Raw genomic sequence first — 57,671 nt, forward strand, 5'->3', positions numbered from 1 at the left:
GTAAATACAAGCATTTAGGCAAAGCTGGTACTCAAGAACATCTTGATGCAGTTATGTCTGCTTTTAGACGCTCTGTTTGGGATGAGATACAGAGAATAATTCATGCACTTGATGATTGTCTACTAGATATTAGTTCTGGATCTGAGCAAGAAGAGGAGGAGCCACAAGATTGAATTCCCACATTATTCGCGCGTTTCCATCGCGAATAATGTTTCTTCGCTTATTTTTGCAAAATTGGGATGCTCCCGCAACGTGCAGCGTCTCGCAGAGAAAGATACAAAGAAAAAATCACCTTTAACTTAACTCTTCCTCTGCATACCTACCCTGCGGAAAGGCGAAGCACCTATGCATTAAAAAAATATATTACATCCTCTCTAATACCTGAATTCCCAACAAAGATAATCCTAACTTCAAAGTTCTAGCAGTCAAATCACATAAAATCAGGCGGGATGTCCGCTGTGGTTCCTCCGCCTCCAACACCTGAACTCCCTGATTGCGGTCATAAAACTGATTAAACTTTTTACTCAGTTCATACAAATACTCACATAAACGGTTGGGCAGCAAGTCTTGCTCTACACTACTAATAACTTCATCCAGTTGAAGTAAATATTTTGCCAGTGCTAATTCTGTTTCATGCTCCAACAGGACGGCATTGTTTCCCAACTCCTTAAAGTTAATATCACCCTTGCGGCTAATCCCCTGAATCCGGGCATAAGCATACAGCATATAGGGCGCAGTATTACCTTTGAAATCCAGCATTTTGTCGTAGCTGAAGATATAGTTACTGGTGCGGTTTTGGCTTAAGTCCGCATATTTAACTGCACTGATCCCAACTACCCTAGCAACTTCATTAATGAATTCTTCAGTTTCTTGGCGTTCTTCTTCTTGTAATCTAGTTTTTAGGTCAGCATGGGCACGAGCGATCGCTTCATCTAATAAATCCCGCAACCGCACAGTATCCCCAGAACGAGTTTTGAATTTTTTACCATCTTCTCCTAACACCAACCCAAAGGGCACATGAACTAATTCCACATCATCGGGAATCCATCCAGCTTTGCGTGCTACCTGGAAGAATTGAGCAAAGTGGTTTCCTTGTCCAGCATCTGTTACATAAATTATGCGCTTTGCTTGATCCTGCTGAATCCGGTAGCGGAGAGATGCTAAATCTGTTGTGGCATAGTTATAACCGCCATCTGATTTCTGCACAATTAAGGGCAAAGGTTCACCTTCTCTATTTGTAAACCCTTCCAGAAAAACGCATTTTGCTCCCTGGTTTTCTACCAATAACCCAGATTTATCTAAATTTTCTACAACGCCAGATAGTAAAGGGTTATAGAAAGATTCCCCGCGTTCAATTACTTGGACATCCAACAAATCATAAATTATTTGAAACTCTTGCCGTGATTGTTCACACAGCAGTTTCCAAGCATGGAGTGTATCTTCTGCACCTGCTTGTAATCTGACGACTTCTTGCCGTGCTGTTTCTTGAAAAGCTGCATCTGTATCAAACCGCAATTTGGCTTTGCGATAAAAAGAGACTAAATCACCAATATCTAAAGCATTAGCGGTAGTAAGGGCGTCTGGGTAAACTTCCCGGAGATAGGCGATTAACATGCCAAACTGCGTACCCCAATCACCTACATGATTTAACCGCAAGACATCGTGTCCTTGAAATTCTAAAATCCGGGCGATGGAATCACCAATAATTGTCGAACGCAAGTGTCCGACGTGCATTTCTTTGGCAATATTCGGACTGGAAAAATCCACAATTTCCCGCTTCGGCATTTTCGCGGCTGGAACTCCTAGTCTGGGATCTGCTTGAATTGCATTGAGTTGTGCTTCTAAATATGCCGTTTTCAGTTTTAGATTGATAAATCCTGGCCCAGCGATTTCTGGTGGTTCGCAGATTTCGGATACATCTAGCTTATCAACGATCGCAGATGCGATCGCTCTTGGTTGCTTTCCTAACTTTTTACTCAGAGATAAAGCCACATTCGCCTGATAATCACCAAATTTAGGATTGCTAGCAGGAACCAAAATTGGATCTACTCCAGCGAAGTCAGCACCAAAAACCGCGACTAAAGCCTGTTCTACCTGATCTTTTAGTTTTTCTTGTGTAGGGTTCATATATAAATTTTATCTGGGAGAGGGGGAATGTAGCTCTGGAAAAGCTTGATTATTTTAACCTTAAAATATTTCATCAAGTCCAAGTGAGGGCTGTGACGTTAAAGTACAACCCCTTAGATTGTCTGCCATCTTCAGCAGAAATTCTAGATTCTGGCGATACCTCAGTGAATGTTGACAGACTACTACTAGTTCATCAAGTCAACGAAAGCGTCTTACTTAGTAAGCACTGAAGTGCTTAAGGCAAGGATTAAAATCCTGACTACAAACTTATTTACCCAGGTTTAGTTGACTTGATAGACTACGTTTTTCAACGTAAGCACGGAGATAAATTCTGTATGTATAAGTGCGAATAACCTTTGCCAAGGGTTCAGTTGATACGCATGACAGTGCGTCCCTACTTGTATACCTCATTCAAATGAAAGTTCCTATAGATTAAGCTTTTAGCTTTTTACTACAGAAATTGCACATCTTGTTTTCATAAAAAATATAAATATTTCATGATTTTTATATTATATATCAGTCTAAATACTAAGTAGTAATAACAGTGTATTAACTGATAGGAAATAGTCACTTTTAAGTGAAATCACTTTAAATAAAGAACTATTTGAATATACCAAAAAAAGCTTATTTATCAATTGACTTTGCAGAAGCATAGCTGTTAGAAGTAAGAAGCGACATAACACAGATAGCTGCTCCCAAGAGCATTATCTAAATTCTTTTCCCTACTTAATGACTCTTGATATGAAACCTAATTTATTCACTGCTTTGATTGCCGCTACAGCTACCTTGACCGGATTAGTTTCCAAAGTAGAAACTGCATCTGCTGCTGATTTTAATTGGAATAGTTCCTGGACTCAACCAACGGTATATAATAAGTCCCAAACTGGTTTTAACGACACTCCTTTTCAACAATTTGTCCAAGCTGAAAGCGTTGCTCTCCCAAACAGCGGACAATTTAAATTAGACCCCACTAAATTAAACCTAAAATACGACCACGATGTTTCTGTTTACTTTATCAATGAAGGCGCAGGTTATAGAAACCAGTTAGCCTTCGATGCCACAGGAACTACTAACAAATCTGGACTGCTTTTTAATGATATTTCTTGTGAAGGTACTGGATGTGTTGGCGGCTGGGGTGGTAATGCCCTAAAACTGGGTGATGGGGTAAATATTGGTAATGTTACCGCAGGTACTCAACTAGACTTCTGGTTGAGAGCTGATGGTTTAAACCGTGGTAACTCTGCCAATATCTTTGGTACTGACACTGCCTCTAATGCTGATGGACTACAGCACGCAGTTGCTTATGCTTATAACAACTACATCCTCTTGGCATTTGAGGATTTATACGGAGGTTTACACGGTTCAGGAATAGATTCCGCAACTGGTAAGTGGAACGAAGGTTCTGACCGTGACTTTAATGATGTTGTTGTCGTTCTTGATATCGGCGAGGCAAATGTTAGAGAGTTAATTGGTGCTACCGTTCCTGAACCATCTGTTACTCTGTCAATGTTTGCAGTGGGAGCAGTTAGTATGTTTGGATTGCGTCGTCGCCGTCAATCTCGCACTTCTAACTAAACTTTGAAACCTTCTTAATATAGGGTGCGTTTAGTCTAATAGTTAGTTAATCGCATTTTCACCCGTATACTTATACGGGTGAATTTACATGTGTAGTGGCATTTATATTTTATCTACCGCGATCGCGTTCTAAATCATCAATTACTTTTTGCAAATACCACTCGTCTGACATCCCAGGATAGTAATCCTGTTTCTGCTGAATCAATCGTTCGGCAATTTCCCAATATCCCCCAACCATTCGCAAAAGTCGCTGACGTAGCAGATGATATTTTTGCTTTTTTGACTCTGGACTAAATTTCTGGATTTTTTCTAGGCTACTTAAGACTTGTTGATAATTTTCCCAGTCTTCTTGTTCACAAAAGATCCTCGCCGCCCGTTGATAATTCTCCACGGCGTTTTGGATTTCTTCTATATAAGTATAGGCAATGCCGCGATTGTAGTAAGCTTGAGCATCATCAGGATTGATTTGCAGCGCTTGGGTGTAATCTTGAATTGCATCGAGATAATTGCCCGTTGCCCGATAAGCATTACCTCTGGCAATATAAACTAAGGCATCTTCGGGTTGTATCTGGATTGCTTGGTTAAAGTCGGCGATCGCTCCTTGATGATCTCCCAATACAAAACGTGCTTTACCTCGGTTGCGATAGACAATGGCATCTTGAAAATTTAGTCGCAATGCTTGATTAAAATCTGCGATCGCTTCTCGATAATTCCCCATTTTATAACGCACAACCCCACGACAGCAGTAAGCTTGGGCATCTTGGGGATCGGCTTTTAATACCCAGTTTAAATCGGCGAGTGCCTCTTGAGTATCTCCTTTTTCAGCCTTGTCTAATAATTGCGCGAAATAATCATTGGTGGATAAAATTGGCGCATTGGTGGAACGCGATTCCTGAACAGCAGGTAATTCTTTGGGTTGTAGCTGTTTAATTCGTTCCAGACAAAGGCGACAATTCTCTTTGTCCTGTTGTTCTAGATATAATTGTGCAGCCTTTTTAAAGTTAGCGATCGCATCTTGAATATAGCCCTGTTTGCGCCGCACCATCCCCCGCAAATTATAAGCAGCAGCATAATTGAGATTGAGACGAATAGCGCGTTCAACATCCTCCAACGCCCCCGGCAGATTTTTCAGCGCTACCCTTGCTAATCCACGACAATAATATGCTTCTACACTCTCAGGATTCAGCTTTAGGGCCTCGGTATAATCTGAAACAGCCTTAAGGATTGCTCCTGAGTCATAATATGCCAAACCCCGTTGCAAATAAGCTTCGGTAAAGTAAGGTGTCAGTTGTAAAGCATGGTTAAATTCCTCAATTGCTCCAGCGTAGTCTTTTCGCCTAGCCTTTTCCAATCCTCTATTGTAGAATTCGTCATTCATGGCATTTGTTTGGTTGATTCAGTTAGTTGAATTCCAGCAGGCTTGTTTTGTAGTCTAACCTATGCACTCACCCTTAATATTCTAAGTATCCAGCGTGGCTTTGCTTAATTTCATATTTTCTGTGAAATAAAACTAACACACCACCCTAAGTTGTCATACACCCAATGGAATATTGTACACGTCCAGATTTTGCAGTTAGATTGAGTGCAAATATCATTAATAATCTATACCAATGAAAATTAGAACTATTACAACAGGTATATCACTTCAATCTCTACAAGAGCAGGAAAAAATTAAGCAAGCTGCTGAGTTTAATCAGCAAGCGCAGATTTTATTTGAAAAACAAGGATATGAGGTACAAACAACTAGAATTGCCACTAATACCTGGGAAGAATATCTGCAAGGCTTATCGAAAATTGAAATTATCAATGAAATTCAAATTCTAGAACAACTTTGCCTAAGTCTGAATATCAGCTTTTTCAACATTGGTTATGCTAGCAAGCCTGAGACTATAGATATAGTTCCAGATATAAACAAAAATACATCGATTATTTATTGCTCAAGTAAAATCGGTGACAGGGAAACTGGCATAAATTTTGTGAATGCAAGAGAATCTGCCAAAGCTATTAAACGTATTTCCCAAGAAAGTGAAAATGGCTATGGCAACTTTCGTTTTTGTGCATGGGCAAATTGCCAGCCAGGTATCCCATTTTTCCCTACAGCATACCAAATAGGTAATACATCTTTCGCTATAGGTTTAGAGTTAGGCGACTTGGTAATGCAAGCATTTTCACAGGCTAATAATATTACAACAGCAGAGCAAAACCTCCAATTAATTTTAGAATTAGAATTAAATAAAATTGCAGTTATTGCTGAAAAAATTTCCGATAAATTCACCGTTGTATATACAGGAATTGATACATCTTTAGCTCCATCTTTGGATAAACAAAATAGTATTGCTTTTGCTTATGAAAAATTGATGAGTGGCAAGTTTGGACATTCAGGAACTCTTGCAATTTCTGGGATGCTGACTCGTGTATTGAAAAGCGTATCAGTAAAAACCTGTGGTTACTCTGGACTGATGCTTCCAGTTTGTGAAGATGTCGGATTAGCTACTAGAGCTAATGAGCAAACATATAATATTACAAATTTATTATTATATTCAGCAGTTTGTGGCTGTGGATTGGATACAGTTCCGATTCCAGGTAATATAATTATAGAAAAAATTACAGATTTATTAATTGATATGGCAACTTTAGCCATCAAGTTAAATAAACCACTCTCAGCCCGATTATTTCCAATTCCTAATAAAAAAGCTGGGGAAATGACTACATTCAATTCCCCATATCTCGTAGATTGTAAAATATTTACAGTTGACTAGAGTTATTCTGAAAGCAAGCTTGGAGAAGTCAGCACAAAAACATCCCTACTTCCCTGAGCATCAATCTGCGGTTTGATAGGAGTGGTGAAGTGGAAAAAATCATGATCGTTGACTAATAAAAGTTCTCCCGGATTTAGAACTTTACTAAACACAGGTTTTTCTCTTTTAGCCGTATACAGATGTGTTTCTCCACCTTGAATATTATCTCTATCTACTGAAAAAATGCCAATAAAATCAGTACCATCTTGATGGATACCTTCAGGTGCCGGATTACCTAGATTATCTGTTGAACAAATAGTTCTAATTTGATGAACTCCAATTTCAGCTTCCGGATGAAGTTTACAAGAATCACTAAATGCCAAGACAAGATTTATAAAAATATCAAGTTCTATGAGTGCATCATCTAATTCTGCAAACTCTCTTTTTATGTCACCCAATAATGGATTATAGTCTTTACTTTGGAACAGGTAGCCATGAGGTAATTTAATTAACTTATCTCCAGAAACTATGAACCGAGATAATCTTCTGGAACGATAATTACCTTTGATGTAAGGATCAATAGGCATATTACTAAAAAATGCCTTGAAACCTTCTGGATTAAGTGAATTTACTTTTCTTAGAGTAAACAGAAAAGCGTATTCTAACTCTGTTGATGTCCACACCTTTTGCACAGGATTTACCTCCTTGCACATTGAAATTCTCCCGGATTTTTTATGGGAGGCTTATAACACTTAGTATATGCTACTTTTTATTAATATGTTGTCAATTTGACTACAAAAATTGACACTTTATGATATGTGAGGTAGCCCAATTCTGTTACAGGCCGGAGTAGCTGCTGAAAAAATTTGCTGATGGGGGTTCGGTGGGAAAGGAATCGACGTATATTTACTAGCAGCAACAAGGTTCCATAATGATAGATTGGCTTTACCGTTACCCACCTTTGTATCCAGGTATTCTGCTAAAACGCTATAAGCGGTTTTTTGCTGACGTTCAACTTACTTCTGGCGAAATAGTGACTGCACACTGTCCTAATACAGGGCCAATGACTGGAGTATCGACTCCCCAAAGTGCAGTACAGCTTTCCAAAAGCGATAATCTTAACCGCAAATTGGCTTACACTTTAGAACTAATTCAGGTACATGACAGTGAGCCAACTTGGGTAGGCATAAATACTTTTTTACCCAATCGGGTGGTAAAGCTAGCTTTGGCGAAACACCTTTTCCCAGAATTGGGCGACTATAGCCAAATCAGGGGTGAGGTGGTTTATGGGCTAGATAAAAAAAGTCGAGTGGATTTTTTCTTGACGGGGAGTGATGAGGAACGCCCGATTTATTTAGAAGTGAAAAATACAACTTTGTCTGATGGGAGACTAGCCCTATTTCCTGACACGGAGACTACAAGAGGACAAAAGCACTTGCGAGAACTAATGGCGCTGCTACCTCTAACTCGTGCGGTGATGCTTTACTTTATCAATCGTAGTGATTGTACTGAGTTCTCCCCTGGAGATCGCACAGATCCTGTATATGGTAAATTATTACGAGATGCGATCGCTCTTGGTTTAGAAGTCTTACCTTGCCGTTTTGACATTTCCCCCGAAGGTATCCGTTATTTGGGTTTGGCAAAACTAAAAATTTGATTACACCTAATTAAGAGAGACTAGCAATTGCAATGTCTCTACACGCATTAAACAATAAATCCATCTAGACATTATCTAGATGGATTTGTTGGTAGTTGGTATTTAATAAAAAACATCCAACCAGATTGTAATGAAGAAACGACTATAGGTAGTCGCCGCTCCACAAATAGCATTCGCTATTTGGAGGTTTGCTTATGCAGGAATCAAAACTGTGTCAATGACGTGGATGACACCGTTATCAGCAGCAACATCTGCTGCTGCAACTGTTGCATCATTGATTTTAACGCCATTAGAAGCGTCAATTTTTACATCTGAACCTTCAACTGTTTTAGCTGTCTTCAGTTTAGCTACATCAGCAGCCAGTACCTTTCCTGAGACTACATGATAGGTCAAGATTTTCTTGAGCTTGGGAATATCTTGTAGTAATGCGTCTACTGTCCCTGCTGGAAGCTTGTTAAACGCTTCATCAGTGGGTGCGAAGACGGTGAATGGCCCATCACCTTTCAGTGTATCTACTAGACCAGCCGCTTCGATTGCTGCAACTAGTGTCTTGAAAGAACCATTATTAGTGGCAGTGTCAATTATGTTGGCCATGTGCTTTACCTAGTTCTGTGTAACTTGTTACAAATCTAAACTATTTGTTTAATAAAATCTATCTATCGTTAGACGTAGGTTAAATCAAATATTTTATTGATAACATAAAAGTTTATATAAATTTTTCTACCAATAGAGAATTATATGTAATCTGGGCGGATGAGTTACAAGCACCTTCTGGAACCGTAGTTTACCGTCGCAGGCATCGCTCATTTTTCTATACAGTGGTAACAGCGATCGCTGTTCACGAGTATCAACACAGCGCTTGTTTTACCAAAAAAGTTAGTTAAATAGATAGTCAAATATATTTTGTTGGTATAAACAGGATTTTAGATATTTCGGATGATTTTCTAGTACAACCGTTATTATACGCGCAATATAGGGTTTTTTTAGGATTTAGATGCCCTTGCTCTAGTTTTTTGTCAAGGTTTAGTAACCAAAAATGTTGGTAATAAGTGTATTTAACTGATATTATTTCATTACTAAATACATTTCACTCCCTGTTTGTGTAATTCTACTTGGAAATAAAAAACGGCTCATAATACTAATGCTTTTAGCAATTGTGATTGACCGTTTATTTCCAGAATTTTTTATGCGTAAGTTTTACGCGTAAACCCTCTCAAACTCTCATTTCCTCCATGTCATCTGCCATTTCTGTGGTTGGTTTTTCTGTTGCCTGTGCGTAAGTCAGGTATGTCACCAATGAGACTTTTAGGTAATATTTTCCCCAAACTATAACTTTCATGAACAGAAGAAGACTTATCGCTTGGATTGCTACAGCAGTTACCAGCATGATGCTGGTAATAGGCTCCCAATTTATCAATTTATCGCCAGCAAATTCCACAACCACACTTAGAGTGTTTGCGGCTTCCAGCTTAACAAATGCGCTTAATGACATTAAGACTCAGTACCAAAGTGCTAACCCAAGCGTCAGCATTGTTTATACCTTTGGTGCTTCTGGTACCTTACTTAGCCAAATACAAGGAGGAGCAGTAGCAGATATTTTCATTTCTGCTGCCACCGAACAAATGGATGCCTTGCAGTTTGCAACTCCAAGTAAATTGGTTTCAGGTAGCCGTAAAAACATTGTCAAAAACCGTCTAGTTTTGATCGCCCCTACAACACCTCCTGTTAGTGCTGGTAGTGCTGCTTTGACTAGCTTCAATGGTTTGACTAACGCCAACATTACTGGTATTGCCATAGGTGATTACACAGGTACTCCGCCAGTTGTACCAGCAGGAAATTATGCCAAACAAGTTCTTACTAGCCGAGGTATTTTCACTACTGTTAGTCCTAAAACGTACCTTGCTAGCAATGTGCGTAATGTCTTAACTGCTGTTGAAAATAAAACTCTTGTAGTTGGAGGCGTAAATAAAACTATTGATGCAGGTGCTGTTTACAAAACTGATGCTGCAATTTCTACCAAGGTAAGAGTCGTAGAAACTGCCTTAACAACAGAGAGCGATCCGATTGTCTATCCACTGGGTATACTTGCCAACACTACAGTTTTAACCACGGCACAGAGTTTTTCTACCTACTTAAGTGGGACTACTGCCCAGAATATCTTCAAAAATACTTACGGGTTTATCTTGCCTTAATCACCACAAAGTAAATCAATCAAGTACTCGTTGTCATGAATTTTGAACTATTTGGAGTTACGTCTCGTGAAGTCCACTAAAAAACTCTCAATTATTTTTTGTAGTTTGACCACTGCTCTCCTTCATACTGCTGTAATTACCAATACCTATAAATCAGCAGCACAAGCAGAAGGACCAGAACTGATTACCAACGGGGGATTTGAAAACGACGCACTCGTAGATTCTAATAATCCCAACGCTACAAATCCTAATGTTACAGGATGGATTAAAACTGGCGATCCGATAGATACATCAGGTACTAGGATTGACAATTTTTCTAACACTGGTAACCAAGGTTTATCGCTTGGTGGATTTTCAGCCTTGAGCTACATATCACAGACTATCCCTACAGTTGTTAATCAATACTACCGACTTACTTTCTATTTCGCATCCACAGAGGAAGCACCTGACCTGGATAATAAATTTAAGGCTTTTATACGTGGAAATAGGGTTTGTTGGAAAAAGAATACTTCTTACCAACCCTACACACTATACACGTTTTATTTTAAAGCCAAAGAAACATCCACCGAGATCAAGTTTGGTTCCAGAGCCAAGTATGCATTTTTATATTTGGATGATGTGAGTGTCAAATCTATAGAACAACAAGGGGAAAACTCTGTGTGTGACGATCCTGAAAATGAATAAACCACAGATCGCAAGCTAACCCTCATTCTCTTCAAATAACAAGTGATATCTGGCTCTATAGTGTTGAGAATGCCACTTAAATTCATCTGATTAAAAAACTCGATCATCGGTTTATGGAGAAATTATCTATGGTGAATAGCTAACTCTTATAAACCTGGATAAAGTGTTTATTTTTTTTGACACCAATTAGAGCCAGCATAAATGTAAATATCAACTGTTTGAATTGTCGTAATTTGGAATTTTTTGGAGTCAATTTTCATGAAGTTAACTAAAAATCTCTCAACTTTTGTTTTTAGTGTTACTACTGCGTTAGTTAGCACTGCTGTGATTACCAATACTTATAATGCAGCAGCACAAGCAGTAGAACTTGTTAACAACGGAAGCTTTGAAATCGACCCTCTCGTAGATCCTAATAATCCCAACACTACAAATCCCAATATTACAGGATGGAATAAGTCTGGCGATCTGATTGATACATCAGCAATTAAAATTAGCAATTTTCCTCAAAGTGGTAATCAAGGTTTATCGATTGGTTCGTTTGTAAATCCTGCTTATATATCCCAGAATTTGGCTACAACTATCGGTAGTAACTATAATCTCAGTTTCTTTTTAGGAACAGACGAAGATAGCAGTCAAGTTGACAACATATTTCAGGCATTTGTCGATGGAAATAAAGTTTTTGATCAAATAAATACTATAAATGTTGCTGGATCTCCTTTCACACAATATGACTTGAGTTTTTTGGCGACAAAATCATCTACAGAGTTAAAGTTGGGTGGTAGAGCTAGCTATGGTTTTTTATACTTGGATAATGTGAGTGTAGAACCTTTGCCTGTACCTGAGCCATCGACTATTGGAGGAATAGCAGTTACTGCTGGGTTGTTGGGAATATGGATGAAGAAAATGAAGGCAATTAGCTTGAAAGAATAGGGGTTTTTTCTTACTCTTGGAAAATAACGAGCGTAGACTTGCAACAGCTTGTCGTTAGACATTGCCATACAATTTCAATGGAAAAGGTGTCAAGGCGTAGTCCGTCGTAGGCGTCGCCTGACCCTTTCCATAGCTCAATAAAGTTCAAATTTGATAGTCCCATGCAACTAAAACTCTGCCACAATGGTGATTTGCCGGTAAAGCTTCCAGCATCTTTTTTGGTTGGGGTAAGTTGAGGTTCTTCATTAGTTCGATGAACTGATTGCGGCTACGTCCAGCAAACCGGGGATTCCAGTGCTTTTCTTCGCCAATGGTAGATACTGTCTGTCCTTGGTAGTCGTGACCAGGATATACCAAGGTGTCATCAGGTAATGTAAATAGCTTCTGAGTGACGGCATCATACAGCGATCCAGCGTCACCGTTTTGGAAGTCGGTACGACCGCAACCCCGGATGAATAGGGCATCTCCAGTTAATAGGTGAGTGTCGTTGACTAAGTATGCCATGTGGCTGTCAGTGTGACCAGGGGTAGCGATCGCCCGAATCTGCACGTTCCCCAATTCCAAGATATTTCCATCGCCAATATGGCGGTCTGCATAAGTAGTCCCTGCATTCTCAGGCACAATCCCCAAACAACCCGTTAGTGACCTCAGTCTGTCTGTGCCAGTGATGTGGTCAGCATGGATGTGAGTTTCCAGACAGTAGCGCAGGGTCAGCCCTAATTGTCGCAATATCTGAAGATCGCGTTCGACTTGCTCCAATACAGGATCGACTAGGATAGCTATTTTACTTTCTGGGTCAGCAATTAAATAAGTATAAGTGCTGGATTCTTTATCGAATAGTTGACGAAATAACATCGCAGGTTTCCTCAACACGAAAGTAGTGACATCAGGTTTGGGATTGAGAGATTGCAGTAACTCTTGCGCCAAATTTGCTGCCTGAACCCGAATTTCAGGAACAGCAGTGGTTTCCCAAAGATTGCCTTTGCGCGGTGTCCCCAAGGTATACAGCATTTGAGATGTCTTTCCATCTGCATCGATCAGCGCACCGTTTGGGGCTGTATCGATTCCCATTGACAATGTGTTGGGACGGATCAACCGTTGTTCTTGTAAGCTAGCGACTAATGGGTGCTGCAATCTGCGGTAATCACAATTTGCACCAGTGCAATTTACAATTCGCTTGACTTGCAAAACGATATCCTTGTGCGTCCCCCGTTCGCAAATCCTCACATTCACCCCATTTTCTAACTCCTGACAGCTTTGAATCCGACCTGCGTAATGGATCAGTTGACCAGATTCCATTGCAGCATCCAGTATTTCGGCAATTCCTTCAGCAATCCGATGACGGTGAACTTCCCAGTAAGCTTTGACATGGCGCAGAAATCGCTTCTGTTCCGGCAATGGCATTGCTTGCCAAAGTTGGGGAATAATTGGACGGATGGCATCGATTACCGCTCGCCAATCATGTCCTTGAGTAAAGGCGTCGCGCAGTTCTTGACGTACTACATGCAGCAGTCCTCGCGCCGTTTTTGGTGCAGTTTCTACATCTATAAAAGCTGGATAAGGGTTCGTTGATTTGTGGCTACAGGGCATTAATCCGTGCCGCGAGACGGTATGAATTTGTCCCTGAAACCCTTGTTGGTGCAAGGCAACAACCGCATCTGCCATTGTTAACCCAGTACCCACCAGTAGAATGGCATCCTTTGGATTTAGGTTGGTAATTGCATCCGCAGACCAAGCATCTTTAACATAGCGGTTGTCTAAAACGGCGAGAGGTGCAGGCAGAATTGCCGGGAAATTGCCTAATGCTAACACCGCCTTTTGCACATGCAAACACTGACCACTGCTCAGGTACACTATTGTATTGTGGGGTTTTGTTTCGATCGCGATCGCTTCATCCACAATTCGCTCTAGCTGCACATTAACTGCTGCATTTACCTGTGCTGCTTTTAAAGTCGCCTGCACATAGTCCCCATAAACCCGACGCGGAACAAAACTAGATGCAGTTACCTGTTCATGTCCGTTGCTGTGCAGCCAGTTGAGAAAGTGATTTGGTTCATCGCCATAAGCGCTCATCTTACCCGCCGGCACATTCAGCAAGTGACAGTCCACTGGTGTCCCATAAGCAACTCCTCTACCTATTTCAAAATTGCGTTCAATCAACTTGATCGACAGGGGCATGGTTGCGTTGCGTAAAAGATTCGCTGCAACCAGAGAACCGCTAAAGCCACCACCAACGATCGCGATCGCAACTGGAGAGACGGTTAGGTTAAGAATCTTGTTCATAAGACGTGTGAGTTGCGCTTGCTGCTTTATACTCACTAACTTACGCCCGACAAACTAAAATTTACGCATGTTTGAAGCTGTGAGTTGCATGAATTGCTCCAAAAAACCACATAGGCACATGAATAAGTGGGAATTGCATTTGAGTGTCTAATTCCCTGAATCGAGAGAGTGGGGATCATCAGATTACACAAAGTAAAATCTAGACTCTACAAGGCTTTGGAACTATTTATTTAAAATTGATGTGCCTTTTGCATCCAAATCCGATGTAAATAGCGTGGTTTTTGGTTAACTTGAAAAATACCCCTTCAAAAGCGAGAATTTTACCTCGACAATTGTCAATATTTACTGACACTAAGTTGTTATGCATTAACAAGGCGGCCGTCGCATTAACAATGCAGGTCGATGCATTAACATTGCAGGTCGATGCATTAACAGTACAGGTCGATACATTAATAAGGCGGCCGTCGCATTAACATTGCAGGTCGATGCATTAACATTGCAGGTCGATGCATTAACATTGCAGGCAAGATACAAGATATTTGTGTAACACCATAGGCAAGCTCTTAGGGGAGACAAAGCGTAACTGCATAACTAATATCATGTCCGTCTAATTGCTTATCAAAAAAAACCGCGTTGCAGAGAAAGTGGGATGATTTAACAACTTCCAAAATTCCTCCCCTGCTTCCCCTGCCTCCTTTATGTCCCCGCGTCAGTTTTAATGATATGTCTTCAACCAGACATGAGAACCCCCTCTGGCGCTAAATTTTGCTTTAGGGTTACTTTAACCCCATATAGTGGGCGTAACGTAATTGAAGCTTGGGGAACAATTGGGTGATCTGGCACAAGAGTTAATTCAAACTTTTGGGCAATAGTTGCTAGCAACAAAACTGCCTCCATGACTGCAAAACTCTTACCAATACAGACACGAGGCCCATCGCCAAAGGGAAAGTATACTCCTCTAGGCAGATTTTTCTCTAAATCATTAGCCCAACGTTCTGGTCTAAATACCTCTGGATCTTCAAAGTAGCGAGGATTGCGGTGCATTACCCACTGACTCATCAGGATTATGCAACCTTCTGGCAGTTCATAACCACCAATTTCACAGTCTTTAGTAGCTTTACGCGCCATGCTGTACACAGGAGGAGTTACTCGCATCGCCTCCTTGATAACCATATCGGTGTATCGCAAGTTGGGTATATCTGCAATCGTTGGGGAGCGCTCGCCCAAGACAGCTTGTAACTCTGCTAATAATTTAGTACGTACTTCAGGATATTGAGATAAAAGCACCCATGCCGCCGTCAAAGTATTGGATGTAGTTTCATGCCCTGCTAACATTAATGTTGCGATTTCGTCGCGCAATTGGCGATCGCTCATTTGGCTACCATCTTCTTCATCCTTAGCCGCCATTAACATTGAAAGTAGATCGCCCGGATTTTCACCACTAGCACGCCGTTGATCGATCATCTGGTAAATAGTTTTATCCATTTGCTTGATAGCATTTTTGTAGCGAATATTCTCCGGTATAGGAAACCATTCTAAAAAGATAAAATTTTGTTGGCGCTTACTTTCAAACCAATCCATTGTCACATCCATTGCATGAGCCACATCTTGTGCCTCTCCCGCGTTGAGGTCGCGGTTAAATATTGTTTTCATTACAATATTCAAGGTGAGGCGCATCATGTCTTCGTGAACATCACGAGTTTCGCCGTCTTGCCAAGAATCCAGCATTCGTTCAGTGTAGGCAACCATGATATCGCTATATGTGGCAATGCGCTTCTGGTGGAATATAGGTTGGATCAAGCGGCGCTGGTGAAACCAGGAATCTCCTTCGCTAGATAGCAGTCCCTCACCCAATAGGCTTTTGAGGGAGCGTAATCCCCGACTTTTGACGAATAAATTTCTGTCTTTAAGTACTTGCTCAATATACTGAGGATTGTTCAACAAGCAAGTTGGAGTCAACCCCAAACGCATAGGCACAATATCACCATATTCACGGGCACATTTAGTTAAAAACGCCAAAGGATCGCGACCAAAATCAAGCAGACTACCCACAATAGAATTTCCTTCTGGCCCGGGTAATTCAAATACACTTTGAGTCATGGTGATTTCTCCAAATTTTTGGGAACTAGGGCAGAATTTGGTTTTTCTAGCTGGAACTGTTCAGCCCAACTATGTCGATATTACTTTTATGAGTATTGACATTAGTGCTGATACTCAATTCTTGAAAAGTCTGCGATCGCCTAGCTTCTGTCAAAGGGAGGAAGTAGTTACAGAAGTTTTCATTTATTTGAACCACATCTGTCGTAGGGGTACAGTATTGCTTATTGCTGTCAACTTAACATTAAATCGGCGGTTATAAACCACATCTACACAAGCAAAACCCACCTCCGTGGGTTTCAAACCCTTAATTTTTCCTTACGGACTTTGCCTGTGTAGCCAAGCCAGTGCAGTCTTCTTTCTTTGGGAGAAAGGGAGACACATGAACATTGCTGTGCCCCTACTGCGTAAAAATAGCTGTAAAAAAATGGAAACCCTAAAAGCCAGCTTCTTAAGAGAGTTGGGAAATCTATTGTACGTAAGTCCTATTAAAGATGACGAGAGAATTTGCTGAAAGATAGTTAACATTAGATTCGGCGTGTTTACTGTTCGGGAGTGCCAAAATGTCTAAACAGCTGGGTCAAAAAATTGCACCTACACCTATATCGAATGATATCAATGTGGTGGATTTGATTGATCAATACTTCACCGCTTACAACTCAGCGCGGTTGCGGGAAATCTGCCAACTACTGAGTCGCGATGTGCTAACGGAAGGTGTCACGGTGGGAGTTAGCCTTTCCGGTGCAATGACGCCAGCCGGATTTGGGGTTTCAGCGCTTGCACCCTTAATTCGCAACGGCTTTATTGACTGGATGATTAGCACTGGTGCAAATCTTTACCACGATATGCACTACGGATTAGGTTTTGAACTCTTTGCTGGTAATCCATTTTTGGATGATGTGAAACTACGCCAAGAAGGCACTATCCGCATTTATGACATTATCTTTGGTTACGATGTGCTGCTAGAAACTGATGCATTCATCCGCAAGATTCTCCAAGGAGAAGCGTTTCAAAAGCGGATGGGAACGGCTGAGTTTCACCATTTACTAGGTAAATATGTCCGGGAAGTAGAAAAGCAATTGGGTGTGCAGCATTCCTGCTTGCTAGCTACAGCTTATGAATATGGCGTACCGATTTATACGTCTTCTCCAGGAGATAGCTCAATTGGAATGAACGTGGCAGCTTTAGCATTAGAAGGTTCGCAGTTGGTGATAGATCCATCAATTGACGTGAATGAGACAGCAGCGATCGCATATAATGCCCGTGAATCAGGAGGTAAAAGTGCGGCTGTAATTCTCGGTGGTGGTAGTCCTAAGAACTTTTTGCTACAAACTCAACCGCAACTCCACGAAGTCTTGGGATTAGAAGAACGAGGACACGATTACTTTGTGCAGTTTACCGATGCGCGTCCAGATACAGGCGGTTTGTCTGGAGCAACCCCATCGGAAGCTGTCAGTTGGGGTAAGATTGACCCGGAAGAGTTACCTAACACAATTGTTTGTTATACCGATAGCACGATCGCTTTACCACTGGTGACAGCGTATGTTCTTAACAAATGCCAACCTCGTCCCCTAAAGCGTCTGTATGACAGGCGAGAAGCCATTTTGGATAAACTGCAAAAAGACTATTTAGCAGCCAAAACCCAACCATCAGATCAGGTTCCAGCAGCAGTGGCTGAAAGTGCTTCACAGCCAACAGCGACTTATCCCTGTGGGCGGTTGATTCCGAATTCTCACTAGGGAAGAGGCAGGAGGCAGGGGGCAGGGGGACAAGGGGACAAGGGGACAAGGTGACAAGAGGTGAAAACTTGCAATAAGTCTTTCCTCCGAAGTTATGATCGCCTCTATCCGGCGCTGGTGACTTCTCTCCTTGTCCCCGATTCTCCTTGTCCTCTTCCCATTGCCCCTCATCCCTTCTGTCCAATCAACAAATAAGTTGTCATTTTCCCTTTGCCTTTAACTTCGATTTCGCCGCGCTTTTCAAATAAAAATTCATCACACAAGCACTTATAAATATCTTCTGTAACCTGGATTTTACCCGCAATCCCTTGAGATTCCATGCAGCTAGCGATGTTTACCGTGTCTCCCCAGAGATCATAAGTAAACTTGTTCAGATCAATTATTCCCGCGACTACGGAACCGCTATGGATGCCGATACGGATGCTGAAGTTTTGGTTATTCTCAGTATTAAATAGAGCGATCGCAGTTTGCATCTCCAGTGCCATAAAAGCGATCGCTTGAACGTGATCTGGGCGGCGTGTGGGTAAGCCGCCAACTACCATATAAGCATCACTAATAGACTTGATTTTCTCTAAACGATGTTTTTCAGTGAGGCGATCGAAAGCGGAGAAAATTGGGTTGAGTAAGTTTACCAGTTGAATTGCACTCATAGAAGCAGCAATTTCGGTCAAGCCAACGATATCTGCAAATAAAACTGTGATATCAGCAAAGTCTTCTGCAATGCTAGCTGGTTGTTCTTTCAGTTCCTTGGAGATTGTTGCTGCTGGCAAAATATTCAGCAATAAACGTTCGGTTTCTTCCTGCTGATGGCGCAGCGCTTCTTCTGCTGCTAGTCGCTGAGTGACATTGCGAAAAATGCCGCGAGTCGCAACTGGATGACCTTCGACAAATTTACAGTTAATGTTACCTTCTAGAAAAATTGTTTTACCGTCTTTAGTAACGAACGCCGCTTTTACTTGCCCAAGATTTTCTCCTAATAACACACGATAAAACCTTTGCAAACAGTGCTGCTTAAACTCTGGATGTATAATATCGAAAACATTCATATTTGCAATTTCAGCTTCGCTATATCCCAAAGTTTCTCGCCATGCACGATTGACATACAAAAAACGACCAGATGGATCGACGGATTGAATCAGGTCATTAGCATTTTCAAATAAATCTCGATATCGTTCTTCACTTTCTACAAGAGCATCTTCTGCTTGTTTGCGTTTGATAAACTGGGCGATTTGGCTACCAATAGAACCCATCATTTGCAATAGGTCTTTATCTTTTGCTTGTACGTCCCGGCTAAAGAAAACCATCACCCCTAAGATTTCACTATCGTCTAAGATGGGAAAGCCAAAAGCTGCGTGCAATCCAGCCTCAGCAGCAGGTTGCGATCGCCGAGTGTCTCCATCTTCTGTGATATCTTTAAGCCACAAGGGCAAACGTCTGATCCAAATTCGACCAGGTAAGCCAATACCAGGTGTATAGGTAGCTTGCCAGGTGATTGCTTTAAACTCTCGCGCCGAAATTACTCGACTTGACCAAATTTCTACACACCTTAGTACTGCATTGAGACTATCTCCTTGTACCGAAGTGCCAATATATTGACTTGGTGTCCAAAGTTCGCCTAAATCCCATCCCAAGTTTTGACAAATTGACTGCAAAATTTGTGGAATTACCTGCTTTACGCTCTGTGATTCTGATAATATGCGAGTGATAGCATACTGGGCACTTGTACGCTGTTCCCGGCGTTGCCAAGCAGTAATATCCCGACCAATGTAGACAATATCTTCTAGTCCTTCTGTTTTTTTGGCAATCACTGAACAAGAAAAAGCAATCAACAGCTTTTCTCTAGTTTTTGTTCGGCAAACTACCTCTAAATTCTGGGGATTTCGCTTTAAATAAGAATGCTGATAAATAGCTTCTATTAATACTTGATCGTTATCAATAATTAATGATATAGGTTGATTAATTAATTCTTCTTCCCGAAAACCAAATAATTGTTGAGCAGCACGATTAACTTTTTTTATTTTTCCGGAATTACTGGTTACTAACAAAGCATCTGCCATTGAAGTAATTACTTGTTCCATGTAATTTTCGCATGATATTAAAGCACTCGATAGCAGATTTGTTTTATTAGCTTGCTGTGCTAAATTTTGCTTTAAAACAAACCTGTCGGTAACATCTTCAATCAGGACTATTAATTTATTGTCAAATTTATTTTCCTGCTGTTCTCTAATAATATATATATCTATGTATACATGGAATTTCTGCTCTGGACATCGTTTAATTGCTTGTAATTCAAACAGTTCTTGCTCTCCTTGCAGGACAGCTTTCAAGATATCTTCAAGTCCTATCAACTCAGGAAAACTTAATCGGACATCTTTTCCCGGTATTGCCTCCTCAGGACGTTCTGCAAACTGTTGCACTTGCTCTGATGTATCTATGATGCGGAAATTATCATCCAGTTCCAAGCGTTCAAATTTCAGGGGAAAAGAAGGTTTGTTAAAAATCCGATCTAGTACTTGGTCTTTCATTGTGGTATGAGAATAGGCTTTAGACTTATCTTGAAAAGGAAGATTCCGAGGAAAGAGGAGATTTTAAGAGATAGGAAGAGAAAAACTCTAATTTTTATTAGATGACGCTACCAACACACTCAAAAATAATAACTTAGTCATCAGAAGTAACAATTAACAATTCAGCACCACTGATGATTCTTTTAGCTATTTTTTCAAAAATTTGATCAATATACAAGCCTATTTTGAAAAAATTTGTAGAAGTTAGTATTACTCAGTTTTTTTACTGAAATTGATATTAATTGATTAAGTATACTATTTTTTAACATCAACCTAGTATGGTTGGGTGAAAACGACTAGTACGCTGTAGCAGAAGTTTGCCTACCTTTAACCAGTTGCTCAGAGCAACTTGTCTGGTTAATTGAGATGGTAGGTGGATTTACACCGTGCTGTAATAGAAGCAATCTTTGGAGTTGCTCGCTCAGACTTAAGTAAGTGGGGATAAATAAGCTTGCTTAATATTTTTAATATATTTCTTTTGGAGGATTGACAAATTAATATAAAATTGCTTTTGGAGTAGTTTATACTCAATAGTTGTCTTCATATTTAACTTTAATCCTATGTGGTATTCTACAAAATGGCGAATTAAATTAGGATTACTGAATCTAAATTCACCAATAATGCAGGTTTTTAGTATCCCAACTAAATATTGCCGTAGACAGGAATTGCTGCACCTCGGATATCTTTAGCAGCTTCTGAAGCTAAAAAGCAGATTATTTGCGCCAAAGATTCAGGTTTAACCCACTTGTCAGCATTTTCTGCACCCATTGCTTGACGGTTGTTGGGAGTATCAATGACGCTGGGAAGGACGACATTAGCGGTGATATTAGTACCTTTAGTTTCATCAGCGATCGCTTGTGTCAAAGCTACCACACCAGCTTTAGCAGCGGAATATGCAGCAAATTGTCCAGCAGGTTTTACAGCGGCTTTAGAGCCTACTGTCACAATACGTCCATAGCCATGTTCCAACATTTTTTTCAGGCTATACTTGCAAGTCAAGAAAGTAGTATTCAAGTTAATATCTAATTCGTGTTTCCAATTGGAAAAACTATATTCGTGGGTTTTCCCCATCGAAAAGCCACCCACTAAATGAATTAACACATCCACCCGTCCTATGCGGTTGATGAGATTTTCTACCGAAGCTTCCTCCTCCAGATTAGAGGGGACAAAAGAAAGTCTGGCAAAATCAGTGGGTGAAAGAATGCTCTTGAGGCGTTCAACATCTTTGATATTCCGATAAGGAATTGTCACCTCTGCACCTTGGGCGAGAATCATTGGTGTCACACCTAAACCTAGTCCACCAGTACCACCTGTGAGTAAAACTTGCTTGCCTTTCATCAGTTTCGCATACTTGAAAGTTCATTTTTCAAGATAGCGCGTTCGCCTTGGTTGGCGCAGCCATCGCTAGCATCTGGTAAATTTGAAACTCGTCTAGGTTTAAGTCTTGTCCTAGCGTCAGTTAAAACCCAATACGCTTGGGTTAAGATAATTGGTGTAGATAATTGGTCTTTGAAGACGCGATTCATCGCGTCTCTACATCAGGGTTTTGGGCTTATCTGAACTGTATTGAGTTAAAACCTGTGAAATGTCTGAGGTGGGTTTAGTTACTGTAACAGTCAAGGGGGAAAGGGAAAAGGTTAAAGGGGAAAAAACTTTATAATATATCGAGCCTTCCACTCCTTTTCCCTTTAACCGAGCAGTATTGGGATTAGTGAACAAGAGAAATGCAGTGATATTGGCTTAAGTTTCTTGCAATTAAGAGTTTTATGAGATTTAAGACGATTTTTGACTTGAAAATCTCATTTATGAGTTTTGAAGCTAATTTAGAAGTTCAAAACTCGATTTAGAAGTTCAAAACTTGATTTACGAGTTAAAAGGAAGCGCAATACTTTTGCGTGGAAGCTTGGCGAAATTACAGCGAGTGCTGGAGAGTTGATGGCGTTTTAATTATCCAGACTTGTTATAAGCTGTATTTTGGAAAATTTCGTCGATTTTTACTCCTATTGGCTCAAGGCAGATTAATATCCATCAGTCAAACTAAAGTAATAGGGGCAAGTATATAATGAGTCAAAAACTATGAAGAAGTATAAGGAAATCTTACGTGTCATCCTTGCCATATCCATCATTGTGGTTGGAGTGACACATTTTGTTATTCCAACACCCTATGTCAAAATTATGCCACCGCAACTTCCTTATCCTTTAGGATTAGTTTATCTCAGTGGCTTTTATGAAATTTTGGGTGGTATTGGGTTATTAGTCCCGCCTGTAAGTCAAGCTGCTGCTTGGGGACTTATTGCTCTTTTTATTGCGGTTTTCCCAGCCAATATCAACATGGCGGTTAATCATATTCAGCTAGAACATATACCAAACTCACCTTGGGTACACGTAGTTAGACTTCCCTTTCAAGCTGTTTTAATTGCTTGGGCTTGGTGGTACACGAAATCTTCGGTTGGGGAAAAACAAGCTTCTATCATTCCCAAGTCATTCATTCCTAAAGAACTAGAATTGAAATGAGTGCGTTTTTTATATCTGAATCATGCGCGTTGCAACTTTGTTGAGGATAACACTCTCGCTAGCAATAGGCATTGGAGTAGTTGCGGTTCCGGTGACTCAAGCTGTGCAGCTTAGAGATGGCACAGTCTATTTTGTCCAACCACCAAAACTTGTTGACGCGACAACTACTTACAAAGATGCGAATGCTTGGGGCGCAACTTATTATTTCACCATTAATGTGCCGGAGAACGCCGGAGAATCTCTTCAGAGGGTAACGATTACTCAGAAAGAGGGAGCAGAAAACATCCGCTATGACCTTAATGATACCCGTGCATTTGTCGGAACACGCGATGCCTGCGGCGGGCTACGCCTACGCAAAGAAACGCAACTGAAACTAGGCCCTGTAACAAACGAACGTGAGACACGCACCGTTACTGTGAACTTTGACCCGCCTGTGACTCCGGGACAGACAGTTATAATCGCCCTCCGCCCTGTGAAGAATCCGAGCTTTTCTGGTGTCTATTTATTGGGTGTGACAGCATTTCCTGTGGGTGAGAAATCTCATGGTCAGTTTCTTGGCTTTGGACGGTTTCAGTTTTACAACAATAGGAGATTCTGGGGGTTCCCATAGATAGCTTATATCGTATCCGGTTAAAGACTTATCATTAAGACCGCAAGGGGGCAGGGGGAGAAAGAGTTTTCAGGTTTTTGCACAGATGCAGGAATAATAACTAATCAGCCGGACATGATATTACCTATTGTCATATAGGATTGCTATATATGAACAACGCAAGTTTGCGTGGTAACGAAAACTTAGGGATTTCCAACAGATAAATTATTCAATCTTGTGGGGTGGACATCTTGTCCGCCTTTGTCTATGGGCGGGTGAGATGCCCACCCCACAATAGGATGACATCCTATTGTTAGAAATCATGTTTGAGCAAGCGGTTGGGTAGTGGATAAGTTTCATAATATGTGTGGAAAATATTGTAATTATTACAATATTTTCCAAAAGTTGTGTTATAAAAACGGGCGAGAGTCTCAAACAATACGAAAGCCTTTACAATGAAGCTTTTTCGTTAAATACCTCTGAGGATTCATGAAAAATTAGCTGTATATTTCCACGATTGCTGACGTATACTCTAATTTTTCGGTAAATGCGTAATTCCTACACTAATGGAATCAATTGCTACTGTAAGCAATCAACCTTTAGCGTTTAATCATCAGTAATCTTTAAAAAATTGAACAAAATTATGTTAAGTATTCCTATTAAACTAAATTTACCTCGTACACCCCATCTAGTAACTTCCTTACCTGGACCTCGCGCTCAAGCAATTGTACAACGCGATCGCGCCGTAACTTCCCCTTCTTATACCCGCGATTACCCGTTAGTTGTATCTCGCGGCCAGGGCTGTATGGTAGAAGATGTGGATGGCAATGTATTTCTGGATATGACCGCAGGTATTGCTGTTACCGCCACCGGACACGCCCACCCGGAAGTGGTCAAGGCAATTCAAGAACAGTCGGGGCAACTGCTGCACATGTCAGGGACGGATTTTTATTATGAGCCAATGGTGGAACTAGCGGAACAATTGGCGACTCGCGCCCCTTTTCCCCAGCCGCAGAGTAATACTGGGTTCCCTGCAAAAGTATTTTTCACCAATTCTGGGGCAGAATCCAACGAAGGAGCAATCAAATTAGCTCGATATTACACCAAGCGATCGCTAATCGTGGCATTCTTAGGCGCATTTCACGGGCGCACCTATGGAGCAATGTCTCTCACCGGTTCCAAAGCAGTGCAGCGAGCTAATTTTGGGCCTTTAGTTCCTGGGGTGACTCATATCCCCTACGGTACTCACGCTAGCTTAGATTACTTGGAAAAACATTTATTTGGGACAATTTTACCACCGCAAGAAGTAGCGGTGATCGTAGTTGAGCCGATTCAAGGAGAGGGTGGGTATATCGTCCCCGAAGATGGTTTCTTGGAGCGGATTCGGGAGATTTGCGATCGCCACGGTATTCTGATGGTAGTGGATGAAGTGCAAGCGGGAATGGGGCGGACTGGTCGCCTATTTGCGATCGAGCATTGGCGTGTGATGCCTGATATCATTACCACTGCTAAAGGTATTGCTAGTGGTATGCCCTTAGGAGCGATACTTGCCAGACCTGAGTTAATGACTTGGCCTCCTGGTTCTCACGCCACCACATTTGGTGGTAATCCCGTAGCTTGTGCTGCTGGTATTGCCACTCTGCGACTGCTAGAAAGTGGTTTGATGACCAACGCTACCCAGATGGGAGAATTATTACAAGCTAGTCTTACCAAGTTGCATCAAAGATTTCCCAAAGTCTCACCGCCACGAGGTAAGGGTTTGATGGTAGCGGTGGACTTATTGGATGAGCAGGGTAATCTCGATCATAAATTACGCGATCGCATTATCCAAGAAGCTTTTTTACGCGGTTTATTATTGCTAGGTTGCGGTAAAGCAGCAATTCGTTTCTGTCCACCTTTAGTTATTGACAGCGACCAAATTCAAATCGCCCTTCAGATTATCAGCGAGATTTTAAGTTCTTAAAAGATGAGGGAGACTTGACTCTTGTACAGACGCGATTAATCGCGTCTCTCTTGACTCTTGTACAGACGCGATTAATCGCGTCTCTAATAACAAATAACTAATCTATATGAAACCCAAAATAGCCATTCATTTATGGAAATTACTTTGGCAAGAATACAGCGCCAGGGTAAATCATGCCCGTACCTACCAGCAAATGATTACTGCTGCGGGTGGAACTGTCGCCAACGACCACATTGCCTTTCGGTCTTTGCGTTTATTAGTAGATAGTCCACAGGGCCAAGTTAACTTGGGAATTGACTACCTTGGGCAACTTGCAGAAGCCTTGGGTTACGTGGCGGCTGGAGAGTATACTTTTGCTCAAACCCATCTGTACGCCCGTCATTATCGTCATCCGCAGCAAGAGGAATTTAACTTACCCAAGCTGTTTATCAGCGAGTTGATTGTCGATGAATTGCCTGCTAATATTGCCCAACTCATCTCTAAAACAGTATCTTCAATCCCAGACAAACTGACCTCACCCCTTACTCTTCTACAAAAAGATGGGAACATTGAAACCATCGCCAAACAACTCCAGCAAGCCTTCACCCGCCCTTGGCTACCTCCCCAGCGTTCTGTTGTCGAAGAGGTGAATCAGGTTACTCAGTATGGGGCTTGGGTGTTGCTGCACGGATATGCTGTCAACCACTTTACAGGCTACGTCAACAGCCAGAATACTCCAGAATATCCAGACATTGATACTACTGCCAGTGCTTTAGCTAACTTAGGTGTACCAATGAAAGCAGAGATAGAGGGAAATATTGCTTGTGGTTTGCGGCAAACTGCAACTCAAGCAGTAACGGAAATGGTGACAGTCTTAGATGATAACAGTGGTGCAGAAATTCAGATCCCTTGGACTTACGCTTATTATGAAATTGCCCAGCGCTATCTAGTAGAAGTGGAATCTGGAAAGCAGGTAGTTTTCGATGCTTTTTTAGGAAGTAATGCCCAGCAATTATTTGAAATGACTCGTCTATCTAAGTAGCCCAGAGCTGTTAGTAAAGGATTCAGTTCGGTGTTCCAAGCTTGAAGTTTCATGTTTCAAGCTTGGAACACCATGTTTGGGCAAACTATGCTTGCAAGACAAAATCAGATGCAGTCAGAGTTGGCGTATCAGTTAGAGTCGCAAATAAACCACCACTGCCAAAACCAGCCGCACTGCCATTTTGGTTGTAGAACAACTGTCCACTCACAGCGTCATACACAATTTTCGCCGTGCTAGTACTGGCAGAAGTTGTGATTTTAAAATCATTGGCGTTACTAAAACCTGTTCCCGGAGCAGAAGCGATCGCATTAAAGGTAGTCTTATCTAAAATTATCTTGTCACCTTGAGAGTGTTTAAAATCACTAATGACATCTACACCAACAGCAGTCAGGGCAAAGAGAGCATTGGTATTGTAAAGGAATCTGTCAGCACCCGCACCACCAACAAGAATATCATTGCCTGCACCGCCAATGAGAGTATCATGACCAGCGCCACCCCGTAGCAAGTCGTTGCCACTCTTACCGTTAATGGTATCGTTACCCCCCTGAGCATTAACTACATCATTTGAGTTGTCAAAACCCGTGATGTTATTAGAAAGGTCATTGAGGAACGTTACGGTATTCTTGTTAAACAAACTAGTTTGAGTAGAATTGGCATCGAAGACATCAAAACTGTCAGCGATACTGGTCTGATTATCAAACAGAATATTACCGATCGCTGTTCTGCTAGCCGATGCAGGTAAATTATCCAGGTTTTCTAATTTGAAGTTTTGCAGAGTGACTTTGGTGTTAGCCACATTTTCAAAGGTGACTTCTAAGTTGTTGCCATTTTGAGACAATTGCAGATTTCTGGCAGTTAAGCCATTACCCGTAAATTGCAACGTGTCCACCTTACCAATCACTGCTGCTGATAGGTTTGCGCCTTTACCTACGCCACCAAAATCAGTGATGATGTCATTGCCATCACCTCGGCGAATCACAAACTTATCTTGACCACCGTTGCCTGTGAGCGTGTCATTACCAGCTTTGCCATCGATGATGTTGTTGGCAATTGTGCCTTTGAGAGTATCTGTGCCAGGCGTACCCGTGAATTTCAGGTTAAAACCCAAGGTGGTTTTTGCCACCGCACTGGTGTTAGTGTGAGCCTGTCCGTCATTGACGACAAACTCAATAATGCGATCGCTAGTGTTAACAGTGGCAGCAGTATTGTTATAGGTAAGGCTATTAAGGACTTTTTGGTAATTGGCAATGGTATCCGTGCCACTGAGGGTAAGAGTGCCTGTGGTGGCATTGTAAGTAGCAGTTATGTTACCAATAGCAGTGGCATTGAGACTTTCGGCTGCGCCATTCAAGAGATTGGTAATGGTGATGGTCGCACCAGCTAGGGTAGTGTTATTGTCACTCAGGGTGAAGTTGCTTTTGACGATGGAGACGGGAGTGCCGCTAAAGGTGGTGCTAAAATCAATTCCTGAAGAATTGCCGTTGAGGTCGAGTCCGGGGGCGCGGTTGCCAAACAGCACGTAGCTTTGCCCTGAACTGTCACCGTTGGGGTTGGCACCACCTGCCCCAATAATTATGTCATCAAGACCGTCGCCGTTGATATCTCCCGCACCGCTGACAGAGTTACCTGAAGTGTCACCTTCATTAATGCCGTTGATGGCAAAGCCGTTAGTGCCGTTGAGGGTGGAAAGATTAAGTTGAGCATCAAAACCCCCCTTGCTGCCAAACACCACGTAGCTCTGCCCTGAGGCGTTGCCATTGGGGTTGGCAAGCCTTGCCCCGATAATCAGATCGTCGATGCCGTCGCCGTTGATGTCTCCTGCACTGCTGACAGAGTTACCTGAAGTGTCAACTGGATTGATGCCGTTGATGGCAAAGCCGTTAGTGCCGTTGAGGGTGGAGAGATTAAGTTGGGCATCAAAACCCTCCTTGCTGCCAAACACCACGTAGCTCTGCCCTGAACTGTCACCGTTGGGGTCGGCAAGCCTTGCCCCAATAATTAGGTCGTCGATGCCGTCACCGTTAATGTCTCCCGCACTGCTGACAGAGACGCCTGATTTATCAACTGGATTGATACCGTTGATAGCAAAGCCGTTATTGCCGTTGAGGGTGGAAAGGTTGAATTGGGCATCAAAACCTCCTTTACTGCCAAACACCACATAGCTCTGTCCTGATTGGCTGCCGTTGGGGTCGGCATAGGGTGCCCCAATAATTATGTCGTCAAGACCGTCGCCATTAATATCTCCTGCACTGCTGGTAGAGTAGCCTAATTGGTCATATCCATTGATGCCGTTGATGGTAAAGCCATTAACGCCGTTGAGGGTGGAGAGGTTGAATTGGGCATCAAAACCCCCCTTGCCGCCAAAGACCACGTAGCTCTGCCCTGAGCCGCCGCCGTTAGAGGAGTTGGCACTTCGTGCCCCGATAATCAGGTCGTCGATGCCGTCGCCGTTGATGTCTCCCGCATTGCTGACAGAATAGCCCGATCTATCATACGCATTGATGCCGTTGATGGCAAAGCCGTTAGTGCCGTTGAGGGTGGACAGGTCAAAGCTGGCAACAAAACCGCCCTTGCTGCCAAACACTACGTAGCTCTGCCCTGAGTAGTTGACGTTGGGATCGGCACGGAATGCCCCAATAATTAGGTCGTCGATGCCGTCGCCGTTGATGTCTCCCGCATTACTGACAGGGTTGCCTGAACTATCATCTGAATTGATGCCGTTGATGGCAAAGCCGTTAGTGCCGTTGAGGTTGGACAGGTTGAATTGGGAATCAAAACCAACCTTCCTGCCAAACACCACGTAGCTCTGTCCTGAAAGCTCGCCGTTGAAGTTGGCACCCTCTGCCCCGATAATTAGGTCGTCGATGCCGTCGCCGTTGATGTCTCCCGCACTGCTGACAGAGATGCCTGAGAAGTCACCTGGATTGATGCCGTTGATGGCAAAGCCGTTAGTGCCATTGAGGGTGGAAAGGTTGAAAACCGAATTTGCCATAAGTTCGTCCTTTTGTTTCTCCAACTAAAAATTTAAACACTTTCAGAAGAAGTCAGCCCCTTTTGTGCGGGACGCTACGCAAACGGGGAATTCAAAAGTCACGTATTACAATCCCCATACTTCTCTACGAGAGGCTGCGCCAACGACAAGCTCAGTAACTATAAGAGTGTTCCAAAAAATAAATGATCCAAAACCCGTCATTGCGAGCGAAGCGAAGCAATCCCAGCCCTTGCGATTGCTTCGCTTCGCTCGCAATGACAATTGAGCATTTTTTTACTTGGAGTACTCTAAATGAATTTAGTTACTCTGTATTCTTTTCTTTTTAGATTCAGAATGACCATTGGCTGTTAATAGCGAACGGTCTACACAATGAAATAGACAACTTTTTATTTGGAACAGCCAATGAAGGGGGGTTGCTAGAGTGGTACAAATCGAAATTCAAAGTTCCATGTTCTGAGCTAGTAGTTTGGTGTTTTGGGCAAACTACGCTTGCAAGACAAAATCAGATGCCGTGAGAGTTGGCGCACCAGTTAGAGTCGCAAATAAACTACCACTGCCAAAACCAGCCACGCTGCCATTTTGGTTGTAGAACAACTGCCCACTCACAGCATCATACACAATTTTTGCCGTGCTAGTACTGGCAGAAGTTGTGATTTTAAAATCATTGGCGTTACTAAAACCTGTTCCCGCAGCAGAAGCGATCGCATTAAAGGTAGTCTTATCTAAGATTATCTTGTCACCTTGAGAGGGTTTAAAATCACTAATGGTATCTACACCAACAGCAGTCAGGGCAAAGGGAGCATTGGTATTGTAAAGAAATCTGTCAGCACCCGCGCCGCCTGTAAGTACGTCATTGCCAGCACCGCCAACGAGAGTATCATTACCTGTACCACCGATAAGGGTATCATTCCCAGTACCACCACGTAGATAATCGTTGCCACTCTTGCCATCGATTTTGTCATTACCCCCTTGACCATTAATTACATCATTTGATTTGTCAAAACCCGTAATGTTATTGGAGAGGTCATTGAGGAATGTCACGGTGTTCTTGCTAAACAGGCTAGTTTGAGTGGAATTGGCATCGAAGACATCAAAACTGTCAGCGATGCTGGTCTGTTTATCAAATAGGATATTGCCGATAGCTGGTCTGCTACCCGATGCAGGTAAATTATCTAGGTTTTCTAATTTGAAGTTTTGCAGAGTAACTTTGGTATTAGCCACATTTTCAAAGGTGACTTCCAAGTTGTTACCATTTTGAGTTAATTGCAGATTTCTGGCAGTTAATCCCGCTCCTGTAAATTGCAACGTGTCAACATTGGCAATCACAGCCGCCGATGGATTTGTGCTTTTACCTACGCCAGCAAAATCGGTGATGATGTCATTGCCATCACCTCGCCGAATTACAAACTTATCTTGACCACCGTTGCCTGTGAGGGTATCATTACCAGCTTTGCCGTCGATGATATTGTTGCTAATTGTGCCGATGAGAGTATCTGCACTAGGCGTGCCCGTTAGGATAGGGGTGACGCCGATATTTTTTCCGCCAAACAACACGTAGCTCTGCCCAGAATAGTTGCCGTTGGGGTCGGCATTACTTGCCCCGATAATCAGGTCGTCGATGCCGTCGCCATTAATGTCTCCTGCACTGCTGACAGAAATACCTAAGGCGTCACGTGGATTGATGCTGTTGATGGCAAAGCCATTAGTGCCATTGAGGGTGGAGAGGTCAAAGCTGGCACCAAAACCCTCCTTGCTACCAAACACCACGTAGGCCTGCCCTGATGGGATGCTGTTGGGGTCGGCAGCAAATGCCCCGATAATCAGGTCGTCGATGCCGTCACCATTGATGTCTCCCGCACTGCTGACAGAAATACCTGAGTAGTCCATTCCATTGATGCCGTTGATGGCAAAGCCATTAGTGCCATTGAGGGTGGAGAGGTTAAATTGGGCACTAAAACCCCCCTTGCTGCCAAACACCACGTAGCTCTGCCCTGAGTTCTCACCGTTGGGGTCGGCATCGTTTGCCCCGATAATCAGGTCGTCGATGCCGTCGCCGTTAATGTCTCCCGCACTGCTAACAGAGTAGCCTGAGAAGTCACCTTCATTGATGCCGTTGATGGCAAAACCCGACGTGCCGTTGAGGGTGGAAAGGTTGAATTGGGCGCTAAAATCCCCCTTGTTGCCAAACACCACGTAGCTCTGCCCTGATATCTCACTGTTGGGGTCGGCAAAGGGTGCCCCAATAATCAGGTCGTCGATGCCGTCGCCGTTGATGTCTCCCGCACTGCTAACAGAGTAGCCTGAAGCGTCGCCTGGATTGATGCCGTTGATGGCAAAGCCCGACGTGCCGTTGAGGGTGGAGAGGTTGAATTGGGCACTAAAACCCCCCTTGCTGCCAAACACCACGTAGCTCTGCCCAGAATACTTGCCGTTGGGGTCGGCAAAGGGTGCCCCGATAATCAAGTCGTCGATGCCGTCGCCGTTGATGTCTCCCGCACTGCTGACAGAGAAGCCTGAATTGTCATTTGCATTGATGCCGTTGATGGCAAAACCCGACGTGCCGTTGAGGGTGGAGAGGTTGAGTTGGGCACTAAAACCCCCCTTGCTGCCAAACACCACGTAGCTCTGCCCTGAACTGTCGCCGTTAGGGTCGGCACGAAATGCCCCGATAATTAGGTCGTCGATGCCGTCACCGTTGATATCTCCCGCACTGCTGACAGACCTGCCTGATTGGTCATTTGCATTGATGCCGTTGATGGCAAAGCCTGACGTGCCGTTGAGGGTGGAGAGGTTGAGTTGGGCACTAAAACCCCCCTTGCTGCCAAACACCACGTAGCTCTGCCCTGAACTGTCGCCGTTAGGGTCGGCACGAAATGCCCCGATAATCAGGTCGTCGATGCCGTCGCCGTTGATGTCTCCCGCACTGCTGACAGAGAAGCCTGAGAAGTCAACTGCATTGATGCCGTTGATGGCAAAGCCGTTAGTACCATTGAGATCCGAAAGGTTAAAAGTTGAATTTGCCATTATTTTTCCAGTGTTAGTTTTTATAAGCTATTTGTTGTTAGTCATTAGACTAGTACCGCAAGGCGTAATTTGTAATTTGTGATTACGCTTGCGTAAAAATTTTAGACATTTGCACCTGCTCTCTTCTAAAATTAAGCTGCACATCTATTAATATTTCCCCGCTTACTATCTTTGATGCCTCTCTGCTGCCACATCTGACCGATAGCGGTAACTGAATAATTTGTAATTCGTAATTCGTAATTAGAAAATTTAATCACGAATTACAAGCTTACAATTAAAAATTGTATTGATAGCGGTCTTTTGGTGTCAGCTAGTCAACCATTCTGACTTTGTAAACAAAAATTACTTTTATAACCGTTAAATCACTTAAATACTCTTATAAATATTTAAGCATTGTCAAGAGGCTGGGTGTCATTCTGGTAAAGTTAGAGTGAATTTTAGGAAGTGCTATATAAAATTTTTGTGTCACCGATAGCCTACCTTTACGGGGAAGCAAGCTACACGCAGCATTTCGTAGAGAAGCATTAGTAAGTTTTGTCTGCAACACGCTCTTGGGTTCGAGCGTCACAACCCGTCGTAGACATCGCACTCCTTTTACACATTGTGTTGAGGAATGAAATCCAAGATTTGCGCGTTTATTGACTAAAATTTGGGTTCAATACAACTTAAACCACAGCGTTAGTAATGAAAATAACGATTTTACTAACCAAAATGGTAATTTTGTAACGAAAATTCTATTGTTTGTAACGAAAATAACGATTTTACTAATCAAAATGGTTATTTGATAACGAAAATTGCGACTTGAGTTACTAAAGTCGCAATTTTTATAACTAAAATTAAGGCTAATGTTCAGAGAATATCGCGTTTTGCCAGATATTGGTACATCTGCCAACGTGCATCTACTTCAGCTTGCGCTTGTTCTAACAAGTGCTTGGCTACGTCTGGTTTGCTCTTAGTCAGCATCTTGAAGCGATTCTCTTGATACATTGAATGTTCTACAGATTGCGTAGGCGATCGCATATCCAATTGCAATGGATTTTTACCCTGGTTAAGCAACTCTGGATTATGCCGATACAGCAACCAACGACCTGATTCTACCAGAGTTTTTTGATGATTCATCCCTGTGGTCATGTTGATGCCGTGGGCGATGCAATGACTGTAAGCAATAATTATTGATGGGCCATCATAAGCTTCTGCTTCCAGAAATGCTTTGAGGGTATGTTCATCTCTAGCACCAAGAGCTACACTCGCTACGTAGACATTTCCGTAGGTCATGGCAATCATTCCTAAATCTTTCTTTGGTGCAGGCTTACCACTGGCGGCATATTTAGCAACTGCTGCTCGTGGCGTAGCTTTGGAAGATTGACCGCCTGTATTAGAATACACTTCTGTATCCATCACCAAGATGTTGACATTGCGACCGCTAGCAATCACATGATCGATACCACCAAAGTCAATATCATAAGCCCAACCGTCACCGCCAACAATCCAGACGCTTTTTCTCACCAAGTAATCTGTAAGAGATTTGAGATTTTGGATTTTGGATTTGAGATTGGGGTCGAAAGTTACAATTTCATCTAACCTCTGCTGCAACAGTTCTATCCTTTCGCGCTGTTCCCAAATGTCAGCCTCAGATTTTTGTTCAGCTTTGAGGATGGAAGAAACAAGGTTTTCATCTATTTCGCTCCCCAATTGTTGCAACAATTCCGCCGCAAACTCGGCTTGTTTGTCGAGAGAGAGACGGAAGCCAAAACCGAATTCAGCGTTATCTTCAAATAGATTATTAGACCACGCTGGGCCACGTCCTTGGGCGTTTTTTGTCCAAGGAGTTGTGGGGAGGTTACCACCATAAATTGAGGAGCAACCTGTAGCATTGGCGATGACGGCGCGATCGCCAAACAATTGTGTTAATAATTTTAAGTAAGGTGTTTCACCACAACCTGCACAAGCACCAGAGAATTCAAATAAAGGTTCTTGCAGTTGTTGTTGGCGAATCTGGTTTAATTTTAGCGATCGCCTGTCAGGATTAGGTAAACTCAAAAAGAAATCCCAGTTTTTTCGCTCTTGTTCCTGCAATGGCAACTGCTGCGCCATGTTAATCGCTTTCCGCAATGGCTCAGATTTATCTTTAGCAGGGCAAATATTTACACAAATAGTGCATCCCGTGCAATCTTCTGGGGCAACTTGAATGGTAAATTTTTGATTGGCAAAGTCTTTATCTTTTGCACCAGTTGACTTGAAGGTTTCTGGTGCATTAACTAACTCATCTGGTTGATAAGCCTTTGCACGGATGGCACTGTGGGGACAAACCATGACACACTTACCACATTGAACGCAGACATCTGGCTCCCACACAGGTATCTCTTCGGCAACGTTACGTTTTTCCCACTTGGCAGTACCTACGGGAAAAGTGCCATCAACAGGTAGTGTACTAACAGGTAAATCATCACCTTCCCACACCATGATTTTCCCCAGAACTTCTCGCACAAATTCGGGAGCGGAGTTAAGAGGAGAGACGCGATGAATCGCGTCTGTACAAGAGTCAGGAGTAGAGACGCGATTCATCGCGTCTCGATTCATCGCGTCTATTAATTTGACGTGATGTAAATTTTCTAAGGTGTTGTCTACAGCTTGCAAGTTCATGCGGACAACTTCTGCACCTTTTTTACCATAAGTCTTGTCAATCGCTTGTTTGATTTTAGCGATCGCTTCTTCCTGCGGCAAGACACCCGCCAAGGCAAAGAAGCATACCTGCATAATGGTGTTAATTCTGCCACCCATGCCACTTTCGCGGGCAACCTGGCTAGCATTGATTACATATAACTTCAAATGCTTGTCGATAATTTGCTGTTGCACCTTCAGCGGCAGATATTCCCAAACGGTATCTGCATTGTATGGGCTGTTAAGCAGCAAAGTCGCTCCAGGAATAGCAGCCTTCAAAATATCTATGCGTTCCAGAAATCCCCAGTGATGACAACCAATAAAGTTGGCTTGGTCAATTAGGTAGGTGGAGCGAATTGGCTCTTTGCCAAAGCGTAGGTGAGAGACAGTCATCGACCCAGATTTCTTGGAGTCATAGACAAAGTAGCCTTGGGCGTAATTGTCGGTTTCTTCACCAATAATCTTGATGGAGTTTTTGTTAGCGCCAACTGTACCATCAGCGCCCAACCCATAGAACATTGCCCGAACAACGTTATCCGATTCTGTGGAGAAATTAGGGTCAAAGCTGAGTGAAGTATGACTAACGTCGTCATTAATCCCAATCGTAAAGTGATTTTTTGGTTTAGCTTGGGCAAGATTATCAAAGATGCCCTTCACCATCGCCGGCGTAAATTCTTTAGAAGAAAGACCGTAGCGACCACCAATAATTTTAGGGTATGAGAGAGTATTTTCTCCCCCTGCCTCCCCTGCTCCCCCTGCTCCCCCTGCTTTCTTATCTCCCCACGCCTCATGGATAGCAGCCACGACATCCAAATACAAAGGTTCCCCGGCGCTACCTGCTTCTTTAGTGCGGTCGAGAACAGTGATCGCTTGTACACTAGTTGGTAATACTGAAACAAACCTTTGGACATCAAAGGGGCGGTAAAGTCGCACTTTGACTACACCAAGTTTTTCACCACGGGCGTTAAGGTAATCTACTGTTTCATGGACGGTTTCACAACCTGAACCCATAAGAACAATAACGCGATCGGCATCGTTAGCACCGTAATATTCATAGATTTTGTAATGCCTTCCCGTGCGTTCTCCAAATTCATCCATGATCCGCTGGACAATATCTGGACACGCGTTGTAGTAAGGGTTAGCGCCTTCACGTCCTTGGAAGTAGACATCGGGGTTTTGGGCAGTACCACGCAATACTGGACGATCTGGGGTGAGGGCACGGCTACGATGGGCGAGTATTAGGTTATCGTGGATAAGCGATCGTAAATCATCATCTGAGAGCAATTTGACTTTCTGCACTTCATGAGAGGTGCGGAAGCCGTCAAAGAAATGCATAAATGAGACTCGCGCCTCCAGCGTAGCAGCATGGGCGATGAGAGCAAAATCTTGACTTTCCTGCACCGAAGCGGAACACAGCAGGGCAAAACCAGTCGCACGAGCTGCCATCACATCGCTATGGTCACCAAAAATTGATAAAGCGTGGGTAGCCAAGGAACGGGCGGCAACGTGAACCACAGCGCTAGTCAACTCACCAGCAATTTTGTAGAAGTTGGGTATCATCAACAATAATCCCTGAGATGCCGTGAAGGTGGTACTCAGGGAACCTGTTTGTAATGCTCCATGCACAGCACCAGCTGCTCCTCCTTCGCTTTGCATCTGCACGACGCTGGGAACAGTACCCCAGAGGTTGGGACGACCTTCTGCTGACCAAGCATCTGCCCATTCACCCATTGCTGAAGAGGGGGTGATGGGATAAATAGCAATTACTTCATTTAATTTGTAAGCAACACGGGCGACAGCCTCATTCCCATCGATGGTTGCAAAGGTTTTGTTCATAATTGGATTTTTGTCCCCGCCTCTAAGCTGCATTATCAGAACGTGTGAGTAGAAGAATTAGAAAGTGTATTATCTGCATTAAATATTTAACGGTAGGATTTACTCCGTGTTTAAAGGATAATTTATTGATTGCTTTTGGTTTTTAAGTTAACTTTCGACCAATACTGCATCTATTAATATCTCATCCCCAATATTGCAATCTATTAATATGTATTAATAATGTACTCAATAACCAAAATCTCTGTTTGATAAGACTTGAAAGCAATTTATTATTTTTTGTGGGGTATAGGGTCGGGAATCTCTTATAAGTCAATACAGTTAAGATAAAACCAAAACACTTGTAGAGACGGCGATTTATCGCGTCTCGAAAACCCACAATTTTGTACAATTAGTCCTTAACTGAACCGTATTGTCTTATAAGTAAGTCTGTGAAAAAAAATTACAAGTATGTAATAAAGAATTAAGCAGAAGAATGAGAGTTAAATCTTACACGTTGCGTACTGTAGTTTCCCTTTTCTCCTCTTGTTTTAACTCCATCAATGACAGCATAAGCAATGGTGGTACTCATCCTCAAAAGTTTTCGCGGCTAATTCATCTTTTTTGAGGTGTTGCCATTCCAATTGAATTGGGTTCATCTCAGAACAATATTTAGGTAAAAAGAAGACGTACAAACCCATATCTTCCCACTTTGACCATAATTGCTGTAATTCTTTGCAACGATATATTGGGCCGTTATCCTGCACGATTACTCTGATGCGTCCTGAATCAAGTGAGGTGCAAGCAAACCCTTCTGCCCGTAGTTTGTTGATCTCCGAACTATTAGGGACTTCCAACTAAAAAAATATCCCATCGCTTTGGCAAGCAGGGGAAGCACGGGGCGCAGGGGAAGCAGGGGGAGATGTCTAATCATCCCGCAACTATGCAACGCCCCTAAAATAATATTATTTCTCTGTTGTAGTCGTATCTGTGCCATCAGTCTTCAGCTGACCATCTTCCATATAAATGATGCGATCGGCAATATCGAGGATGCGGTTATCGTGGGTAACTAGCAAAATTGTACAACCTTGTTCTTTAGCTAGCTTCTGCATTATTTCCACGACATCGCGCCCAGATTTTTTGTCGAGTGCAGCAGTGGGTTCATCTGCTAAGACAATCTTAGGATGACTAACTAAAGCACGAGCGATCGCAACCCGTTGCTTTTGCCCTCCAGATAGTTTCTCCGGGTAATAATTTACACGATCAGCTAAACCGACAGTTTCCAAAATGGCGATCGCTTTGGCGTCGATATCCTGATTCAAAAAATCGTCATGCAACTCTAAGGACATTCGCACATTTTCTCTTGCTGTCAAAAAAGTCATCAAGTTATGCGCCTGGAAAATATAGCCAATCTGGCGGCGCAGCTTAGTTAATTGCAGCTTTTTGGCACCACGAATTTCCTCTCCTAAGATTTTAAGACTACCTTCTTGAGCAGAACGCAATCCACCCATTAAAGTTAACAAGGTGGTTTTACCCGATCCAGAGGGGCCTGTCATGATAACGATTTCCCCAGCGTTAATCTCCAAATTAATGTCGAATAATACTTGTTTGCGAAGCGCACCTTCACCGAAGTAGTGGTTGAGGTTACTGATAGAAATTACGGATTCTAAAACAGAAAGTGTTGAGTTGGAAGTTACTGGTAAAGGTTTTTGCAACATAGGATTTTATAGGGCATTGGGAATGGGGGAGATAATTCCTAATTTTAGTAAAGACGCGATTAATCGGGTTTCTTGTACAGACGCGATTAATCGCGTCTAAAAAACATCAGCAGGGTCAGCAGATCGTAGTTTTCGTATAGCGATCGCTCCAGAAACACTACACATGATTAAGGTTAAAATCCAAACTTGTAATGCCCGTTCTGTTTTCATAAAAATGGGAAGCATTGTGGCAGCGTAGGTGACTTGATACAATCCAAAAGAAAGGATGAATCCAGGAATAAACCCTAAGATAGCTAATAACAATGCTTCTTGAAGTAGGACTCCCAAGAGATAGCTATCAGTGTATCCCATTGCTTTGAGCGTGGCGTATTCTGGCAAGTGGTCAGAAACATCAGAGTAAAGGATTTGGTAGACAATCACGATGCCAACAATAAACCCGACTACTGTACCTAAACCGAAAATAAAACCAATCCCAGTACCTTCTTCCCAGTAAGTTCTCTCCACTTTGGCAAACTCTTCTGGAGTCAAGACTCTGACATCTTTAGGTAGTCCATTGACAAGTTGCGATCGCACTTTTTCTGGATCGGCATCTGGTTTAAGCGTGATTAACCCAACTTCGATGCGATCGGGTTGACGCTGGGGAAATAGTTGCAGAAAGGTAGAGTCACTGGCGATCACATTACCATCGGCAGCAAAGGAAGCACCATCGGTAAACAAGCCCTTAACAAAGACGGCTTTACTATTCAGCTCCGTGTCAAATTTGCCTGTTTTCTTAAAGATATCGCCAACTGCGCCGTATTCTGGACGACCTGCTTGGTCAAACAGAACTTGATACAACTGTTTAAGGTGATTCTGGTTTTGGTTAATTTCGGGCGATTTGAATGCTGATTGTGCCGGATCGACACCCCAAACCAAAATGGCACGCTCAAGACGTGTTTCAGGATTTCGCCACTGTCCAGTGCTGATGTAGACAGAATTCACTGACTGAACACCTTCATAACCTAATGTTTGGTATAGTCGCTCTCTAGAAAAGCTTTTTACCGAAAATAAAGTTTGAAATTGGGGATTAATTAAAACCAAATCTGCCTGTAAATTGCGATGAGGTTTCACAGCGGCATCAAAAAGCGCACTTTCAAATCCCAACTGGATAAACATCAGCATATCGGCAAAGGTAATACCTGCGACTGCAACAGCCAAACGGGTTTTTTCTTTCATTAACTGCCGCCATGCTAGCGGCGTTTTCCGAAATAGTTTAGAAAACATATTCAAAAAAAACCTTAATAAATTAGTGTTTCAGCTTGCTGTTCAAGCTGGCGCTGTCGCATGAAAAGAAATAAGGGAAGGCCTAAGGAAACACCAACCAAGAGATTACAGACAATGTAAACCCAGAGATTTTGCATTTTCAGACGTGTTCCCTCCCAAAATATGAATGTCCACAAGACTAGCGATGAAACAATAACATCCATGCCAAAAAAACCAGAAATTTTGTTGGCAAAAAGTTGTTCAAAAAACAGCTTTATGTCTAGACCATGCTCTAAGACAAATGGGACAAACTGGGAGTAAGGTAGAACGAAGCCAAGTGCACAAAGCAGAAGGTATATGATTTTAAGCATGATTGAATCCACTCTATTAAGTAATGCTGGAATACACGAGATAGCGAACAACTCTATATTTCAATTGCTGTCTGTACCTGTAAATTAGTGAAACCTGCAACTCGCTTGCTGTCTTTAGGATTAAGGCGGATTTTCACCTCAACTACTCGGCTATCAAGGTTTTCCCCTGGCTGGTTACTGAAAACGTTTTGTCTATTCACCTGCAAACCAATTTGGGCAACGGTTCCTCGTAGTTCACCAGGAAATGCCTGACTGCTAATTACTGCTTGTTGTCCTAGTTTTACTTTACCGATATCGGTTTGATAAACTTCTGCTATTGCCATCATCTGGTCTGTTTGCGCTAAGTCTGCAATCCCAGAATCACTAATTTTTTCTCCGACTCGCGTATGAATTTTGATAATCTGTCCTGCCATCGGTGCTTTAATGTAAGCTCCCACCAACTCGGTTTGAGCATGTTTGAGTGTGGCGATCGCATTTTCAACTTCTGTCTTAGCTGCGGCTACATCTACAGGTCGGACTTCTGCAATACTGGTGAGTGTGGCTTTAGCTTCACTTACTTGTTTGCTGCCAGTGGCATTAGTGCGGGCAAGTGCTGCTTTGGCTTCAGCTAATTGTTTGCTAGCAGTGGTGTTAATCCGGTTGAGAACTGCTTTGGCTTCGTCTACTTGCTGTTTGGCAGTTTCTACAGTTAAGCCTTTGGTGTCATACAAAGAATTAGAAACAGCCCCTTGAGAATAGAGTTGCTGATAACGTTGATATTCGGCTTCGGCATTTTTGAGTTCTGCCTCTAGCTTCTTAATGGTTGCTTCTTGAGCTATTCTGTCTCCTTCCCACTGTGCCTCTATGCGGAATATCACTTCCTGTTGCGCTGTTTTGTCTCCTTGGAACTGGGCCTGGAGACGTTCAACACTTGCCTGCTGGGCGTTAATTTCTCCTACTTTGGCTCCAGCTTGCACTTGAGCGAGTTTAGCTTGGGCAACTCTAACTTGTTGTTGAGCTTGTAGTACAGCAGTTTGCAAGCGATCGCGAGCATCTAATATTGCTACCACCTGTCCGACTTGAACGCGATCGCCTTCTTTGACTAGAATTTTGGCAATGCGATCGCCATCCAATGCCAAGGGCGCAAACAAACTAATTACCTCTGCTTCCGGTTCTAGTCGTCCTAAGGCAGCCACTTTTTGAATTTTGGGCGTGGTTTCTATTGGCTCAGATTTCTCCGTTTTACCAACTAACCCAAATTGAGAAATACCATAAACAACAATTCCACCTGTAATAGCAGTAGCTGCAATTACTAATGCAGTTAAACTTTTATTCCCAGCTTTTAATGACAGCTTTTCAACCATATATTTTGCTCTCAAAAACTTTGATTGCGTGTGTAAAAAGTGAGCTATCTGTTCTGTGGTTGTATTTAAGTAAATAATTATTGTTGATTGTATATAGTTTATTGCAAATTATGAATCTAATAAACACGGCTATAAAGCTTTATCTAAAGATAGTTCTACTATTAAATTATCCTGTATGCTTTGGCAAATATGCCGTAAGCATTTTACCTAACAATGAACATTGTTCTATAAAATCAATTGTTTCATCACCCCATAACTTCTCCAGAATTAAACCATTTACAAAGCTCAAGACAAAGGAAGCTAATACCGGATCTTGAACACCCAAAAAATCACAGGCAGCCTGCTGATAACGCTGATTAGTACGCTTAAAAACACTATTACTCAACATTTCCTTAGAGTCTTGATGTTGACAAAAATCTATCCAAATATAAGTCCACTTAATAAAGTAATCTTCGTTTTTCACTAAGTATCTTCCTAGTGCTTCCATTGCCTCTTGTAGCGTTTGCGCTCCTTCCAGTTCAACTAATGCTGCACTTAAATCCTGCTCACATATCTCTTGAGCCAGTTGCTCAAACAAAACTTGCTTGCTTGGAAAATAATGGTACAGCGTACCAGTGGAAACCCCTAATCCTTCAGCAATCTGGCGCATAGTGATGGAAGCATAGCCTTTTTGGGCAAATAAATCAAAGCACTTGTCTAGCAGTTCTTTACGGTATTGCTCATGATCAACAATCTTAGGCATGACTCAGCTTATTTATATCGAACACTCGTTATATATTAGGGTAACATCTTTGCTACTGATATGTAAAGCTATACTTGATTGATAGTTGATTGATTTAAATCGAACATGCGTTATAGTTTAACCTAGTTTTGCGCTAGATGTAATACTCATCAATTTTCATCTTTGCTACTTAGAGTATAAAACTATAATTTTATTTTGGAAAAACTCCGTATATCTGGGTGAAGATGGATAAATACTTGTTGTTCTGCGTAAGCGCAGCGTTCTACAGAAAAGATTACCGAAGAGGGAGAGAAACGGTAGCTTTGGTTCTTTGGGCTGCAATGACTCTGTGTGAATCATTACTAAATATCAAAAAGTATCAAAACCTATACTGTAATATCTGTAATATAATAATCTATGTGTTTTTTATTAAGTACAATTTATGCATTATCGCAGAAAATTTTTAACAAGAGCAGGATACACTACCCTTTCTGCCTTATTGACTATGGGGTTTTTACAAAAAGATAAGCAAAAAGAAGACCAGAGCACAAATGAAATTGCAGCAAATTATACAAATATAAATACTCCCCTTCGGCAATTAGCTGCTGCCAAAGGAAAACGTTATGGCGCAGCAATATCTACTGATATTTTGCTAGAAGAGAAGGATTACGCTAACCTGATTGCTCGTGAATGTTCAATTGTGACACCGAATGGTGAATTAAAATGGAACGCTACTGAACCACAGCCAGGTAAATTCACCTTTGAATCAGCAGATGCGATCGCTAATTTCTGCCAAAAGCATAATATAGAAATGCACGGGCATACCCTTTTCTGGCACATGGGAAAACCAGACTGGCTTCCTTACCCCCCCACACTTAAGATGATTGAACGCTAGGGAAAGAAAATGCATACAAGCATCCAAGGGTAACAGCTATGCTAAAAATTCCGACTAGAGGTAGCCAACGCCGTTGAAGAACTTCTAAGTATTTCTGAATATTTACTTCTTCAAAGTTAGGTAAAGATTCCATCGTCATAATATATACAAACTTTTATAAAAAAGACTATTTACTTACGGTAGATTTTTCTCAGTATTTTACTGGCAGTAGCACTGTAGTCTACTTCGTGATGGTAATATTTGCGTTGATTGTCAGCTAATGCCTTTTTGCTGAGGTTGTTCAATATCTGAACTAAACTAATAGTAATAGTTTTACAAGTTGCAATTTTAACTTAGATTGCTTGATATTATCCTGACAGTAAAAACAGGATAACTCGCAACTTTTTCCATGATTTAGCAGTCTTCCATTTTTTTTGGTTAACTTTCGGTAACTTAGTTTTGTGTGAATACTGTTGCAAGTATTGATTAGTAATCTAACAACCAATATCATATTATGTAAGAACACTGAATTTGAGAACTTTACAAAAAATTCATACAAAAAGCTAGTATATTCGCTGTCGGTTTACTGATTTTGAAAATACAGGAGGAACTAATTCCTTCAGGGTAACGAATAGAACAATTGTGTCAGCCGACAAGCAATGGAACCACTTCAGAGATAGGCTTTATGTAGTGAAAAGAGACGTTAGAAAGACTGGATGGATATTTACGTAAACTGCTTCAAAGCTTTTAGTAACAATTAATTCTTGCGTTGAATTTGCCCAGACTGGTGAAAGATTTTTTTGATGTGGCTTGAGGTGTGAAAATTACAACACAGTGCCCGTCCTTAGGTTAACCCGTAAATTTGCAATCACCTTGTTTGTATTCTGCAATAGATGCAAAATACCTTTTCCAACATTTATCTCAAGAAGATATTCTCTTTTGTCTTATAAGTGTAACTATATGGTAACACGTATGAGATATAAAAGGCTAGTAAGTAAATTGACATAATAAAACCAAACTATGTAAAGAAAGATAAACTAGGCTAAAACCCTCTCCTCTCCAAGCTCCTGCCTGATCCCAATAACAAATTTTTGCGCCGGCCTACTTAGTATGGGTAAGTAGGTCGGCGCAAATAATTAAAAGATAAGTAGTAAGAAAAAAACAATTATACAAAATTTAACCTGAAACCATTATACGGAAAACCTGAAATGGTATCTTACGCTTACGCGATAACACACCCGACAGCGGTTTTCTCTTTTATTTGACCCACCTAACTTAACAGAATATGAGTTAGCACAGTTGCAGCAGGAGGCAGCTTAACAGGGGAGTATCAAATATCGACGTGGTTAAAGCGTGGGTTAGCCTATATCTGACTAAACTTCACTATATTTTTAATGAAGTTTAGCTATACTTCTTAGTACCTGTGTTAATGTTAAGTACCCAAGCTAAGCTGCTATTTTTTGGTTTCTCTATCTAGCCAATTGTAATTATTAAAGTGATATTAAATGTTGAGAAATTGAATTATGAAATCCTCTTCTATTATCTTAGTCGTTGTAATTAGCGCACTCGCTCTACCTCAGAGCGCCTATGCTAACCAAGAGAATGTTCCTATGACAACAGGCGATCGCAATCAGGCTGGAGTTTTATTGACGGAACCAGCCACCATTAACACTACATGGAATAATTTTACCGGACAGAGTAATAATCCAAAACAAACTGCTGAATCAATTTCGCTAGTGCAGGAGCGAGGATGTCAGAAGGTTAACCCACTGGAGTTCATCAATAACCCAGACGCTTTCTTTAAGCAATGTCAGCAGCCAACAAATACCCAAAATTCTCAAAGTACTGAGCCAATTGAGTATCTCAAGGTTCCTAAGCTTGATTCTGGTATTAGTGTGACAGTTACTCAATTTTAATATAGGAACTTTTTTAACAAGAGATAACGAATTCTTGGTAGTGTAATTTATCTAGATTGTTTACGCTTAAACATGGATGAAATATTTATGCTGGCTGCTTTGGCTCAAAGCAGGAAAGCTTTGCCAGAATGTTTGCCGAACCCACCAGTAGGCTGTGTAATTATAGATGCCCAAGAGATAGTAGCTAAAGGATACACGCGGGCACCAGGAAAACACCATGCTGAGGCTGACGCACTTAAACAGATTCAAGGCAAAGCTTTTAATTTCTTGAAAATGTATGTAACTCTTGAACCTTGTTCTTTTCATGGACGCACACCAGCATGTGCTTTAGCGATCGCTGAAGATCGTCGGATACATGAAATATATGTATCTATTGTTGATCCAGATCCGCGCAATAATGGTCAAGGGTTAGACATTCTCAAGAATTGCAGGAAAGACAGTTAATGTCGGGTTATGCGCTCATGAGGTGAATGCTTTTCTTAACCAATATCTACTCAAGTGATGGTTGAGGAGTTAGATTAAAACTTCAATATAATACCATTTTCGCAAAAATATTTGCAACAAGTCAATCATTCTGTATAGATGCACAACTGTGCTTCTGTGTCAACTTCCGTTGAAAACTAGTAACAGAGAAAGCTGTGAGATGTTGCTTCGTTAGGAGTCTCAGACTATTTCTAACTTCTCCAACAAGTAGCGAATCTTGTTGTTCAAATTATGCTGCATAACAATCAACTGCCCACCCCTAAACAAAAATCTTTTCGCTTCAATAGGATATTTAGTGGCGATCGCGGGTGTTGTTGTCTTGCCAAGTATTATCCTTGGTGTTAATGTGACCACTGTTACTACTTTTAGTCCATAAAATGTTTCCAAGAGTAATTAGATTGATAATACCTCATCCAATTCAGATGTCTGCGTGTACTATGACACAAGTGCAATTGTCACAGATATCTGCGTCTCTATCATCCCAAATCCCTAATTAGAAGTATTTGAACGGACTCCTAAAAAAAGCTGTTCTTGAGCAGGAGAGCCAGAAGAACGACTTTCTTTCATGTTTAACGATCGCCTGCTGCGTACCCGGCTTGATATGATTGGATTATCTAGCAAAAAAATAGAGGTAAAAAATTGACATTTTATATTTTATTAATTACCGTTTAATGATAATTAAATTGAAGCTTAACCAGATTATTAGCACTTTAGAAATAAGACTTTTAATCTATAACAATTTTGAAGTTATTTGAGCATTTTTGTTACTAATTTACCTTTGAAATAATGGAATATTTGCTCGATATCTTTTTGATTTTTTCCAGTATCTGCATCTGATAATTCAAGTAAATATAATTCGTGTTTGAATATAGCCAAAAATCAACAAAAAAGGTGGGTAATTAATTCAGATGATATGCTAATGATACTTTAGGTAATTGATTTGTGACTGGTGATGATGTTACTATTAAGGGGTGGGTTGATTTTGGGTTTATTATCTCCAAGAATTAACTTGTAATGTATCATAGACCAGAATTCATCAGTATTGCCAATTGATTGATTAGCAGTGTGAAATGACTATAGGTCTGAATATCTAGACTTGATACCAATAAATTGATGAGGTTACAGAGGAGCAAATAACCATGAGCAACTTAATATCTCCACATACCGAAGTTCAAAAAACGAAGAAAAAAAGTTTAGCCGCAGATAAAAAGCCTCGAGCTACAGATGATATTGTGCGTAGTTATCTGCAAGAGATCGGGCGTGTAGATTTGTTGACTCGCGAACAAGAGGTTATTTTTGCCCAACAGGTGCAGCAGATGATGATTTTACTAGCTGCTAAGGAAGAATTGGCAGTAAAATTAAACCACGAACCCACGCTGCAAGAATGGGCAGATCAGGTGGAGTTAAGTGTTGAGGTGCTAGAGCAACAGCTCAATTTAGGACACCAAGCCAAGCAGAAAATGATTCAGGCTAATCTCCGGTTAGTGGTAGCCGTGGCGAAGAAATACCAGCATCGCAACCTGGAATTTATGGATCTAATTCAAGAAGGTACTTTGGGTTTAGAGCGAGGGGTGGATAAATTTGATCCCGCTCTTGGTTATAAGTTTTCTACCTACGCTTACTGGTGGATTCGTCAAGGAATCACACGAGCGATCGCTCAACAAGGACGGACAATTCGTTTACCTATCCACGTCTTTGAGAAACTGAACAAAATTAAACGGGTGCAGCGAGAATTATCTCAACAGCTAGGTCGCGTACCCACAACTGCTGAAATTGCCAGTGCGTTATCTTTGACACCTAGCCAAGTTCGAGAGTGTTTGTACTTGGCCCGTCAACCCTTCTCCTTAGAGGCGCGAGTTGGTGAACAACAAGATACAGAATTGCAGGACATACTGGAGGATGATGGCCCTTCTCCCGAAGACTATGCTGTTGAAGAATCTCTCCACCAAGATTTACAAGACTTGTTGGCAAAGCTGTCTCCCCAGCAGCGAGAAATATTAACCCTGCGCTTTGGTCTAACTGATGGCTATGAACTTTCTTTAGCACAGATTGGCGATCGCATGGGTATTAGTCGAGAACGGGTACGTCAGATAGAGCAAAAAGCTCTTAGTCTCCTCCGACGCCAAAAGGAACAAGTACGTAGTTATCTAGCTAGCTGAGGTTATTTTTTCATAATAATGTAGAGCATTTAAACTCAGGAAGTCACCATTATGACTGTATAAAATTCAGTCATTTTGAGTGAAAATAAACCTAAGTAATCTCTTTCAAATATTTGATATGAGCACATCAAAGACAGTGCAACAATTGCAGGCGCAATGGGTGACTTCTGAAAACTTTCGGCGTTATGGACAGGTGATTCTTGCAAGCCTTGATGGCAAAGCTTACGATGGAGAAGATGCACAGTTAAACCTGCAAAACGGGATTCCACGATTTTATATTATGCGGTTGGAGAAGAGAGGGCGAAAGTTTCACAAAATTACTCGCCATCTGGAATGCACTCAATGTCTGGGTTCTTTGGAAGGGAAGGATTGGTTAATTGCAGTTTGTCCTCCTCATAATGATGTGAATGAACCAGCATTAGAAGAGATTGCTGCTTTCCGCATTCCAGGGAATTGTTTTATCAAGCTACATGAGGGTACTTGGCACGCTGGCCCCTATTTTGACCATGAAGCTGTAGATTTTTATAATTTGGAACTAGCTGATACAAATATGGTGGATCATTTCACCCATGATTTTCTCAAAAGTCATCAAATAGAGTTTGAGATGGTTTAGGTGAGATTGGGTTTAATTATGCCATTTTCCTAAATAAGTTCAACCATTTGAATCTATTTTTTTTGCGATCGCTGTATTCATTTCATCTCATCTATGGCATCTTTCTAAATCGCTGTTGCTACATTCGTAAGTGGCTCTAAAAAACGTAAAATGTAGAGTGTGTTAGGGGAAGCCATAACGCACCAATTCGATCAGTGCGTTAGACTTTTCCCTCTGGTTGAACCAAAATATGGTTAAGCCAACGCGGACTTTAACTCACTTTCCGCTTGTCCCAACGCCTCTGGCAATTTACTCGGATCGCGTCCGCCGGCTTGGGCTAAGTTCGGTCTTCCACCGCCGCCACCACCGCAGATTTTAGCGATCGCACCTACAAATTTACCAGCTTGCAAACCTTTTTTGTTCACTTCAGAACTAAAAGCTGCAACTATACTAACTTTTCCTGCTTCAGGAACAGAACCCAGCACCACTGCACCGTTACCGATTTTTTGCAGTAAGCGTTCGGCTGCGGTTTTCAATGATTCTGGATCAACATCTTCTAATTGGGCGACAATAATTTTAGAATCGCCTACAGTTTCGGCTGTTTGCAGCAAGCTGTCAGATTTTGCGATCGCTAGCTGTACCTTCAAGGTTTCTAATTCTTTCTGACTGGTTCTAAGTTCGCTTTGCAGACTTGTGATTCTGTCTGGTAATTCTTCGGGTTTAACTTTAAAGCGATCGCTCAAATCTTTAACTACTTTATCTCGAAGGTTGAGATAATCCAGTATTGCTGGCCCCGAAACAGCTTCAATACGCCGTACCCCAGAAGCTACGCCAGCTTCTGAAATAATTTTAAATACGCCAATTTCAGCAGTATTGCTAACATGAGTCCCACCGCATAGTTCCATTGATACGCTAGGGAAGTCAATCACGCGCACTTCTTCACCATACTTTTCTCCGAACATGGCAACAGCACCTCTAGCTTTTGCCTCTGCTAAAGGTAATACTTCCACCTTTGCAGCATGGGCTTCAGCAATCCAAGTGTTCACCTGTTCTTCAATTTGTTGGACTTCTTCTGCTGTCAACGCACGGGGACAGTTGAAGTCAAAGCGTAACCTGTCAAAGGAAACGAGGGAACCTGCTTGAGATATGCCATCATCAACAATTTTCTTCAACGCCGCTTGCAACAAGTGGGTTGCAGTATGGTTAGCTTGGGCGCGACGCCGACAAGCCGGATCAATTTGGGCTGTAACATGATCGCCGACACGCAGAGTACCGCGTTCGATGCGTCCGAAGTGAACAAAGAAATCAGATTCTTTTTTAACATCTTCCACCCGAACTACGATACCATCACCAGAGATATAACCGCGATCGCCGATTTGTCCCCCAGATTCCGCATAAAATGGCGTTTTGTCAAGAACAATTTGTACCTCTGTCCCCGCTTCTGCTTCCTCTTGGGAAATACCATCTACCAAAATTGCTTCGACTTCCGCAGTCGCAGCAGGTTGGGTATAGCCTAAAAATTCAGTGGCGTGGATATGTTCTGCTAATTTGTCGAGGGAACCTTGCACAGTTAAGTCGATGGTTTCATGTGCTGCTTTGGCACGTTCCACCTGCTTTTGCATTTCGGCAATGAATCCCACTTCATTGACTGTCAGATTATTTTCTTCGGCAATTTCTTGAGTAAGTTCCAGGGGAAATCCGTAGGTGTCATAGAGGGTAAATGCGCTTTCACCGCTAATAGAGGTTTCCCCTCGCTGTTTCACATCTTGGATGATTTCTTCTAGCAGTTTTTCGCCTCTATCGAGAGTTCTGAGAAAATTCGACTCTTCCCGTTGCAGTTCAGCTTTAATTGCCGCTTCGCGTTGACGCACATTGGGGTAAGCTGATTCCGAAAGAGCGATCGCAGTTTCAGCAACTTGGGTAGTAAATTCGCCAGAAATTCCAATTAATCGCCCATGACGCACCACCCGCCGAATTAACCGCCGCAGCACATAACCCCGTCCCACGTTGGAGGCACGGATTTCATCAGCAATCATGTGGACAACAGAACGAACGTGATCGCCAATGACTTTTAGAGAGACTTTGGTTTTCTCATCGCTGCTGTGGTAATCAATGCCAGCAATTTGCGCTGCTGTTTGGATAATTGGGAAAATCAGGTCAGTTTCGTAGTTATTGGGCACTTTTTGGAGAATTTGCGCCATTCTCTCCAAACCCATGCCGGTGTCGATGTTCTTGTTTTGTAGCGGCGTTAAATTGCCTGAAGTATCCCGGTTATATTGCATAAACACGAGATTGTAAAACTCGATGAACCGGGAATCGTCTTCTAAATCTATATTTTCGTCACCGCGTTCTGGGTGGAAGTCGTAATATATTTCGGAACAAGGACCACAAGGGCCAGTCGGCCCAGATACCCAAAAGTTATCGTCTTCGCCCAAGCGTTTAATTCTTGCTATCGGCACACCGATTTGATCGCGCCAAATTCCAAAGGCTTCATCATCATCTTTAAAAACGCTGACGACGAGATTTTGCGGGGAAATGCCAAAGACTTGTGTGGAAATTTCCCAACCCCAAGCGATCGCTTGTTCTTTAAAATAATCACCAAAGCTGAAGTTACCCAGCATCTCAAAAAACGTGTGATGCCGTTTGGTGCGTCCAACATTTTCGATGTCGTTGGTGCGGATACACTTTTGGGAAGTCGTAGCCCGCTTAAATTCTGGTGTGCGCTGCCCTAAGAATATCGGCTTAAATGGTAGCATCCCCGCGATCGTCAGCAGCACGGTTGGATCTTCTGGCACGAGGGAGGCACTTGGGAGAATTTGGTGTTCCCGTTGGGCAAAGAAGTCGAGAAATATGTTGCGAATTTCGTTACCGCTTAGGTACTGGGGATTTGAAGACATGGGTGTTTCTAACTTTAGACTTTAAACTTGAGACTTGGGCGTAGCGGCACTAGGTAAGTGTATTTTCATAAATAGCTTTATATATTCTTGCATTTTGTTTCATATTACTGCCAGCAAATTGTGTCAGTGGGTGAGCACAATGCAGTGATTAGGACGCTTTTCCACCATAACCTGACTCTGGCAGGATGCGCGATCTTATTTCAATGCTTAACATTAATCCTTAAGAAATACTTTAAAATTCCCATACTGAGGTAACAAATGGCACTAAAACTGAAAGTATCAAATATTGCTTGTGAGGGATGTGCTGAAACAATTACTGAATCTATCCACGTTATGGAACCTGAGGCCAAGGTGGATATTGATATTAACGCTAAAACTGTCACGGTGGAATCCGCAGCTTCTGAGGAATCAATCAAACAGGTAATTGTTGCTGCTGGCTATGCTGTTGAAGGTTATTGAGCCGATTCTAGCTTTTCACAGAAGTATTAGATATTAATACTTCAGGCGACCCTAACAAAATTTTTTTATATTTTTCTGCCCTTTCTATCGGCGGAATCGAACTAATTTCCCCACATTAGGGGCAGGTTTTGACATCAAGTTTTTTTATTTAGCTTTGTTTTTTAAATTTATGATGTTGCAGCAAATAAAAGAAGATGCGAATTAAGGAAATAAACAAACACAGATAAAGCCTAGGCAGAGACATTCTCTTTCTCCTACTAATGCATCGTGCAACTTGGGTTTATACTTCACTTAAATTGTGAAATTCTTACCCAATAAATTTGACCTGTAATTGTAAGGTATGTTATTGCCAGAAAGCTACTATCCGTACTAGGAAGGAGCTTTACTGCCTATTTGATTTGCATTTTTTTGGCAATTCAATTCCTACCTTAATACTTAAGAAAAGCCTAGTTTCTAAAGAAAAAGGCTGAAGCGCTCTATGGGAAATAACATTTTGAACTCAATTAAATAATTTTGGCTTTTATAATTGAATTCAAAAGTTTTATATTTTCTTTATTTTTCTACTTCCGAATAAATTTAGCTGCTTGATATGAGGGTTATTGCAAACTATTTAGTTTGGTAATTACATCAGGAAAATAGCACTTAAGAAACTACATCAAGAGTTTTTATACATATAAATAATATTCAGTATTTTTACTGTTTTAAAAATAAAGTGTAAAGAAGACATTAGTTGTCATAAGTGGATATTTCAGAAAGTGTAGTAGTAAAGGTAAAGCCTTATAAGGAGATTATGCTTGGAAAATTAGTATAAATTTGGCGTTCAAAAAATTATATATCAATTAATTAAATCAGCCTAAAACATTATATTTAGTATTAGGCAACAAGTACAGCAAGTTACTCCAACTAATCTTCTTTAAAATTTAAATAGGATCAAAAATAAAGCAATGAATATTTCTATTCTGGTCTTTGGAAAGAATAACTTTATCGCCACACTTCCAGATCAGATCCGTTATGCGACTGCTTTTAGTCTAAAAGTTATAGACAATCTGAATCAGGCAGTGTCGCAGATTCAAATGACGCCCCCCGATATAATACTTGTGCAGGCTAGCCTGGATGGCAGTATGGAACTGTGTGCTTGGTTGAAAGACCAGACAAAACTATCATGGATCTACTGTATTCTTTTCGAGGATCGTTCCCAGCAGCTTACTGATAGAAATAAGTGTGGTTGGCACAGGGAATTAGAAATGAGTGCTGCGGCACTAAAGCAAGGAGCTGATGCTTATATTTGGCATATTATTGAAGAACAAACAGACCATAGCTTGGCTGAGTTGACTGCCAACCATGGACTAATACTTGCTCAATTGAGTGTTGGCTTGCGGAAAGCACAAAAATACCGAGATTTGATTCGGACAAATGATATGTTATCAGCGATCGCCTTAGCTGATTCGTTGACAGAATTAAACAATCGTCGTGCTTTAGAATGGGACTTACCCAGGCAAATTAAAAAAGCTAGAACTCAAAAAACTTCCTTGAGTTTGATTATTCTGGATGTAGATCATTTCAAGAAAGTTAACGATACTCACGGGCATTTAGTAGGCGATCGCATCTTGCAAGTGCTATGTCAGCGTCTACGAAACAATCTGCGCTGTCAAGACACAGCATTCCGCTATGGTGGCGAAGAATTTGTGATTCTTCTGGCTAACACTACCGATGACGATGCACTATCAGTGGCTCGTCGTCTCAATCGCGTAGTCAGCGACGAACCATTTGCACTTAACAATAAACTCACAATTAATATCACCATTAGCTTGGGTACAGCCTCTCTGCAATCTGAAGATGACGAGCAAGGAGAGAGTCTGCTGCATCGTGCCGATCAATGTCTGTTACAGGCTAAAACTGCTGGGCGTAATCGGGTTATTAAGGCGAACTACCCATCTCATGTCTCACATTTGAAAGCTGTTTCTTCTTAAAAGTGGGCATTGGGCATAAATTAGCTTTTGAAAGCAGTACTTATAAATAGAATTATAAACACGTTTAATTAATGTGAAATGCCTGTATGAAGTATCTTGTCTATCATGACCTTAAGACTCACCTGCTACTCAAAAATGGTTGAAAATGCTTACAACCTAATTAGGAGGTAATTCTAAACTAATTTCACCCAACAAACCCTTACGAAAATCTGTTAAAAGTTGCCTTGCAGATCGCTCTATATCACCTTTGTAACGATGCTCCGCTAAGGCGTGCAAATAGATATCCCCAGTGTCGAATGATATAGAATCGAGTTGGTAGCGGGACTCTAATGGTTTTTTTGGTAATAAATCTGTGGCTACAGCTTCCAAATAGTTTAATAAATCCACTAGGGCTGCTGCTACTAGTTGATTATCGTAAGATGCTTCACCGATATCATCACAAATCGCTAATTTCAATGCTGCCTCTTGATCTTCCATTCTTACAGGGATGACACCAGGAGCATCTAGCAATTCCAAATGTTCAGAAATTCGCACCCAGCGTAGTTGGCGAGTTACTCCCGGACGAGCTGCACTTTCCACAACTCGCCGTCCCAACAGGCGGTTAATCAAAGCTGATTTACCGACATTGGGAAAACCAATCACCACAGCCCGCACTGGACGGGGTAACATCCCGCGATCGCTTCTTCTTTGATTGAGTTCTACCCCAGCGGCTTGCGCTGCCCGCGCCACTTCTGCTATACCTTTACCATGTTGAGCGTTGGTAAAATAAGGGACTTCTCCCTGACGCTTAAACCAATCGATCCATAGCGATCGCATTTGTGGCGTAATCATATCTACTCGGTTCAGTATCAACACCCGTTTTTTACCCTCCACCCACTCCGCTATTTGGGGATGGTGAGTCGCTAAGGGAATCCGAGCATCTCGTACCTCAAACACCACATCTACACGCTTCAGCTGTTCTTTGAGCTTCTTTTCAGCTTTCGCAATGTGACCTGGATACCATTGAATCAGGTTTAATCTATAGTTTTGAGTTATAGCCATTTTTCTTTCGTCCTTTGTTATTTGTCCTTTGTCCTTTGCAAATGACCAATGACAAATGACTAATGACTCCCTCTAGCAGCTTGATGTAAAATCAGACGATTGCCATCAGGGTCATAGGCATAAATTTCTCTGCCGTGGGAAGCAATGGAAATATTTCCTGGCGGGGGATAGCCCAAAGCGGTTAGGTGAGCGATCGCATCTTCTAAGTTACTCACCTCTAAACACAAACTTATCTTACTTTTGGCATTATACATTGCTTCAAATTCAGATTCGTTTGTGTTCTTTGGTTTAAAAATGCCTAATCGCATACTAACCAAATTAAACTCAGCATAGACATTTGGAATCAAAAGAACTGGCTTTTGCTCCAAAAATCTAGTATAGAAATTCACTAACTCCTCACAATTAACCGATCCTATGGTGACAAATGCGTTAGTGTACTGGAAAGCCATATAAGCCTTAAGTTATTTGCTTTTTTTGAAACTCTCACTTTTCTAAAGTTCTTACACTCAGCACTTGCGGTGGTGTCGAATCTGGTGGATAAATCACATCTACCTGTACTATCCGCTTAGTCGAAGGTGGAAGTACAAGCTGCACCAATGGTTCTAACACCTGACCAGTTCTGTGCCATAGATGTACATAGCGCGTCTTTTGCTGACCTTGGTCATCAAAGTAGCGTAGCCGGACTGTACCACGGAAGAAAGGAAAATCTAGGGATGGTTTACGGAAACGCACACCACCTTGGGATAATTTATCTTCCTTCAATGGTGTTTCTAAAGTAACGGTCACGGTCTGGTTTTGGTCAGTATTGTTGCTTAAGGGTAAGGTGAGTTTATATTCCACTCCATAATTACCATGTGCTTCATAAGCCGTATCTGGATAACGTACCAGCATTTTGGCCGTTTGGATTTGTTGAGTGCCTAATCGACCACTGAGCAATGTGTCTAAAGCATAAGAAATAGCTTTGCCACGCTGGGGAATAGTCAGATTTTTGGTTTGGGGATTATCCACCAACTTTGCTTGCCACTGGGAACCACTAGACACACCAGCTACACGCCCATAAATTAGTGCGCCACTGGTAGCATTTAGAGGAGTAGGAGTTTTATCTCGTGGCCCGGCTAAGTTCCCGGTATTTAGTAAAGCTTGCCATTCTGCAAGAGTTGGTGGGCGTTCTGTATTATCAGAATTTTTCTTGGCAAACATTGCTAAACTTGCCGCATAAAGTTGATCGCTACTACGCAGCCGCATAAAGCTAGAACGTCCATTCACCGGCTTTTCTAGATTTCGTACAGGAATCGGATGATTTAGCAACATCCGGCTTTGTCCTGGCGGAATTATCAGCTTTGCGGGAAAATCAGCTTGTCGAACACCTCGGAGTATATCACTAACAGCGCGATCGCCTGGGCCTGAGTAAGCCTTACCATCATTATTTTCTATGTAAGGGGGTAAGGTGACAAAGGGCGCATCCTGCATTAAATAACTTGCCGCTTGCAATACATCTACTGTTACAGGTTTTTTACCAGGATTCTGCACAATTACGCCCAAATATAGCGTTTGTAAATCCTTGGGAGTGTGGCTGTAGTGATGAGCGAATAAGTCAAAGCGTCCCTGAAAGGGAAAATTGAGATGCGCTGCTGGAACTTTTTTCCCGTTTGGAGGAAAGGTAGAAAGTAAAATACCCTCAGTTTTAACCCATTCTGGGCTATTGCTGTTAAAAACGGGTATTTTATCCAACTTGCCTGGTAGAGATCGAACTTCTCCTGGTTGGACAATTTCTTGGGGTGCTGGCTTCGGTGAAGTTTGAGCGATCGCAGAATTATCTTTATGAGTTGTGCATCCAAAGGTTTGAGTTATGGCAAATCCTAATAGAAGTGTGAATATAGGTGATGGGAATTTAGCTAGCATAAATTTGAGCGTCAAGAAAGCTGTGGTGTCAAAGATAAGAAGTTATTACTACAAGTTCCTTGAAGGCGATTTCTGAGAATGCGTAGGCATAGCCCGCCGCAGGCATCGCTATTAAATTTTAAATATATTTCCAGTAGCCCACATCAGCAGGGCTTTTGATGTTTAAAGGGAGTGTCGATGTTTTAAGCAAATTTGAGAACGTTCAGTGATTGTAGAAATAAAATCAAGATAATCAGTCATCTATGCAAAAATCTGCTGTAAATTTAAAACAAAACCAGGGAGAACATCTTCACCCGATAAACTTGTGGGAGATTGTAAAACTTCCGGTGCAAGATTTGGGCGATAAATGATTACTTGTTTATCTTTAGGATTAATTAACCAACCCAGTTGTAAGCCATTTGCTAAGTATTCCTCCATTTTGGCTTTAGTATCTTCCACATCATCAGTTTCAGAAACTAATTCCACTGCAAAATCAGGACACAAAGGGAGAAATTTCTTTCTTTGTTCTGGGGTAAGAGCGTCCCATCTTTCTATCCTTACCCAAGAAGCATCAGGTGAACGAGTTGCACCATTTGGCAGTTTAAATCCAGTAGAAGAATCAAAAGCTTTTCCCAAATTATTTTGATTGTTCCAAAACCATATCTGACCTAATAAATCAAAATTACGGTTTCCCGTTTCTCCCCCAGTTGGTGACATGATAATTAATTCTCCTTCAGCGGTTAACTCTAGTCGTAATTCTTTATTCACGGCTACAATTTGTGCAAATTCCTCATCAGTAAATTGCAGATTAGGAGGTAATTGTAAGGTTAAAGCAGTCATAA

General features: G+C 41.8%; 43 protein-coding genes and 1 pseudogene. 19 read left to right on the plus strand and 25 right to left on the minus strand.

Annotation, left to right across the window (positions count from 1 at the left end):
- Positions 1-363: 363 nt before the first annotated feature.
- On the minus strand, positions 364-2,127 hold the full coding sequence (argS, locus tag RM347_RS15505; protein WP_322719453.1) for an arginine--tRNA ligase: 1,764 nt from the start codon (positions 2,125-2,127) through the stop codon (positions 364-366).
- Positions 2,128-2,868: 741 nt separating this feature from the next.
- Between argS and RM347_RS15510 the strand changes: the two genes are divergently transcribed.
- Positions 2,869-3,702: a DUF4114 domain-containing protein gene (locus RM347_RS15510; RefSeq protein WP_322719452.1), complete on the plus strand. Its 834-nt coding sequence runs from the start codon at positions 2,869-2,871 to the stop codon at positions 3,700-3,702.
- A 109-nt stretch (positions 3,703-3,811) separates the two neighbouring features.
- On the opposite strand, the gene RM347_RS15515 is transcribed toward RM347_RS15510, so the two are convergent.
- A complete protein-coding gene (locus tag RM347_RS15515; protein WP_322719451.1) occupies positions 3,812-5,080 on the minus strand; it encodes a tetratricopeptide repeat protein in 1,269 nt (422 codons plus the stop codon).
- A 232-nt stretch (positions 5,081-5,312) separates the two neighbouring features.
- Between RM347_RS15515 and RM347_RS15520 the strand changes: the two genes are divergently transcribed.
- Complete coding sequence (locus tag RM347_RS15520) at positions 5,313-6,461, plus strand: DUF711 family protein (protein WP_322719450.1); 1,149 nt, start codon at positions 5,313-5,315, stop codon at positions 6,459-6,461.
- A 2-nt stretch (positions 6,462-6,463) separates the two neighbouring features.
- On the opposite strand, the gene RM347_RS15525 is transcribed toward RM347_RS15520, so the two are convergent.
- Complete coding sequence (locus RM347_RS15525) at positions 6,464-7,132, minus strand: 2OG-Fe dioxygenase family protein (RefSeq protein ID WP_322719449.1); 669 nt, start codon at positions 7,130-7,132, stop codon at positions 6,464-6,466.
- Positions 7,133-7,371: 239 nt separating this feature from the next.
- Between RM347_RS15525 and sfsA the strand changes: the two genes are divergently transcribed.
- Positions 7,372-8,097, plus strand: a complete 726-nt coding sequence (sfsA, locus tag RM347_RS15530; RefSeq protein ID WP_322719448.1) for a DNA/RNA nuclease SfsA — start codon at positions 7,372-7,374, stop codon at positions 8,095-8,097.
- A 192-nt stretch (positions 8,098-8,289) separates the two neighbouring features.
- Here sfsA and RM347_RS15535 read toward each other — a convergent pair whose 3' ends face one another.
- Positions 8,290-8,691 carry a fasciclin domain-containing protein gene (locus RM347_RS15535; protein ID WP_322719447.1) on the minus strand — a complete coding sequence of 134 codons (402 nt, stop codon included), beginning with the start codon at positions 8,689-8,691 and terminating at the stop codon, positions 8,290-8,292.
- 619 nt (positions 8,692-9,310) lie between these two features.
- A complete protein-coding gene (locus RM347_RS15540) occupies positions 9,311-9,436 on the minus strand; it encodes a hypothetical protein (protein ID WP_322719446.1) in 126 nt (41 codons plus the stop codon).
- On the opposite strand from RM347_RS15540, the gene modA reads away from it, so the two are divergent.
- The 3 genes from modA (at position 9,435) to RM347_RS15555 (ending at position 11,903) form a co-directional block, all read left to right on the plus strand.
- On the plus strand, positions 9,435-10,289 hold the full coding sequence (gene modA / locus RM347_RS15545) for a molybdate ABC transporter substrate-binding protein (protein ID WP_322719445.1): 855 nt from the start codon (positions 9,435-9,437) through the stop codon (positions 10,287-10,289). The genes RM347_RS15540 and modA overlap by 2 nt on opposite strands.
- Before the next feature lie 66 nt (positions 10,290-10,355).
- Positions 10,356-10,973, plus strand: a complete 618-nt coding sequence (locus tag RM347_RS15550) for a DUF642 domain-containing protein (protein WP_322719444.1) — start codon at positions 10,356-10,358, stop codon at positions 10,971-10,973.
- Between the two features lie 258 nt (positions 10,974-11,231).
- Positions 11,232-11,903, plus strand: coding sequence for a DUF642 domain-containing protein (locus RM347_RS15555; RefSeq protein WP_322719443.1), 672 nt, complete (start codon positions 11,232-11,234; stop codon positions 11,901-11,903).
- A gap of 144 nt (positions 11,904-12,047) precedes the next feature.
- Here RM347_RS15555 and RM347_RS15560 read toward each other — a convergent pair whose 3' ends face one another.
- Both RM347_RS15560 and RM347_RS15565 read right to left on the minus strand, forming a co-directional pair.
- The gene (locus RM347_RS15560) at positions 12,048-14,186 is read right to left on the minus strand and encodes an FAD/NAD(P)-binding protein (protein ID WP_322719442.1); all 2,139 of its coding nucleotides are present in this window, start codon (positions 14,184-14,186) and stop codon (positions 12,048-12,050) included.
- 729 nt (positions 14,187-14,915) lie between these two features.
- A complete protein-coding gene (locus tag RM347_RS15565) occupies positions 14,916-16,286 on the minus strand; it encodes a cytochrome P450 (RefSeq protein ID WP_322719441.1) in 1,371 nt (456 codons plus the stop codon).
- Between RM347_RS15565 and RM347_RS15570 the strand changes: the two genes are divergently transcribed.
- Positions 16,285-16,545, plus strand: coding sequence for a hypothetical protein (locus RM347_RS15570; RefSeq protein WP_322719440.1), 261 nt, complete (start codon positions 16,285-16,287; stop codon positions 16,543-16,545). The two genes, RM347_RS15565 and RM347_RS15570, sit on opposite strands and share 2 nt — an antisense overlap.
- Before the next feature lie 301 nt (positions 16,546-16,846).
- Entirely contained in the window at positions 16,847-18,022 is a 1,176-nt protein-coding gene (locus RM347_RS15575) for a homospermidine biosynthesis protein (protein WP_322719439.1), read from the plus strand.
- 167 nt (positions 18,023-18,189) lie between these two features.
- Here the strand turns inward: RM347_RS15575 and RM347_RS15580 are convergent, their stop codons facing one another.
- From RM347_RS15580 to RM347_RS15590, 3 genes are all read right to left on the minus strand, one after another.
- Positions 18,190-20,547, minus strand: coding sequence for an adenylate/guanylate cyclase domain-containing protein (locus RM347_RS15580; RefSeq protein ID WP_322719438.1), 2,358 nt, complete (start codon positions 20,545-20,547; stop codon positions 18,190-18,192).
- Positions 20,548-21,228: 681 nt separating this feature from the next.
- On the minus strand, positions 21,229-21,924 hold the full coding sequence (gene fabG, locus RM347_RS15585) for a 3-oxoacyl-ACP reductase FabG (RefSeq protein WP_322719437.1): 696 nt from the start codon (positions 21,922-21,924) through the stop codon (positions 21,229-21,231).
- The gene (locus RM347_RS15590; RefSeq protein ID WP_322719436.1) at positions 21,924-22,112 is read right to left on the minus strand and encodes a hypothetical protein; all 189 of its coding nucleotides are present in this window, start codon (positions 22,110-22,112) and stop codon (positions 21,924-21,926) included. The genes fabG and RM347_RS15590 overlap by 1 nt, the downstream gene beginning before the upstream one ends.
- A gap of 550 nt (positions 22,113-22,662) precedes the next feature.
- On the opposite strand from RM347_RS15590, the gene RM347_RS15595 reads away from it, so the two are divergent.
- The 4 genes from RM347_RS15595 to RM347_RS15610 all read left to right on the plus strand — a co-directional run bounded on the left by RM347_RS15595 (position 22,663) and on the right by RM347_RS15610 (position 26,673).
- Positions 22,663-23,100 (plus strand): DoxX family protein, encoded by a 438-nt coding sequence (locus RM347_RS15595; RefSeq protein ID WP_322719435.1) that lies wholly within the window; start codon positions 22,663-22,665, stop codon positions 23,098-23,100.
- A 22-nt stretch (positions 23,101-23,122) separates the two neighbouring features.
- Entirely contained in the window at positions 23,123-23,710 is a 588-nt protein-coding gene (locus tag RM347_RS15600) for a DUF2808 domain-containing protein (protein ID WP_322719434.1), read from the plus strand.
- Positions 23,711-24,332: 622 nt separating this feature from the next.
- On the plus strand, positions 24,333-25,652 hold the full coding sequence (locus tag RM347_RS15605; protein WP_322719433.1) for an acetyl ornithine aminotransferase family protein: 1,320 nt from the start codon (positions 24,333-24,335) through the stop codon (positions 25,650-25,652).
- A gap of 106 nt (positions 25,653-25,758) precedes the next feature.
- On the plus strand, positions 25,759-26,673 hold the full coding sequence (locus tag RM347_RS15610) for a DUF1338 domain-containing protein (RefSeq protein WP_322719432.1): 915 nt from the start codon (positions 25,759-25,761) through the stop codon (positions 26,671-26,673).
- An 85-nt stretch (positions 26,674-26,758) separates the two neighbouring features.
- Here the strand turns inward: RM347_RS15610 and RM347_RS15615 are convergent, their stop codons facing one another.
- The 9 genes and pseudogenes from RM347_RS15615 to RM347_RS15655 all read right to left on the minus strand — a co-directional run bounded on the left by RM347_RS15615 (position 26,759) and on the right by RM347_RS15655 (position 42,578).
- The gene (locus tag RM347_RS15615; RefSeq protein ID WP_322719431.1) at positions 26,759-29,665 is read right to left on the minus strand and encodes a beta strand repeat-containing protein; all 2,907 of its coding nucleotides are present in this window, start codon (positions 29,663-29,665) and stop codon (positions 26,759-26,761) included.
- A 483-nt stretch (positions 29,666-30,148) separates the two neighbouring features.
- The gene (locus tag RM347_RS15620; RefSeq protein ID WP_322719430.1) at positions 30,149-32,689 is read right to left on the minus strand and encodes a beta strand repeat-containing protein; all 2,541 of its coding nucleotides are present in this window, start codon (positions 32,687-32,689) and stop codon (positions 30,149-30,151) included.
- 849 nt (positions 32,690-33,538) lie between these two features.
- Positions 33,539-37,186 carry a pyruvate:ferredoxin (flavodoxin) oxidoreductase gene (gene nifJ / locus RM347_RS15625; RefSeq protein ID WP_322719429.1) on the minus strand — a complete coding sequence of 1,216 codons (3,648 nt, stop codon included), beginning with the start codon at positions 37,184-37,186 and terminating at the stop codon, positions 33,539-33,541.
- Positions 37,187-37,722: 536 nt separating this feature from the next.
- Positions 37,723-37,950, minus strand: a pseudogene (locus RM347_RS15630) (transposase); the annotation flags it as partial.
- Between the two features lie 177 nt (positions 37,951-38,127).
- Positions 38,128-38,880 carry a DevA family ABC transporter ATP-binding protein gene (locus RM347_RS15635; RefSeq protein ID WP_322719428.1) on the minus strand — a complete coding sequence of 251 codons (753 nt, stop codon included), beginning with the start codon at positions 38,878-38,880 and terminating at the stop codon, positions 38,128-38,130.
- Positions 38,881-38,976: 96 nt separating this feature from the next.
- Positions 38,977-40,143: an ABC transporter permease DevC gene (gene devC / locus RM347_RS15640; protein ID WP_322719427.1), complete on the minus strand. Its 1,167-nt coding sequence runs from the start codon at positions 40,141-40,143 to the stop codon at positions 38,977-38,979.
- Between the two features lie 14 nt (positions 40,144-40,157).
- Positions 40,158-40,493, minus strand: a complete 336-nt coding sequence (locus RM347_RS15645; protein WP_322719426.1) for a DUF2834 domain-containing protein — start codon at positions 40,491-40,493, stop codon at positions 40,158-40,160.
- Positions 40,494-40,546: 53 nt separating this feature from the next.
- Complete coding sequence (locus RM347_RS15650) at positions 40,547-41,836, minus strand: ABC exporter membrane fusion protein (RefSeq protein ID WP_322719425.1); 1,290 nt, start codon at positions 41,834-41,836, stop codon at positions 40,547-40,549.
- Positions 41,837-42,002: 166 nt separating this feature from the next.
- Positions 42,003-42,578 (minus strand): TetR/AcrR family transcriptional regulator, encoded by a 576-nt coding sequence (locus RM347_RS15655; RefSeq protein ID WP_322719424.1) that lies wholly within the window; start codon positions 42,576-42,578, stop codon positions 42,003-42,005.
- A gap of 421 nt (positions 42,579-42,999) precedes the next feature.
- Here RM347_RS15655 and RM347_RS15660 point away from each other — a divergent pair, with 421 nt between their 5' ends.
- From RM347_RS15660 to RM347_RS15670, 3 genes are all read left to right on the plus strand, one after another.
- The gene (locus RM347_RS15660; RefSeq protein WP_428850562.1) at positions 43,000-43,452 is read left to right on the plus strand and encodes an endo-1,4-beta-xylanase; all 453 of its coding nucleotides are present in this window, start codon (positions 43,000-43,002) and stop codon (positions 43,450-43,452) included.
- 1,502 nt (positions 43,453-44,954) lie between these two features.
- On the plus strand, positions 44,955-45,347 hold the full coding sequence (locus tag RM347_RS15665) for a hypothetical protein (RefSeq protein WP_322719422.1): 393 nt from the start codon (positions 44,955-44,957) through the stop codon (positions 45,345-45,347).
- Positions 45,348-45,419: 72 nt separating this feature from the next.
- Positions 45,420-45,791: a deaminase gene (locus RM347_RS15670; protein WP_322719421.1), complete on the plus strand. Its 372-nt coding sequence runs from the start codon at positions 45,420-45,422 to the stop codon at positions 45,789-45,791.
- A 219-nt stretch (positions 45,792-46,010) separates the two neighbouring features.
- Here the strand turns inward: RM347_RS15670 and RM347_RS15675 are convergent, their stop codons facing one another.
- Positions 46,011-46,217, minus strand: coding sequence for a hypothetical protein (locus RM347_RS15675; protein WP_322719420.1), 207 nt, complete (start codon positions 46,215-46,217; stop codon positions 46,011-46,013).
- Between the two features lie 752 nt (positions 46,218-46,969).
- Between RM347_RS15675 and RM347_RS15680 the strand changes: the two genes are divergently transcribed.
- Complete coding sequence (locus RM347_RS15680; RefSeq protein ID WP_322719419.1) at positions 46,970-47,989, plus strand: RpoD/SigA family RNA polymerase sigma factor; 1,020 nt, start codon at positions 46,970-46,972, stop codon at positions 47,987-47,989.
- Positions 47,990-48,107: 118 nt separating this feature from the next.
- Positions 48,108-48,602, plus strand: coding sequence for an ureidoglycolate lyase (locus RM347_RS15685; RefSeq protein WP_322719418.1), 495 nt, complete (start codon positions 48,108-48,110; stop codon positions 48,600-48,602).
- Between the two features lie 233 nt (positions 48,603-48,835).
- Here the strand turns inward: RM347_RS15685 and alaS are convergent, their stop codons facing one another.
- On the minus strand, positions 48,836-51,478 hold the full coding sequence (gene alaS / locus RM347_RS15690) for an alanine--tRNA ligase (RefSeq protein WP_322719417.1): 2,643 nt from the start codon (positions 51,476-51,478) through the stop codon (positions 48,836-48,838).
- A 258-nt stretch (positions 51,479-51,736) separates the two neighbouring features.
- Here alaS and RM347_RS15695 point away from each other — a divergent pair, with 258 nt between their 5' ends.
- Positions 51,737-51,937, plus strand: a complete 201-nt coding sequence (locus RM347_RS15695) for a heavy-metal-associated domain-containing protein (protein WP_322719416.1) — start codon at positions 51,737-51,739, stop codon at positions 51,935-51,937.
- Between the two features lie 944 nt (positions 51,938-52,881).
- The gene (locus tag RM347_RS15700) at positions 52,882-53,907 is read left to right on the plus strand and encodes a GGDEF domain-containing protein (RefSeq protein WP_322719415.1); all 1,026 of its coding nucleotides are present in this window, start codon (positions 52,882-52,884) and stop codon (positions 53,905-53,907) included.
- 156 nt (positions 53,908-54,063) lie between these two features.
- Here the strand turns inward: RM347_RS15700 and ylqF are convergent, their stop codons facing one another.
- From ylqF to RM347_RS15720, 4 genes are all read right to left on the minus strand, one after another.
- The gene (gene ylqF, locus RM347_RS15705) at positions 54,064-54,948 is read right to left on the minus strand and encodes a ribosome biogenesis GTPase YlqF (protein ID WP_322719414.1); all 885 of its coding nucleotides are present in this window, start codon (positions 54,946-54,948) and stop codon (positions 54,064-54,066) included.
- A 59-nt stretch (positions 54,949-55,007) separates the two neighbouring features.
- Positions 55,008-55,397: a VOC family protein gene (locus RM347_RS15710; RefSeq protein ID WP_322719413.1), complete on the minus strand. Its 390-nt coding sequence runs from the start codon at positions 55,395-55,397 to the stop codon at positions 55,008-55,010.
- Between the two features lie 34 nt (positions 55,398-55,431).
- A complete protein-coding gene (locus RM347_RS15715) occupies positions 55,432-56,850 on the minus strand; it encodes a DUF3370 domain-containing protein (protein ID WP_322719412.1) in 1,419 nt (472 codons plus the stop codon).
- Positions 56,851-57,090: 240 nt separating this feature from the next.
- A complete protein-coding gene (locus tag RM347_RS15720; protein WP_322719411.1) occupies positions 57,091-57,669 on the minus strand; it encodes a Uma2 family endonuclease in 579 nt (192 codons plus the stop codon).
- Positions 57,670-57,671 lie beyond the last annotated feature (2 nt).

The sequence above is a fragment of the Nostoc sp. ChiQUE02 genome (assembly GCF_034531305.2).
Taxonomy (GTDB): domain Bacteria; phylum Cyanobacteriota; class Cyanobacteriia; order Cyanobacteriales; family Nostocaceae; genus Nostoc.

Coding starts and splice junctions, on each gene's coding strand:
- argS (WP_322719453.1), bottom strand. CDS start 2,127: ATGAACCCTACACAAGAAAAACTAAAAGATCAGGTAGAACAGGCTTTA.
- RM347_RS15510 (WP_322719452.1), top strand. CDS start 2,869: ATGAAACCTAATTTATTCACTGCTTTGATTGCCGCTACAGCTACCTTG.
- RM347_RS15515 (WP_322719451.1), bottom strand. CDS start 5,080: ATGAATGACGAATTCTACAATAGAGGATTGGAAAAGGCTAGGCGAAAA.
- RM347_RS15520 (WP_322719450.1), top strand. CDS start 5,313: ATGAAAATTAGAACTATTACAACAGGTATATCACTTCAATCTCTACAA.
- sfsA (WP_322719448.1), top strand. CDS start 7,372: ATGATAGATTGGCTTTACCGTTACCCACCTTTGTATCCAGGTATTCTG.
- RM347_RS15535 (WP_322719447.1), bottom strand. CDS start 8,691: ATGGCCAACATAATTGACACTGCCACTAATAATGGTTCTTTCAAGACA.
- modA (WP_322719445.1), top strand. CDS start 9,435: ATGAACAGAAGAAGACTTATCGCTTGGATTGCTACAGCAGTTACCAGC.
- RM347_RS15540 (WP_322719446.1), bottom strand. CDS start 9,436: ATGAAAGTTATAGTTTGGGGAAAATATTACCTAAAAGTCTCATTGGTG.
- RM347_RS15555 (WP_322719443.1), top strand. CDS start 11,232: ATGAAGTTAACTAAAAATCTCTCAACTTTTGTTTTTAGTGTTACTACT.
- RM347_RS15560 (WP_322719442.1), bottom strand. CDS start 14,186: ATGAACAAGATTCTTAACCTAACCGTCTCTCCAGTTGCGATCGCGATC.
- RM347_RS15570 (WP_322719440.1), top strand. CDS start 16,285: ATGGTGATTTCTCCAAATTTTTGGGAACTAGGGCAGAATTTGGTTTTT.
- RM347_RS15565 (WP_322719441.1), bottom strand. CDS start 16,286: ATGACTCAAAGTGTATTTGAATTACCCGGGCCAGAAGGAAATTCTATT.
- RM347_RS15575 (WP_322719439.1), top strand. CDS start 16,847: ATGTCTAAACAGCTGGGTCAAAAAATTGCACCTACACCTATATCGAAT.
- RM347_RS15580 (WP_322719438.1), bottom strand. CDS start 20,547: ATGAAAGACCAAGTACTAGATCGGATTTTTAACAAACCTTCTTTTCCC.
- fabG (WP_322719437.1), bottom strand. CDS start 21,924: ATGAAAGGCAAGCAAGTTTTACTCACAGGTGGTACTGGTGGACTAGGT.
- RM347_RS15590 (WP_322719436.1), bottom strand. CDS start 22,112: ATGAATCGCGTCTTCAAAGACCAATTATCTACACCAATTATCTTAACC.
- RM347_RS15595 (WP_322719435.1), top strand. CDS start 22,663: ATGAAGAAGTATAAGGAAATCTTACGTGTCATCCTTGCCATATCCATC.
- RM347_RS15600 (WP_322719434.1), top strand. CDS start 23,123: ATGCGCGTTGCAACTTTGTTGAGGATAACACTCTCGCTAGCAATAGGC.
- RM347_RS15605 (WP_322719433.1), top strand. CDS start 24,333: ATGTTAAGTATTCCTATTAAACTAAATTTACCTCGTACACCCCATCTA.
- RM347_RS15610 (WP_322719432.1), top strand. CDS start 25,759: ATGAAACCCAAAATAGCCATTCATTTATGGAAATTACTTTGGCAAGAA.
- RM347_RS15615 (WP_322719431.1), bottom strand. CDS start 29,665: ATGGCAAATTCGGTTTTCAACCTTTCCACCCTCAATGGCACTAACGGC.
- RM347_RS15620 (WP_322719430.1), bottom strand. CDS start 32,689: ATGGCAAATTCAACTTTTAACCTTTCGGATCTCAATGGTACTAACGGC.
- nifJ (WP_322719429.1), bottom strand. CDS start 37,186: ATGAACAAAACCTTTGCAACCATCGATGGGAATGAGGCTGTCGCCCGT.
- RM347_RS15635 (WP_322719428.1), bottom strand. CDS start 38,880: ATGTTGCAAAAACCTTTACCAGTAACTTCCAACTCAACACTTTCTGTT.
- devC (WP_322719427.1), bottom strand. CDS start 40,143: ATGTTTTCTAAACTATTTCGGAAAACGCCGCTAGCATGGCGGCAGTTA.
- RM347_RS15645 (WP_322719426.1), bottom strand. CDS start 40,493: ATGCTTAAAATCATATACCTTCTGCTTTGTGCACTTGGCTTCGTTCTA.
- RM347_RS15650 (WP_322719425.1), bottom strand. CDS start 41,836: ATGGTTGAAAAGCTGTCATTAAAAGCTGGGAATAAAAGTTTAACTGCA.
- RM347_RS15655 (WP_322719424.1), bottom strand. CDS start 42,578: ATGCCTAAGATTGTTGATCATGAGCAATACCGTAAAGAACTGCTAGAC.
- RM347_RS15660 (WP_428850562.1), top strand. CDS start 43,000: ATGCATTATCGCAGAAAATTTTTAACAAGAGCAGGATACACTACCCTT.
- RM347_RS15665 (WP_322719422.1), top strand. CDS start 44,955: ATGAAATCCTCTTCTATTATCTTAGTCGTTGTAATTAGCGCACTCGCT.
- RM347_RS15670 (WP_322719421.1), top strand. CDS start 45,420: ATGGATGAAATATTTATGCTGGCTGCTTTGGCTCAAAGCAGGAAAGCT.
- RM347_RS15680 (WP_322719419.1), top strand. CDS start 46,970: ATGAGCAACTTAATATCTCCACATACCGAAGTTCAAAAAACGAAGAAA.
- RM347_RS15685 (WP_322719418.1), top strand. CDS start 48,108: ATGAGCACATCAAAGACAGTGCAACAATTGCAGGCGCAATGGGTGACT.
- alaS (WP_322719417.1), bottom strand. CDS start 51,478: ATGTCTTCAAATCCCCAGTACCTAAGCGGTAACGAAATTCGCAACATA.
- RM347_RS15695 (WP_322719416.1), top strand. CDS start 51,737: ATGGCACTAAAACTGAAAGTATCAAATATTGCTTGTGAGGGATGTGCT.
- RM347_RS15700 (WP_322719415.1), top strand. CDS start 52,882: ATGAATATTTCTATTCTGGTCTTTGGAAAGAATAACTTTATCGCCACA.
- ylqF (WP_322719414.1), bottom strand. CDS start 54,948: ATGGCTATAACTCAAAACTATAGATTAAACCTGATTCAATGGTATCCA.
- RM347_RS15710 (WP_322719413.1), bottom strand. CDS start 55,397: ATGGCTTTCCAGTACACTAACGCATTTGTCACCATAGGATCGGTTAAT.
- RM347_RS15715 (WP_322719412.1), bottom strand. CDS start 56,850: ATGCTAGCTAAATTCCCATCACCTATATTCACACTTCTATTAGGATTT.
- RM347_RS15720 (WP_322719411.1), bottom strand. CDS start 57,669: ATGACTGCTTTAACCTTACAATTACCTCCTAATCTGCAATTTACTGAT.